Raw genomic sequence first — 57671 nt, 5'->3', positions numbered from 1 at the left:
CCACTGCCCCTGATGATCCTGCTGGCGAGCGCACCCGCCAGACCACCGATGATGATGTATCCAATGATGCCGACGCTGGTGAACGTTGTTGAGCGGGCCAGATATTCGGTAGCTGCCATGACGTCCATGCGGGTCTCCTTGCAATCGCTGGCAAAGCCCAGCGAGTTGCTGGGCCATCATCTCGGTATACCCGCTTTGCGTAACGGAATAGGTTCCGTTTCGGAGACGGTTGGCGCATCATCCTGACGCGCCGATCGCACGTCAGGTCGATTGCGTCCGCTGTGGCGCCGGCGCTGGGGCGGGGCTGACCTCTCCCGCCGCCGCCGGCGCCGGAGCCGGTGAGGGCGCCGGTGCTCCTGGAGCCGGAGCGGGTGCCGGGGCCGCCGGCGCCGCGGGCGCGGGTTGGGCGCCCGGGGCCGGCTGGGCACCAGCGGCCGGCGCGGGCGGGCCCGCCCAGGGCTGGATGGACTCGGCCAGCGCCTTGGCCGCGCCCTTGTCGACCGGGTCGTTTGCCGTGCCGAGCCACACCACGAACCAGCGTTGCGGCGGTCCGCCGTTCGGCGTGTTCGCTGCGGGCAGCCCGACGACGCCGGTCCAAATCTGGCCATTGGGCTTGGAGGCGTCGCTGAACTTGACCTCGTAGTACGACGCGCTGCCGGTGACGCCATTGGCCCCGGTGAGCGGGGTGCTTTCCTGGTTGATTCGGGTGCCCGGATACGGCAGGAAGAACTCACCCATGTCCGAGCCCAGCCGCACCGCGGCCTTGGAGTTGTTGGCTTCGGCACTGGCGTAAAGCTTTTGGTCCAGGCGGCCCATCACGATGCGGGTGTCGTTGGCCACCGGCGGCGGCTGGTCGGGCAGCGGCGGCTGCCCCGTCGTCTTGCTCAGCAGCGCCGAGCCATAGTCGAGGTGAGACGCGTCCGACTCCACCCAGCCGGGGGGAAGGACGTAGCTGAAGCCACCCACGGCGTTGGCGATCCGCCCGGCGTTGGGGTCAGCCGGCGGAGGTGGCGGCGCGTTCGGATCGACGGGCGGCGGTGGCGGCGGCACGGGCGCGTTGGGATCGACCGGCGCCGGAGGAGCGCCGGGCGCCGCAGCGGCCGGCGGCGGAGTGGTTGCGGGAGCGGCCGGGGCGGCCGCCGGAGGTGGGGCGGTCGTCGTCGCCGGCGGGACCGGAGTCGGGACTTCCGGATCGGCGTACGAGGTCGCCGGCAAAGCGAGCGTGACGGCGCTGGCACTGGTCACCGTGGCTATCGCCAGCGTCGCCCACAGACCTTTGCGACGCGTCGAGTTGGGTTCCACCTGGTCCATGGCGACGAACCTACCGTGTTACCGCTGTGACGCAAGGAGCCTTGCGGACAATTGCGATGCCGTTTTGCCGATGTTGCCGATGTGCAACCCGCAGCGCGGCCAGGCGCTCAATTGCCCGCTTCACCGCGCGCCGGATACAACGCCACCTCATGGGCTTTGACGGAGAACCACACCTGCTCCCCGGGTGCCAGCCGCAGCTCGGAGGCGGCGTCGACGGTGATCTCCGCGGCCAGCCCGGGGGCACCATCGGGTTGCTGCCCGCCGCGCACCAGCACCGCCGACCCGCGAATGTCCATCTCCGCCACCGTCACCTCGACCGTGTTGCGCGGGCTACCGTGTGGCCGCTCCCGATAAACCGCCACCGCCGCGGGCGGGAAGACCGCGATCGCGTTCCGTCCCTCAGCAAGCTCGTCGCCGCCCTCGAGGCTGGGGACCGCGTGCCAGCGGGTGCCCGAGCGCGCGTGCAGCGAGCCGTCCGGGCCGACCGTCCCGTTGACCAGGTTGATGCCGGCGATGCGCGCCCCGAAGTGGCTGCGCGGCGCCGTCAGCACGTCGGAGACCGGGCCGATCTCGGAGATTTTGCCGGCTTCCAGCACCAGCACCCGGTCGGCCAGGGTGAACACGTCGAGCAGGTCGTGCGTGATCAGCACGACCGCGCAGCCGGTGCGGCCGACCACGCCGCGCAACACCGCGCGGATCCCCGCGGCCGCGGCGACGTCGAGACCCGTCAGCGGCTCGTCGAGCAGTAACACGTCGGGCTCGGCGGCCAGCGCGCGCGCGATCGCCACCCGCTGGGCCTGACCGCCGGACAGCTGGCGCGCCTTCCGGTCGGCCAGCGGCTCGGCGTCCACCTCGCGCAGCCAGCGCAGCGCCGTCGCCTTCTCCGCTGCCCGGGCTGGGCGCAGCCGGCCACGACGGCTGCGCGGCCCGAACGCCACGTTGGCGGCAACGCTCATGTGCGGGAACAACAGCGGGTCCTGCAACAGCAGGCCGACGCGGCGGTCGTGGGTTGTCACGTCCACCCCGGCCTCGGTGTCGGTCAGCACCCGGTCCCCCAACCGGACCCACCCGCGATCCGGGCGAATCAGCCCCGCGATGACGTGCAGCGCGGTCGACTTGCCCGCGCCGTTCGGTCCGAGGACCGCCAGCACTTCGCCCGCCGAGACGGAGAACTCGACGTCCAGCGGGCGATCCGCCACGACGGCGCGCAGCTGCAGGTCACTCACGGTTGCCTCGCTTCGGCGCCGGTCAGACGGCGCGCGCCCAACCCCAGCACCACTACCGCCGCCACGGCGACCAACAGGATCGACAACGCCACCGCCGAGTCGGCGTCGGTCACCCGCTGCAGGTAGATCTCCAGCGGCAGCGTGCGGGTGACTCCTTGGCGCGACCCGGCGAACGTCAGAGTCGCGCCGAACTCCCCCAGCGAGCGGGCGAACGCCAGCACCGTCCCCGACATCAGGCCCGGCAGCAGCAGCGGGAGGGTGACTCGCCACCAGACGGTGCTGGGACGCGCCCCAAGGGTCGCCGCCACGACCTCGAAGTCGGCGCCGGCGGTGCGCGCCGCGCCCTCCAGGGAAATCACCAGGAACGGCAGCGAGACGAACGTCTGCGCCAACACCACCGCGGTGGTGCTGAACGCGATGCTGATGCCGGCGGCTTCGAGGTACCGGCCGAGCAATCCGAGCCGCCCGAACGCGTAGAGCAGCGCGATCCCACCCACCACCGGCGGCAGCACCAACGGCAGCAGGATCAACGGCCGCATCAGCCGGACCGGCCGCGCCGTGCTGCGGGCCAGCACCAACGCCATCGGCACGCCGACCAGCACGCACAGCAGGGTGCTGGCCGCGGCGGTCTTGAGGCTGAGCAGCAGGGCCGTCCGTGACGACGGGCTCGTGATCAACGACCAGAAGTTCGGCCAGTCGACTTTGATCGCGATGGCCAGCAACGGCAGCACCACGAACGCGGTCCCCACCGCGGCGGGGAGGTACACCCACCGAGGCAGGTGCGTGCGAGGCTCTCTAATACGTGCCTCCTTAAACCTGGCCGGAGATCTACCCCGGCTCAACCTAGCGCTGGGCGTGTTGGGAAACGGCCAGCGTGCGGCAGTTCCGCCGGGTGCACGCGTCAGGGCTTGACAAAGCCGTACTGGGCCAGGATGTTCTGACCGGTGCCGCCGGTCACTATGGCCAGGAACCGTTGGGCCAACACCGGTTGCGGGGCGTTCTTCAGGACGGCGATCGGATAGACGTTCACCGCGCCGGCGGCCTCGGGAAAGTTGACGGGGGTCACCTTGTCCCCGGCGCTGTGCGCATCGGTCACGTACACCAGCCCGGCATCCGCCTGGCCTGTGGTGACCTTGTTGAGGACGTCCGTCACGCTCGGTTCCTCGCTCACCGGGTTGAGGTGGACGCCGGTGCGGTCTTCGACCCGCTGGGTCGCCGATCCGCACGGGACCGGCTTCTGGCAGATCACCACGCCCAGCCCCGGCCGCGCGAGGTCGGCGAATGAGCCGACCTTCTTGGGGTTGCCGGGCGCGGTGACGATCACCAGCGTGTTCGAGGCGAAGTTTTTCGGCTCACCCGACACCAGTCCGGCCTTGGCGACGGTGTCCATCTGTGCGGTGTCCGCCGACGCGAAGACGTCGGCGGTCGCGCCCTGCGTCAACTGGGTGGCCAGTTCGGAGGATCCCGCGAAGTCGAATTCGACGTTGCTGCCCGCGTTTTGGGTCTTGAACTGCGCGCTGATCTGAGTGAACGCGGGCTTGAGCGAGGCGGCGGCGAACACCACCAGCCTTCCCGACCCCTGCGGGGACGGTTTCGAACCGCACCCGGCCAGGCCCGCCGCCAGGACCATCGACACCACGCCGGCCACAATCCCGATCCGCCGCATGCGTGCACCCTAACCCGCCGAGGATGCGGCCCGCTTGCGGGGCTAACGTCGCAAAAAAGTGTCCGCCGAGTAGTTATGCAAATGATCCGCGCGTCGCAGCGTCAACAATTTCGCCGACTAGCTACTGTCCAGTAACATCTAGGCAGATCGATGCCATAACGCGCTGAGATCCCAGGCAAATCCCCCGGCGTCCTGTGGATGGCCACACGGAACTGCCCGGGTCTGGGTTCAACGTTGAACACGAGGAGGTCATGGCAGTGGAGGTGCTGGTCACCGGTGGAGACACCGAACTGGGGCGCACAGTGGCCGAAGGCTTCCGCGATGCCGGTCACAAGGTGACCCTCGTGGGTGCGCGGCGCAGCGACCTGGAGGTCGCCGCCAAGGAATTGGACGTGGACGCGATCGTCTGCGACACCACCGACCCGGCAAGCCTGACCGAGGCCCGCGCCTCGTTCCCCCATCATCTGGACACCATCGTCAACGTACCGGCGCCCTCCTGGGAAGCCGGCGACCCGCGCACCTACTCGATCGCCGACACGGCCACTGCATGGCGGAATGCGTTGGACGCAACTGTGCTCTCGGCGGTATTGACGGTGCAGACCGTCGGTGATCATCTGCGCTCGGGTGGCTCCATCATCAGCGTGGTGCCCGAGAACCCGCCGGCCGGAAGCGTTGACGCCGCCATCAAAGCGACCCTGTCGAATTGGGTCGCGGGCCAGGCGGGCATCTTCGGCACCCGAGGGATCACGGTCAACGCCGTGGCCAGCGGGCGCAGCGCCCAGCCCGGCTACGACGGTCTCTCCCGCACGCCGCCGTCGGTCGCCGGCGAGGTGGCCCGATTGGCGCTGTTCCTGACCACCCCGGCGGCCCGCCACATCACCGGCCAGACGCTGCACGTCAGCCACGGCGCGCTCACCCAATTCGGCTGAGGGCGTAATCCCCCGCCGAGCGGTATCGTCGCGCCCGGCGCCGCACTACGGTAGATCGCGTGGCTATTCGACTCGGTCTGCAGATACCCAACTTCTCCTACGGCACCGGGGTGGAGCAACTCTTCCCCACTGTTCTGGCTCAGGCCCGCGAGGCCGAATCGGCTGGTTTCGACTCGGTTTTCGTAATGGACCACTTCTACCAACTCCCCATGCTGGGCGATCCCGACCAGCCGATGCTGGAGGCCTACACCGCCCTGGGGGCGCTGGCCACCGCCACCGAACGAGTTCGGTTGGGCACCTTGGTAACCGGCAACACCTACCGCAGCCCCTCGCTACTGGCGAAGATCATCACCACCCTCGACGTGGTGAGCCAGGGCCGCGCGATCCTGGGCATCGGTACCGGGTGGTTCGAACTCGAACACGACCAGCTGGGCTTCGAATTCGGCACCTTCACCGACAGGTTCAACCGGCTCGAGGAAGCGCTGCAGATCATCCTGCCGATGATCAAGGGCGAGCGGCCAACCTTCTCGGGCAACTGGTACCAGGTCCGCGAGGCCATGGCGAATCCGCGCTTCCGCGAACACATTCCGCTGATGATCGGCGGTAGCGGCGAGAAGAAGACGATCCCGCTGGCCGCGCGCCACTTCGATCACCTCAACGTGATCGCCGGATTCGACGAGCTGCCAGGCAAATTGGAGGTTGTGCGGCGGCGGTGCGAGGAGATCGGCCGGGACCCGGCGACGCTGGAAACCAGCACCCTGACCACCGTGCTGATCGACGAGAACGCGAAGGCCGACCAGGTTCCCGCCGAGATGACGCAGCGCATGGTGGTCGGCGGCCCGGACTCGGTCGCCGACCAGATCAAGACCAAAGTGGTGGACGCCGGCATCGACGGCGTGATCATCAACCTGCCCTTCTACACCCCCGGCGTGATCAGCGCGGTGGGAGAAGCGCTGCGCCCGGTCGTCGGCCTGTAGCCGCCGACGCCGCTCATGTGGGGTCGCGGATTGGTGCCGCCGCGGTAATACTCCATGTAGCAGCGTTTACCTGTGCCACAACGGCGCAGCGCAGAAGTAAGGGGCCGGGACGGCCATGAAGAAACGAGCCCTGGCGGCGGTCGCGGCCGGCGTAGCGTTCGCCGCGCCGCCGATCGCCCATGCGGACAACAACTGGATCGCCATGGCGATCTCGGACTCCACCGGCCACATCAACATCGCCGACGGAGCGGCCAGCCAGGGCGCGGCCGAGAAGGCGGTGATGGAGTCGTGCCGCAAGAGCATCAGCGACTGCCGGCTGCTGGCCAGCGGGCAGGGCGGGTGCGTGGCACTCGTCTTGAATGCGGCCAAATCCCGATACTTCGGCGGCTGGGGTCCGACCCGCGAAGAAGCCGAAGCCCAGGCGCTCGAGCGTGCCCCCGGCGGAACGATCCAGGCAGGCCACGACCACTGTGCGGGCGAGGGCTCCAGCCAGTGATGCCGGCTTCGTGCAATAGCTGATAACTGCGCCACAGTGCCCGATGCCCACCAGGCACTTCGGCCCGCACACCGTTAGTGTTGCAAACAACACATGGGTATCAACTAGGTTTCCGGGTATCCGCCTGACTAGCGTTGTGGCTAACTGCAGTCGCGTGTCCAAAAGCCCCCGTCAGGAGCAGCGGAAACATGATCCCCCCACCGGAAACCACAGCTGGAACCGAACGTCGCCACCAGGTCGTCATCATCGGTTCGGGATTCGGTGGGCTGAACGCGGCAAAGAAACTCAAGCACGCCGATGTCGACATCAAACTGATCGCGCGCACCACGCACCACCTGTTCCAGCCGTTGCTGTACCAGGTGGCGACGGGCATCGTCTCCGAAGGCGACATCGCCCCGCCCACCCGGGTCGTCCTGCGCCGGCAGCGCAACGTTCAGGTGCTGCTCGGTGACGTCACGCACGTCGATCTTGCCGGCAAGTACGTCGTATCCGATTTGCTCGGCCACACCTACGAAACCCCTTACGACAGCCTGATTATCGCCGCGGGCGCCGGACAGTCGTACTTCGGCAACGACCACTTCGCCGAATTCGCGCCCGGCATGAAGTCGATCGACGACGCACTGGAGGTGCGCGGCCGGATCCTCAGCGCGTTCGAACAAGCCGAACGGTCGCGTGATCCGGAACGACGCGCCAAGCTGCTGACGTTCACCGTCATCGGCGCCGGACCCACCGGCGTCGAAATGGCCGGGCAGATCGCGGAATTGGCGGCCCACACGCTGAAGGGCTCGTTCCGCGGCATCGACTCCACCAAGGCGCGAGTAATCCTGCTCGACGCGGCCCCCGCCGTATTGCCGCCCTTCGGCGACAAACTGGGCGCGCGGGCGCGCGCCCGGCTGGAGAAGATGGGTGTCGAGATCCAGTTGGGCGCGATGGTCACCGATGTCGACCGCAACGGCATCACGGTCAAAGACTCCGACGGCACCATCCGGCGCATCGAGTCCGCCTGCAAGGTGTGGTCCGCGGGCGTGCAGGCCAGCGGGCTGGGCCGAGACCTTGCCGAGCAGTCGTCGGTGGAACTCGACCGCGCCGGGCGGGTCAAGGTGCTGCCCGACCTGTCGGTCCCGGGCCACCCGAACGTGTTCGTGATCGGTGACATGGCCGCCGTCGAAGGCGTTCCGGGCGTGGCTCAGGGCGCGATTCAGGGCGCCAAGTACGTCGCCGGCATGATCAAAGCCGAACTGGGCGGCGCCAATCCGGCAGAGCGCGAACCGTTCCAGTACTTCGACAAGGGCTCCATGGCCACCGTTTCGCGGTTTTCCGCGGTGGCCAAGGTCGGCCCGCTGGAGTTCAGCGGCTTCATCGCCTGGCTGATGTGGCTGGTGCTGCACCTGGTTTACCTGGTCGGGTTCAAGACCAAGGTCAGCACGCTGCTGTCGTGGACGGTGACGTTCCTGAGCACGCGGCGCGGCCAGCTGACCATCACCGAGCAACAGGCCTTCGCCCGCACCCGCATCGAACAGCTGGCGGTGCTCGCCGCGGAGGCGAAGCGCCCTGCGGCCGCCAGGCGGGCTAGCTAACCGGTCGGCCCACCACGTACTGGCGTCGAATCGCGGTATTCGCGAAAGCCATTGCAGGATAGCGCAATTGGTGAATACCGGTTCGCTACGCCTCGAGGTTCTGCAGCCGCACCTGGCCGCGGGCGACCACCCGGTCGTCGGCGTCGGTGATGGTGACCAGCCACAACTGTTGGCGCCGGCCGCGGTGGATCGGCTCGGCGGCGCCGTACACCATCCCCGATCCGATGGAACGCAGAAAGTCCGTGTTGTTGTTGACTCCCACGACATTCCCGCCGCCGCGGGTGGCGAGCCAGGTGTAGGCCGCGACGCTGGCCATGCTTTCGATGATCGAGCAGTAGACACCGCCGTGCACGAGGCCCATCGGCTGCAGCAGTTTGGGGGTGACCTCGAGCTGGGCGCGGGCGCCGTCGGGGCTGAGTTCGGTGAATTGCAGCCCGATCTCCTGATCGAAGGGCGCGGTGAAATCCGGCGGCAAGGTCGTTTCCGGAGGCTGAGGCACGTTCTGTGTCTACACCATCGGTCGATGTCGGCGCTCGCGGCGGGACGGGCGCCCAAGAAACGGCTGAGCCCCGTGCCGCTGGGACACGGGGCTCGCCGATCGAGGCGACCGGGGGTCACTGCAGCCCTCAGGACTCGCCGCGGTCGTCGTTCGCTCGACTCGGTTAGCATAGGCAAGGCTGTCCTAATTTCGCAAGCACCAATTCGGCCGGCCGTGGGAAGCTTTGGGTACGACCGTCGGTAGTAACCCGGAGTAGGATGTTGCTCGACGCTCAGGAGAGAACGCACTATGGCGAAACTGACCCGGCTCGGGGATCTGGAACGCGCCGTGATGGACCACTTGTGGTCCGCGCCGGAACCGCAAACGGTCCGGCAGGTCCACGACGCGTTATCCGCGCGACGCGACCTTGCCTACACGACGATCATGACCGTCCTGCAACGGCTGGCCAAGAAGAATCTGGTCTCCCAGATCCGGGACGACCGCGCGCACCGATACGCACCCGTGCACGGCCGCGACGAGCTCGTCGCCGGCCTCATGGTCGACGCGCTGGCCCAGGCCGAGGATTCCGGCGGCCGGCAGGCCGCCCTGGTCCACTTCGTCGAGCGGGTGGGCGCCGATGAAGCGGACGCCCTGCGGCGAGCGCTCGCCGAACTGGAAGCCAATCAACGCAACAACTCGCCATCCGCTGGCGCGTTGACGGAGGACTGAGGGAGACTGACAGCGTGTCCGCGCTGGCCTTCACCATCCTCGCGGTGCTGCTGGTCGGTCCGGTGCCGGCCTTGTTGGCACGCGCGAGCTGGCCGCTGCGCGCTCCCCGCGCCGCGATGGTGTTGTGGCAGGCCATCGCGCTGGCCGCGGTCCTCTCCGCATTCAGCGCCGGCATCGCGATCGCCACTCGGCTGCTCATGCCCGGTCCCGACGGCCGGCCCACCACCAGCATCGTCGGCGATGCCGGCCGGCTCGGATGGCCGCTGTGGGCGGCATACGTCGGCGTTTTTGCGCTGACCGTGCTGGTCGGCGCCCGATTGGTGGTCGCGGTGATGCGGGTGGCCATCGCCAACCGGCGACGGCGCGCCCACCACCGCATGGTGGTCGATCTGGTCGGCGTCGGCCACGACGCCGCGCTCCCCCAGCCCTGCGCCCACACGCGCGACCTTCGCGTCCTGGATGTTGCGCAGCCGCTGGCCTACTGCCTGCCCGGCGTGCGCAGCCGGGTGGTGGTCAGCGAGGGGGCGCTGAGCACGCTCGCCGATGCGGAAGTCGCGGCGATCCTCACCCACGAGCGGGCTCATCTGCGAGCCCGGCACGACCTGGTTCTCGAGGCATTCACCGCGGTGCACGCCGCGTTCCCGCGGCTGGTGCGCAGCGCGAACGCTCTCGGCGCGGTTCAACTGCTCGTCGAGCTACTCGCCGACGACGCCGCCGTGCGCGCGGCGGGGCGCGCTCCCCTGGCGCGGGCCCTGGTTGCCTGCGCGTCCGGGCGGGCGCCGTCGGGCGCGTTGGCCGCGGGCGGCCCCAGCACGGTGGTCCGCGTGCGCCGGCTGTGCGGCGATGGCAACAGCCTGGCGCTGTCGGCGGCCGCATACCTCGCGGCGGCGGCCGTGTTCGTGGTGCCCACCGTCGCATTGGCGGTCCCGTGGCTCACGGAATTGCGGCGCCTGTTCAACCTCTGAGGCGACGCCGGAGCCATCACCCCGGGCGGGCGCATGTCCGCTGTGCCACAGTGTGACGGAAAGCTTTTGGGCAAGGTTCTCCGACTGAGAGACGAGGCGAAGACATGGGTTCGTCGGATGCACAGACCGCGACCGCGCAAATCGGCGTCACCGGCCTGGCGGTAATGGGTTCGAACATCGCTCGCAATTTCGCGCGGCACGGTTACACGGTGGCGCTGCACAACCGGTCGGTCGCCAAGACCGACGCGCTGCTCAAAGAGCATGGTGACGAGGGCAAGTTCGTGCGGTCGGAGACCATTGCGGAGTTTCTGGACGCCTTGGAGAAGCCGCGGCGGGTGCTCATCATGGTCAAGGCCGGTGACCCCACCGACGCCGTCATCAACCAGCTCGCCGACGCCATGGAAGAAGGCGACATCATCATCGACGGCGGCAACGCCCTCTACACCGACACCATTCGCCGCGAGAAGGCGATGCGCGAACGGGGCCTGCACTTCGTCGGCGCCGGAATCTCGGGCGGGGAGGAAGGCGCGCTCAACGGCCCGTCGATCATGCCGGGCGGCCCCGCCGAGTCGTACAAGTCGCTGGGCCCGCTGCTCGAGGAGATCTCCGCGCACGTCGACGGCGTCCCGTGCTGCACCCACATCGGCCCGGACGGCGCCGGTCACTTCGTCAAGATGGTGCACAACGGCATCGAGTACTCCGACATGCAGCTGATCGGCGAGGCCTACCAGCTGCTGCGCGACGGGCTCGGCAAGACCGCCGACGAGATCGCGGATGTGTTCGACGAGTGGAACAAAGGCGACCTGGATAGCTTCCTGGTCGAAATCACCGCGCAGGTGCTGCGGCAGAAGGACGCCAAGACCGGCAAGCCGCTCGTCGACGTCATCCTCGACGAGGCCGAGCAGAAGGGCACCGGCCGCTGGACGGTGAAGTCGGCTTTGGACCTCGGCGTGCCGGTGACCGGCATCGCCGAGGCCGTATTCGCCCGCGCGCTGTCGGGTTCGGTGACGCAGCGCAAGGCCACCACCGGGCTGGCCTCGGGCGAGCTGGGAGCCAAGCCGGGAGATGCGCAGCAGTTCGTCGAGGACGTCCGTCAGGCCCTGTACGCGTCCAAGATCATCGCTTATGCGCAGGGCTTCAACCAGATTCAGGCCGGCAGCGCCGAATACGACTGGGGCGTCACCCCGGGCGATCTGGCCACCATCTGGCGCGGCGGCTGCATCATCCGGGCGAAGTTCCTCAACCGCATCAAAGACGCGTTCGACGAAGACCCCGACCTGCCCACGCTGATCGTCGCGCCCTACTTCCGCAGCGCGATCGAGGCCGCGATCGACGGCTGGCGCCGCGTCGTGGTGACCGCCACGCAGCTGGGCATCCCGATCCCGGGCTTCTCCTCGGCGCTGTCCTACTACGACGCCCTGCGCACCGAGCGGCTGCCCGCGGCGCTGACCCAGGGCTTGCGGGACTTCTTCGGCGCGCACACCTACGGCCGGATCGACGACGACCCGGACAAGCGGTTCCACACGCTCTGGAGCGGGGACCGCAGCGAAGTGCCCGCCTAGCGGGGTACTACTGGAGGACACGAGGGGGCACGGCGACGACGATGAGATTCCTGGACGGGCATGGGCCCGGCTACGACCTGACGTACAACGACGTCTTCGTCATGCCGGGCCGGTCAGAGGTCGAGTCGCGCTTCGACGTCGACCTGTCCACCAACGACGGCTCGGGCACCACCATCCCCGTGGTGGTGGCCAACATGACCGCGGTGGCCGGGCGCAGGATGGCCGAGACGGTCGCGCGCCGCGGCGGCCTGGTCATCCTGCCGCAGGATCTCCCGATCACCGCCGTGCAGCAGACGTTGGATTTCGTCAAGAGCCGTGACCTCGTTCTCGACACCCCGGTGGTCCTGGCGGCCGACGATTCGGTGTCGGATGCGACCGCGCTGATCCACAAGCGTGCGCACGGGGTCGCCGTCGTCGTCTTCGAGGGCCGCCCGATGGGCCTGGTCAGCGAATCGTGCTGCCTCGGCGTTGACCGGTTCACCAGGGTGCGTGACGTAGCGATCACCGACTTCGTCACCGCCCCGGTCGGCACCGAGCCGCGCAAGATCTTCGACCTGCTCGAGCACGCCCCGATCGGGGTTGCCGTGGTGACCAACGCGGACGGCACGCTGGCCGGCGTGCTGACCCGCACCGGGGCCGTCCGGACCGGCCTGTACGCCCCGGCGGTCGACGCGCGCGGGCGGCTGCGGATCGGCGCGGCCGTCGGCATCAACGGCGATGCGGGGGCCAGGGCGCGCTCCCTGGCCGAGGCGGGCGTCGACGTGCTCGTCATCGATACCGCGCACGGGCATCAGGTGAAGACACTCGATGCGATCCGCACGGTGTCCTCGCTCGAACTGGGCGTCCCGCTGGTGGCGGGCAACGTCGTCTCGGCGGAAGGCACCCGCGACCTGCTCGGCGCCGGGGCCGACATCGTCAAGGTCGGCGTCGGGCCGGGGGCGATGTGCACCACCCGGATGATGACCGCCGTGGGCCGCCCGCAATTCTCGGCTGTGGTCGAATGCGCTTCGACGGCAAGGCAATTGGGAGGGCATGTGTGGGCCGACGGCGGCGTCCGCCATCCGCGGGACGTGGCGCTGGCGCTGGTGGCCGGGGCGTCCAACGTGATGATCGGATCGTGGTTCGCCGGCACCTACGAATCGCCCGGGGACCTGATGCGCGATCGCGAGGACCAGCCCTACAAGGAGAGCTACGGCATGGCGTCCAAGCGGGCGGTGGTCGCCCGCAGCGCCGCCGACACCGCGTTCGAGCGCGCGCGCAAAGCGCTTTTCGAAGAAGGCATTTCGACGTCGCGGATGGGATTGGACCCCGACCGCGGCGGCGTCGAGGACTTGATCGACCACATCACCTCGGGCGTGCGCAGCACGTGCACGTACGTCGGCGCCGCCAACCTCACGGAGCTGCATGAGCGCGCCGTCGTCGGGGTGCAGTCGACCGCGGGCTTCGCCGAAGGCCATCCGCTGCCACTGGGTTGGTGACCCGTTCGACCCGGAATGGCGAGGGCTATGCGTCGGTGTTCGGACGTTCCAGCGCGTAAAGCGACATCCGCCGGTTGCTGGCGTCGTGCTCCCCGAGGAACGTGCATCCGGCGTTCTCGCACAACCGACGCGCCGCGGTGTTGCGGTGATCGGGGTCGAACATGATGCGCCGGCAACGGGGCTCCATGGAAAACGCGCTGGCCACGATGCGCGGCAACAGCATCGGGCCCAGCCCCCGGTTCACCAGGGCCGAGTCGGCGATGGCGGCGTGCAACCCCAGGTCATAAGCCTCGGCCTCATAGTAATGTGAAATCAAATCCTTTGCGCCCCAATATAACTCGAGATACGCGCAATCCTTTCCGCGGATGCTTCCGAGCAGTGGTCGCGAATACGTCCCGTCAAGCTGTGCGCCCAGATGCCGCTCCCACCGCGACGTCGGCCAGTCGTATTCCCAGGCCGCCGCCAAGTGCGGGCGGTTCATCCACTCCGACACCATGCCGGCATCCCCGCGTCGAGCGACCCGCAGCGCGAACGGCGGCTCCAGGGCGGGTACCGGCGGCGGGCCTATGCGCGCGATCTCGTCGGCGATGTCGAAGCGCTCGCGCGGAAGTGCTTGCGCGGATGGGGTTTCGGGAGGGGCTTCGGGCGCCATAGTGCGCACAGCCTACCGAGTAAGGTTAGGCAACCCATAGTCGGGTGGGGGGTGGCGGGGTGGCGCCGACGAAACCGGTGGTCGGCCGCGCGCGGGACGGACCGGGCTACCATAAGTCAGCAAAGACGGAGGCGACCGCGTCCGCACCGGATTCAGGCAGCGAAGGGATCGACGTGCCGCAGGCACCCGTGCAGGCCATGGGATTTCGGGTGCGGCAGCCGTCGGACGAGCCGCCCGATGCGGAGCCTCCCCCGTCGGATCTCAGCAGGCAATCGGCCAACGGGCGGCTTGACCCATGAACGTCACCGTCACCGTGCTCAGCGTCGTGGCCATCGCGGTGCTCATCTTCGGCAACGCGATCTTCGTCGCCGCCGAGTTCTCGCTCACCACGCTGGACCGCAGCGCCGTGGAGGCGAACGCCCGCGGCGGCGGACGCCGTGACCGGGCGATCCGACGCGCCCACCACAAGTTGTCGTTCCAGCTATCCGGCGCTCAATTGGGCATCTCCGCCACCACATTGGCGGCCGGCTATCTGACCGATCCCATGCTGGCCGACCTGCCGCATCCGTGGTTTGACGCGATCGGGATATCCGACCGGGTGGCCGACGCGATCATGGCGTTCCTGGCGTTGGTCATCGTCACCTCGGTATCGATGGTGTTCGGCGAGCTGGTCCCGAAGTACCTGGCCGTCGCCCGACCGCTGTCCACCGCGCGGGCCGTCGTGGGCGTCCAGCTGCTGTTCTCCTTGTTTTTCACCCCGGCGATCCGGCTGACGAACGGCGCGGCGAACTGGATCGTGCGCCAGCTGGGTATCGAGCCGGCCGAGGAGCTGCGCTCGGCGCGGTCGCCGCAGGAGCTGCTGTCGCTGGTGCGTTCTTCGGCGCGCAGCGGCTCACTGGATGCGGCCACCGCATCGCTGGTGCGGCGCTCCCTGCAATTCGGCGCCCGGACCGCCGAAGAATTGATGACGCCCAGGTCGAAGATCGTGGCGCTGCAGACCGACGACACGGTCGCCGACCTGGTGGCCGCGGCAGCGGAGTCGGGGTACTCGCGCTTCCCGATCGTCGATGGCGACCTCGACGAAACCGTCGGCATCGTGCACGTCAAACAGGTGCTGGCCATCCCGGCGGCCGAGCGGGCGGGCACGCCCCTGATCACGGTGGCGCAGCCCGTTCCCGTGGTGCCGTCGACGCTGGACGGCGACGCCGTCATGGGCGAGATCCGCGCCAACAGCCTGCAGACCGCGATGGTCGTCGACGAATACGGCGGCACGGCGGGCATGGTGACGGTCGAGGACCTGATCGAAGAGATCGTCGGCGATGTCCGCGACGAACACGACGACGCCACCCCGGATGTGGTGGCGGCCGGAACCGGTTGGCGCGTCTCGGGGTTGCTGCGCATCGACGAGGTCGCCGCCGCGACCGGCTTCCGCGCGCCCGAGGGACCCTACGAGACCATCGGCGGACTGGCGTTGCGTGAATTCGGCCACATCCCGGTGGCCGGTGAAACGGTCAAGTTGCCGGCCCTGGACGCCGACGGGTTGCTGGACACGTCGCTGAGCTGGCAAGCGACCGTCATCCGGATGGAGGGGCGCCGCATCGACCTGCTCGAGTTGATCGAGCTGCGCGGCGACAGCCCGGCGGCCGGGGGCTCCCGATGAACAACACCATGGGCGTGTTCCTGGCGATGCTGCTGATCGGCGTCAACGCCTTCTTCGTCGGGGCGGAATTCTCGTTGATCTCGGCCCGGCGCGACCGCCTCGAAGCGCTCGCCGAACAGGGCAAGGCCCGCGCGGTCACGGTGATGCGCGCCGGAGAGCAGCTGCCGGCCATGCTGGCGGGGGCGCAGCTCGGAGTCACCGCCGCCTCGCTGCTGCTCGGGCGGATCGGCGAGTCGGCGGTCGCCGACCTGCTGCGCACGGCACTGGGCCTGACCACCATTCACCCGACGCTGCTGCACACGCTGTCGTTCGCGATCGCGTTGGCGATCGTGGTGACGCTGCATGTGCTGCTGGGCGAGATGGTGCCCAAGAACATCGCGCTGGCCGGTCCCGAGCGCACGGCGATGCTGCTGGTGCCGCCCTACCTGGCCTATGTGCGAGCCGCGCGGCCGTTCATCGTGTTCTACAACAAATGCGCCAGCGTGGTGGTGCGAGCACTGGGCGTGGAACCCAAGGAAGAGCTCGAAATCAGCGTCTCCCCCGTCGAATTGAGCGAGATGATCGCCGAATCGCGATCCGAAGGGCTGCTGGACCGCGAGGAGCACACCAGGCTGACCCGGGCGCTGCAAATCGGCACCCGCGTCGTTGGCGACGTGGCGGTCCCGCTCGCCGATGTCCACGCGGTGCGGGTGGCCGCGGCGGGCACCGGCCCGACGGTCGGCGCCGTCGAAGAGGCCCTGGCCCAGACCGGCTACTCACGGTTCCCGGTGGCCAACGTCAACGGCGACTTCATCGGCTACCTGCACATCAAGGACATGCTCACGCTCGGTGACGACCCACGGACGGTGATCGACCTGGCGATGGTGCGGCCGCTGCCGCGGCTGCCCAAGTCACTGCCGCTGGCCGACGCTTTGTCGCGGATGCGCCGCAGCAACAGCCATCTCGCGCTGGTGACCGGCGCGAGCGGCGACGTGGTCGCGATGGTGGCCATGGAAGACCTGGTTGAAGACCTCGTCGGCACGATGCGCGACGCATAGGGGTACAGGTCGCGAAGCGGGACCGCAGCGAGCCCGTATGATTTCAACGGCTACCAGTCAAGAAAGTGCTGGACGGCGCAGGATCCCAGGCGCACAGGTGCGTTGCTGGAATTCGATCCCCGGGCTCGCCGCAGCGGCATGGTTAGAGCTGTCAGCGCGGCTTGACCTGGTGTGGCAGGTTTGGGCGGATACGCTCACCAGGCTGCTGCTCGGTACGCTGAAGACATTGCCACTCTGAGCTAATGGCGGCTTGGTGAGGCTTCATTACGGAGGAGAAACATGACTGATCGCGTGTCGGCGGGGAACCTGCGCGTCGCCCGAGTGCTCTACGACTTCGTGAACAACGAGGCCCTGCCCGGCACCGACATCGACCCGGACAGCTTCTGGGCCGGAGTCGACAAAGTCGTCACCGACCTCACGCCGAAGAACCGGGACCTGTTGAACCGCCGCGATGAGCTGCAGGCCCAGATCGACAAGTGGCACCGCCAACGCGTGATCGAGCCGTTCGACGTCGAGGCGTACCGCCAGTTCATTACCGAAATCGGTTACCTGCTGCCCGAACCCGAGGATTTCACGATCACGACGTCCGGCGTCGATGACGAGATCACCACGACCGCGGGACCGCAGCTGGTGGTGCCGGTGCTCAACGCCCGGTTCGCGCTCAACGCCGCGAACGCGCGCTGGGGCTCGCTCTACGACGCCCTGTACGGCACCGACGTCATCCCCGAGAGCGACGGTGCCGAAAAGGGCACCAGCTACAACAAGATTCGCGGCGACAAGGTCATCGCCTATGCGCGCAACTTCCTCGACCAGGCGGTGCCGCTGGAATCCGGGTCCTGGGCCGACGCGACGGGACTGGCCGTCGAGGACGGCCAGCTGAAGGTCGCGACCGCCGACGGATCCGTTGGCCTGGCCAGCCCGGAGAAGTTCGCCGGCTACACCGGCGAGCTCGGCTCCCCCGACTGGTCGGTGCTCCTGGTGAACCACGGTCTGCACATCGAGATCCTTGTCGACCCCGAGTCGTCGATCGGCAAGACCGACCGCGCCGGCATCAAGGACGTGATCCTGGAATCGGCCGTCACCACGATCATGGACTTCGAGGACTCGGTCGCCGCCGTCGATGCCGACGACAAGGTGCTGGGTTACCGCAACTGGCTGGGGCTGAACAAGGGCGATCTGTCCGAGGAGGTCGCCAAGGGCGGCGAGACCTTCACCCGGGTGCTGAACCAGGACCGCACCTACACCACGCCCGACGGCGAGGGCGAGCTGACGCTGCCGGGCCGCAGCCTGTTGTTCGTCCGCAACGTCGGCCACCTGATGACCAACGACGCCATCGTCGACGCCGACGGTAACGAGGTGTTCGAGGGCATCATGGACGCGCTGTTCACCGGCCTGACGGCGATCCACGGGCTCAAGACCGGGGACGCGAACGGCCCGCTGGCCAACAGCCGCACCGGGTCCATCTACATCGTCAAGCCGAAGATGCACGGGCCCGACGAGGTCGCATTCACCTGCGAGCTGTTCAGCCGCGTCGAGGACGTCCTGGGCCTGCCGCAGGCCACCCTCAAGGTCGGCATCATGGACGAGGAGCGGCGGACCACCGTCAACCTCAAGGCGTGCATCAAGGCCGCGGCCGACCGGGTGGTGTTCATCAACACCGGCTTCCTGGACCGCACCGGCGACGAGATCCACACGTCGATGGAGGCCGGTCCGATGATCCGCAAGGGTGCGATGAAGAACACCACCTGGATCAAGGCCTACGAGGACGCCAACGTCGACATCGGCCTGGCGGCCGGCTTCAAGGGCAAGGCGCAGATCGGCAAGGGCATGTGGGCGATGACCGAGCTGATGGCCGACATGGTCGAGCAGAAGATCGGCCAACCCAAGGCGGGCGCCACCACCGCGTGGGTGCCCTCGCCGACGGCCGCCACCCTGCACGCGATGCACTACCACTACGTCGATGTGGGCGCCGTGCAGGAGGAGCTGGCGGGCCAGAAGCGCACCAACATCGACGAGTTGTTGACCGTCCCGCTGGCCAAGGAACTGGCTTGGGCCCCCGAGGAGATCCGCGAGGAGGTCGACAACAACTGCCAGTCCATCCTCGGCTACGTGGTGCGCTGGGTCGCCCAGGGGGTCGGCTGCTCGAAGGTGCCCGACATTCACGACGTGGCGCTCATGGAAGACCGTGCCACGCTGCGGATTTCGAGTCAGCTGCTGGCCAACTGGCTACGCCACGGGGTGATCACCGAGGAGGACGTGCGGGCCAGCCTGGAGCGGATGGCGCCGCTGGTGGACGCGCAGAACGCCAAGGACGCGGCCTACCTGCCGATGGCGCCCAACTTCGATGACAGCATTGCGTTCCTGGCCGCCCAGGACTTGATCCTGACCGGGACGCAGCAGCCCAACGGCTACACCGAGCCGATCCTGCATCGCCGCCGGCGCGAAGTTAAGGCCCGCGCGACGCAATCAAATTGAGCTCGTGCCTTAATCGGGCTCGCGGAGCATCGGTGCCGCTGACGACTAAGATCAGCGGCGGGTTCACAACAAGTCGGATGGATCGACGGAAAGGCGACGGACACCGCTATGGGTAGGCACAGTTTGCCCGACCCTGGGGACTCCGTCGACGAGCCATACGAAAGTGGCGACACCGACGACCGTCGCCGGGACGCCGTCGGCGAGGACTACGCCGACGAGGGTGACTATCCGGTCGAGGACGACTTCGACGCCGAGGATGACCCCTACGCCGCCGAGGACGCGTTCGAGGCCGGCACCGCCGACGATTACCCGGAGTTCCCGGCGCGGCAGCCCGGGCCGCCGAGCGCGGAGCCGCCCGCCTCGTCGCCGTCACTGTTCGGCCGCGGCCACCGCGGCCTCGGCGATTGGCGGGGCGGCCATCGCAGCGAGGGCGGCCGCCGCGGAGTCAGCATCGGCGTGATCGTGGCCCTGGTCGCCGTCGTCGTGGTGGTGGGCAGTGTGATCCTGTGGAGCTTCTTCGGTGATGCGTTATCCAACCGCTCGCACCAGGCCGCCGGGCGTTGCGTGGGCGGTAAGGAGACGGTCGCCGTCGTCGCCGACCCGTCGATCGCCGACTCGGTGCAGCAGTTCGCGGAGACCTACAACTCCTCGGCCGGCCCCATCGGCGACCACTGCGTGGAGGTCAGCGTCAAACCGGCCGGCTCCGACGCGGTACTGAACGGCTTCATCGGCAAGTGGCCCGCCGAGCTGGGCGGGCAGCCGGCGTTGTGGATTCCGGGCAGCTCGGTCTCCGCCGCGCGGCTGGCCGGGGCCACGGCGCAGAAGACGATCACCGACAGCCGCTCGCTGGTGACGTCGCCCGTGGTGCTCGCCGTCCGCCCGGAACTCCAGCGGGCGCTCGGCAACCAGAATTGGGGGGCGCTCCCGGGGCTGCAGACCAACCCGAACGGCTTGGCCGGCGTGAACCTGCCGGCCTGGGGGGCGCTGCGGCTGGCCCTGCCGATGACTGGCAATGGTGACGCGGCGTTCCTGGCCGGGGAAGCGGTGGCGGCCGCATCGGCACCTCCCGGCGCCCCGGCAACCCAGGGCACCGGCGCGGTGCGCGCCTTGCTGAGCGCGCAACCGAAGCTGGCGAACAACTCGCTGACCGAGGCGATGGACGCGCTGTTCGGACCCCCTGACGCGGCAACCGCCCCGGTGCATGCGGTGATCACGACCGAGCAGCAGCTGTTCCAGCGCGGCCAATCGTTGCCCGACGCGAAGGGCATGTTGGCCTCCTGGCTACCGTCCGGGCCGGCGCCGGTCGCCGACTACCCCACGGTGCTGCTCAGCGGCTCGTGGCTGACGCGGGACCAGACCTCGGCGGCCAGCGAGTTCGCCCGCTTCATGCACAAGCCCGACCAACTCGCCAAGCTGGCAAAGGCCGGCTTCCGGGTCAACGGCGTCAAGCCGCCGAGCAGCCCGGTCACCACATTCCCGGCGCTACCGGCGACGGTGTCGGTGGGTGACGACGCGATGCGCGCGACGCTGGCCGAGGCGATGGCCAGCCCGTCGAGCGGGCTGGCCGCGACCATCATGCTCGACCAGTCGATGCCCGGCCAGGAGGGCGGGAAGTCGCGCCTGGCGAACGTCATCGCCGCACTGCAGGACAAGATCAGGGCGCTGCCACCCACCTCGGTGGTGGGGCTGTGGACGTTCGACGGCCACGAGGGACGTTCGGAGGTGGCCGGCGGGCCCCTGGGCGACCCCGTGAACGGCCAGCCGCGTTCGGCGGCGCTGACCGCAGCGTTGGACAAGCAGTACTCGTCGCCGGGCGGCGCCGTGTCGTTCACCACGCTGCGCATGATCTACCAAGAGCTGCAGGCCAATTACCACCCGGGCCAGACCAACTCGATATTGGTCATCACGGCGGGTCCCCACACCGACCAGAGCCTGGACGGCCCCGGGTTGCAGGATTTCATCCGCAAGAGTGCGGACCCGGCCAAGCCCATCGCGGTGAACGTCATCGACTTCGGCGGCGACCCGGACCGCGCGACGTGGGAAGCGGTCGCCCAGCTCAGCGGTGGTGGCTACCAGAACCTCGCCACATCGGCGTCCCCGGACCTCGCCGCGGCCATGAACGCCTTCTTGAGCTGAGCGGGCCTGCGAGCGGGTGCCTGTCACACTCCGGGCCTAGCATCATGAGCGCTACCGAAGGAGCGCCATGAGCATCGACTTCAGCCCGGACCCCCAGCTCTACCCGTTCGAGTCGCGCTGGTTCGACAGCTCGCAGGGGCGCATGCACTACATCGACGAGGGCCCCGCCGGTTTCGAAGGGCCGCCGATCCTGCTGTGCCACGGCAACCCGACCTGGAGCTTCCTCTATCGCAACATCGTCATCGCGCTGCGCGACAGATTCCGCTGCATCGCACCGGATTACCTCGGGTTCGGGCTCTCGGACCGGCCCGCGGCGTTCGGATACACCATCGAGGAGCACGCCCGGGTGGTCGGCGAGTTGGTCGACCACCTCGGCCTCGAGAGCTTCCTGACGATGGGCCAGGACTGGGGTGGGCCCATCAGCATGGCGGTCGCGGTGGAGCGCGCCGAGCGGGTGCGCGGCGTCATCCTGGGCAACACCTGGTTCTGGCCGACCGACGAATTCACGACGAAGATGTTCAGCCGGGTGATGTCGAGTCCGCCGCTGCAATACGCGATCCTGCACCGCAATTTCTTCGTCGAGCGTCTGATCCCCGCCGGAACCGAGCACCGGCCGAGTGATGCGGTGATGCAGCACTACCGGGCGGTGCAACCCGGCCCCGAGGCCCGCAAAGGCGTCGCCGAGATGCCCAAGCAGATCCTGGCCGCCGGACCCCTGCTGGCGCGGCTCGCCCGGGAAGTGCCGGCCAAGCTGGGCGCCAAACCCGCCCTGTTCGTTTGGGGCATGAAGGATTTCGCGTTCCGGCCCGGCCCCACCCTGCCGCGCATGCGCGCGACCTTTCCCGACCACGTCGTCGTCGAACTGCCCAATGCCAAGCACTTCATCCAGGAGGATGCACCGGATCAGATCGCCGCGGCGATCATCGACCGCTTCGGCTGACCAACCCTGCGCGACTTAGGCGAACGCCTCCACCGGCGGGCACGAGCAAACGAGGTGGCGGTCGCCGTAGGCGCCGTCGATGCGCCGTACCGGCGGCCACACCTTCGGCCGGAAGTTCTTCCCGAGCGGATAGGCGGCCTCTTCCCGCGTGTACGGGTGCTGCCAGTCGGCGATCAACAGGCATTCGGCGGTGTGCGGCGCGCCGCGCAGCGGATTGTCGTCAACGGGCCACTCCCCCGCACCCACCCGGTCGATCTCCCCGCGGATGGCGATCATGGCTTCGCAGAAGGCGTCGACCTCGGTCAGGCTCTCGCTCTCGGTGGGCTCCACCATGAGCGTGCCGGCCACCGGGAAGCTCATCGTCGGCGCGTGAAAGCCGTAGTCGGCCAAGCGCTTTGCGACATCGTCGACGGTGACCCCGGTCGACTTGGTGATCGGGCGCAGATCCAGGATGCACTCGTGGGCGACCATGCCGTTCTCGCCGGTGTAGAGCACCGGGAAGTACTCGTCGAGCCGGCGGGCGATGTAGTTGGCCGACGCGATCGCGGTCAGCGACGCCGCCCGCAGGCCGTCGGCGCCCATCATCCTGATGTAGGCCCAGCTGATCGGCAGGATCGAGGCGGACCCGTAAGGCGCCGACGACACCGGATGACCTTCGGGCAACTCGGGCGCATGCGGGTGCCCGGGCAGGAACGGGGCCAGGTGCGCGCGCACCGCCACGGGACCGACCCCCGGTCCCCCGCCCCCGTGCGGGATGCAGAACGTCTTGTGCAGGTTCAAGTGGCTGACGTCGCCGCCGAACTTCCCCGGCCGAGCCAGGCCGACGAGCGCGTTGAGGTTGGCGCCATCGACATACACCTGGCCGCCGGCGTCGTGGACGGCCGCGCAGATCTCGGCGATGTCGTGTTCGTAGACACCGTGGGTGGACGGATAGGTGATCATCAGCGTCGACAACGCGTCGCCGTGCTCGGCGACCTTGGCGCGCAGGTCGTCGAGATCGACGTCCCCGTTGTCGTGGCAGGCCACCACCACCACCCGCATGCCGGCCAACGCCGCCGACGCCGCGTTGGTGCCGTGCGCGCTGGACGGGATCAGGCAGATGTTGCGGTGGGGTTCGCCCCGGCTGGCGTGGTAGTCGTGGATGGCCAGCAGCCCGGCGTACTCGCCCTGCGAACCGGCGTTGGGCTGCAGCGAGACGGCGTCGTAACCGGTGATCTGCACCAGCCAGCTCTCCAGGTCGCTGATCAGCCGGCGCAGGCCAGGGGTGTCCGACGGCGGGGCGAACGGATGCTGACGCGCGAATTCCGGCCAGGTGATCGGTTCCATCTCCGCGGCGGCGTTGAGCTTCATCGTGCACGAGCCGAGCGGAATCATGCTGCGGTCCAAGGCGATATCTTTATCCGCCAGCGTGCGCAGGTAGCGCATCATCGCGGTTTCGGTGCGGTACTGCGTGAACGCCGGATGGGTGAGGAACTCCGAGGTGCGGGTCGCGATGTCGACGGCGACGGGCTCGGCCGCCGACCCGGCGAAGGCTTGCAGAACCGCCGCCACGTGCGCGTCCGTGGTGGCCTCGTCGCAGGCGACCGACACGTGGTCGTCGTCGACGCGCCACACGTTGACGCCGTTCGCCTTGGCCGCGGCCACCACCTCGTCGGCGCGCCCCGGCACCCGCGCCAGCACGGTGTCGAAGAACGCGTCGTGCACCAAGGCTGTGTTGGCCGCCGAGCCCAGGGCGGCGGCAATGGCCTCGGCGTGGGCGTGCACGCGGCGGGCGATCTGCACCAGACCGTCGGCCCCGTGGTAGCTGGCGTACATCGCGGCCATCACCGCCAGCAGCACCTGCGCCGTGCAGATGTTGCTGGTCGCCTTGTCCCGGCGGATGTGCTGCTCGCGCGTCTGCAGCGCCAGCCGGTAGGCCGGCGACCCGTCGGCGTCCAGCGACACACCGACCAGCCGGCCCGGCAGCTGGCGGGCGTGCTTGGAATGCACCGACAGGTATCCGGCGTGCGGGCCGCCGAATCCCATTGGCACACCGAATCGTTGGGTCGTTCCGAACGCAACGTCGGCACCGATGTCGCCGGGTGGGGTGATCAGCGTGCACGCCAGCAGGTCGGCCCCGACGGCAACCAGCGCGCCACGTTCGTGGGCCTGCTCCACCAGGGCCGCCCAGTCGGTGACGCGGCCGCTGGCGCCGGGCAGCTGGGTGATGACGCCGAAGAAGTCGCCCTCGGGCAGACCCTCGCGTAGATCGGCGGTGACGATCTCGATGCCCAACGGCTGGGCGCGCGTCACCAACACGGCCGCGGTCTGAGCGAACAGGTCGGCGTCGACGACCAGCCGGTTCGACGTGCCGCGGGTCGCGCGGTGCATCAGCGTCATGGCCTCGCCGGCCGCGGTGCCCTCATCGAGCATCGAGGCGTTGGCGACTTCCAGTCCGGTCAGGTCGGCAACCATCGTCTGGAAATTCAGCAGCGCTTCCAGCCTGCCCTGGCTGATCTCGGGCTGATACGGCGTGTAGGCGGTGTACCAGGCCGGGTTCTCCAGCACGTTGCGCAGCAGCACCGGCGGGGTGAGCGTGTCGTAATAGCCCTGCCCGATCATGGACACGGCCACGGTGTTGGCCTCGGCGAGCGCCCGCAGCTCGGCCAGGGCCTCGGCCTCGGTGACGGCCGGCGGCAATTCATCCAGCCCCGGTGCCGCACCGCTGCCGGTGAGCTTGTCGAGGATGCCCGCCGGGACGGCCTTGGCGGCCAGCTCGTCGAGCGAGTCGACTCCGATGACGGCCAGCATGGCCGCGACGGCCTGGGCGTCCGGACCGATGTGGCGGGCGGCGAAGGTTGTTTGCTCGGGCACTGGCGAAACTCCTGGTGGCAGAGACGAAGCGTGCAAGGGAGAGGACTAGCGGTCCTCTCCCTCTGTCTTCACCCGTGCGCCGGGCGCCTGAGAGATTCGGCGCCCGCTGATGTCTGAGCGCCTTTCCCCATCGGCGGGTGCCGACCGCTAGGGTCGGCACCGCTTTCCAGAGGCATCGTTAACTCGGGCGGTCCGGGTGCCTGAGAGGTTAGCGGAGAGGTGTTGCTCCTTCGGCGTCCGTGGCTGGCCGTCACGGAACTCTCCCGCACGAGTGCGATGCGGAGCCCAGTTTACCCGGTCGAGCGAGTGCGCTTAACCGATCTTGCGGTCACGGGTCTTGCGCCGGGACGCCAGCTCGTCTTCCGGGGCGGCGATCGATTCGCCGCCGTCGGCGCGCTCACCGGGGAAGTCGGCGATCACGCCGGTCAGCTCGCGCATTGCGCCCGACACGGCGATACCGAACACGCCCTGCCCGCCCTGCAGTAGGTCGACCACCTCTTCGGCGGAGGTGCATTCGTAAACCGTGGTGCCGTCGGAGAACAAGGTGATGTTGGCCAGATCCTGCACGCCGCGCTGGCGCAGGTGATCGACGGCAACCCGGATGTTGTGCAGCGAGATCCCGGTGTCGAGCAGCCGCTTGACGATCTTGAGAACCAGGATGTCCTTGAACGAGTAGAGCCGCTGGCTGCCCGAGCCCGCCGCGCTGCGGATCGACGGCACCACCAACGACGTGCGCGCCCAGTAGTCCAGCTGGCGGTAGGTGATTCCGGCGATCTGGCAGGCGCTGGGACCGCGGTACCCGACCAGCTCGTCCGGTACGGAGTCGTCGGGAAATAGTCCGGGCTGCACGGGCACTTCCGGTGCGGCGGTCGGATGGTCAGCTAGGTCCAGCTGTTCTTGGCGTGGCTGCTCGCTCACGGTGCTTCCTCTCGCCGATCGCGCTTTCGTTTCCAGCTGCGTCACTGGCTGCGTCGCAGCCACGTTTGCTCAGGCCCGAGTGCTAGAGAGCTTACGCTGTTCGATAGCTACCGCGCCCTTAAGTCGTGATCAAAGTATGGCTGCCGTCGGGCCAAGTGAGGGCGCTATCCGCCAGGCGTGTCGACATCCCGAGATCCACCCGTGATGTCGGTGTCCAGGGTAGTACCCGACTGCCGCGCCGCGCCAAGCCGCTCGGACGCTCCCGAAACCCGGCTAAGTGGCCTTGAAGTCGTCCGGAGACACGCTGTCGAGAAACTCCTTGAACTTCTCCACCTCGTCCTCGCGGACGGCGGTGCCCCCCTCTTCGTCGGTCTCGTCGGGGATGAGCAGGCCGGCCTGGGCCAGCACGGCCTCCTCGACGTAGATCGGAACACCGACGCGCAGCGCTATTGCCACCGAATCCGACGGCCGAGCCGACACGGTGATGTTGCGGTCGAAGACCAGATCGGCGTAGAAGGTGCCCTCTTGCAGATCGACGATCCGCACCTCTTTCAGCGAATGACCAAGCGCGGCAATGACATCCCTGATCAGATCGTGTGTCAGGGGGCGGGGCGGCTCGACGCCTTGCTGCTCGAGCGCGATGGCGGCAGCCTCCGATTGACCGATCCAGATCGGCAGGTATCGGTCGCCGTCGGTCTCGCGCAGTAACAGGACCGGCTGGTTCTGCGGCTGCTCAACGCGAATGCCGACAACACGAACTTCACCCATTTGTGTCTGCCCTCCGCATATGCTGCCGTGTCGGTTCTTGGCGCAACGACGACGCCGGATCGTCGCTATGCCGCTGAAAACCAAGCTATCGACGAAGTCTAGTCCTCAGCGATGCAGTACGTCGCGAACGGCGGATTTGATCAGCGACGTGTGCAAGGTGATGGCGAGGGCCGCCACCTCACGCGCCAGGTCGTCGGCGCGATCGCGGGCGCCGGCCTTGTCGGCTTTGACTAGCGGCCCGGCGATTTGGGCGATCAGGTCGGATTGCCGGTCCGCTGCCGAGCGGAAAGCACGCAGATGCCGCGGCTCCACACCGTATTCCGACAACGCTCGCGCGCATTGCAGGATGACCACGGCGTGTTCGTCGAAGAAGCCGCCCGGGCCGGTGGTGATCACGCCCGCCTTGAGCAGTGCCGTCAACAGGTCGTCGCCCACCCCGGAGCGCTCCAGCAGATCTTCACGACTCAGCCGGATGCTCGACGGCGCCACCGCCGCCGCGTCGGAACCGGCCCCGGAGCCCGGCTCGGCACTGGCCTCCCCAACTCCCGCCACCGACACCAGACGTGGCCCGGCGTAGGGCGAGCCGAAGGGCGGCAGTTCGCCGTCGGGCTGCGCGTCCAATTGCGACCGGATGACCTTGAGCGGTAGGTAGTGGTCGCGCTGCGCGGTCAGGATGAACCTCAACCGGGCACAGTCGTATGCGGTAAATCTCCGATAACCCGACGCGGCGCGCTGCGGCGTCACCAGTCCTTCGGCCTCCAGGAAGCGAATCTTGGAGATCGTGACATCGGGAAAGTCCGGCCTCAACAGTTCCAGGACCGCCCCAATCGACATCCCGGCCAGTGCCGGGCTATCGGGTGCGCTCACTAGCCTCCGGATCCTCCGTCCTCACCCTGCTTGGGCCCGGTCAAAAACACCAAGCGGAACTTGCCGATCTGTACCTCGTCGCCGTTGGCGAGCACCGCCGAGTCGACGGGCTCCCGGTTGACGTACGTGCCATTCAGGCTACCGACATCGACCACGCTGAATTCGTTGTTTTCCAACCTGAATTCGGCGTGGCGGCGACTGACGGTGACGTCGTCCAGAAAGATGTCGCTGTCGGGATGCCGGCCGGCGGAGGTGATGGGCTGGTCGAGCAAGAAGCGCGACCCCGCGTTAGGCCCCCGTTTGACGACCAGCAGCGCGGAGCCTGCCGGGAGGCCTTCCACCCCGGAGACCGCGCTCTCGGTGCCCGCCTGCGCGGGAGCGTCCAGTTCATTGAGGAAGTCGGCACGAAAGACGGAAGTCGTCTCCACCGTGACTTCGTCAGAGGTCTGGTCTTGGGGACTTCCGGAGTCCATATCCGTCACGCGCTGCTCCTCACTGGCCGCTGTGGCGTTGTCTGACCGGGCCGCTCGGCCGGCTGCTCACTGGGTTTTCTCGCCCGGTACTGCCGATTACAAGACTCGTGCGTTCAAGTGTCGATGTGTCGACGGTACCGCGCATAGGCCTGCAATGTGCCCCCCACCCGACGATCGGAAGACCGATTGCCCGCCTTCCCCCCGCCGGCCCGCCGCACCGCTCGCGTCGCCGCGCGGGGCTGGCAGGCACATTAGCAATCGTCATTCGGTCAGTGTTCCGCGGTAGGCCTCGGCGTCAAGCAGCGACGAAATGGCCGACTCCAGCGCGGCGACGTCCGGCACCTGCACGTCCAGCAGCCACCCGCCCCCGTAGGGCTCGGAGTTGACCAGCTGCGGGCTGCCTTCCAGATCGCCGTTGACCGCGGACACCGTGCCCGACACCGGGGCGTACAGATCCGAGACCGATTTCGTCGACTCGACCTCGCCGAACGATTCACCCGCGGTCAGTTCGGTGCCCACCTCGGGCAGCTGAACAAAGACGACATCGCCCAGGGCCGACTGCGCAAAGTCGGTGATACCGACGCGCACGGTGTCCTCACCGCTGCGGCGAACCCACTCGTGTTCGGCGGTGTAGTGCAGATCGGGCGGGATATCGCTCACAAGTCGTCCTGTTCGGTTGGGAGAATTGCTCACTTGACGGGCTGAGCGTATTGGTGCGGTTTTGGTTGTCGCAAGGTGGTCACGTCCACCCGGTCGGCCTGCCGGACGGACATCCGCGCACCGACGCGCTTGATGCTGTCCTCGGCGCCGCCCGGAATGTTCATCGCCGCGGCCAGGGTGGGCGGATCGCCAATCGCCAGAATCGAATACGGGGGCGACAGCGTCTTGGCGTCGACCGTCAGCGAGCCAGGCATACCCACTACCCAGGTATCGACACCGACTCGGACGGATTGGTGCGCGTCGTTGATTTCGATCGCCTCGGCACCGGCGGCACGCAGTTCGTTGATCACGTCGAGTATCACCTCCGGCGAAACCCCCGGCCCGGGGTCGTCGATCGTGACGGTGACGCCCGGCCCGGTGGCGCCGACCGCGCCGGCCAAGATGGACAGCGCGGCCAGCTTGGCCTGCGCGGCCTGGATGGCGGCCTGGTCGTTATTACCGGACGCCTGCAGCGAATTCAGCGTGTTCTGCAGTTCATTCACTTCGGCGTTGAGGGTGGCCTCGCGCTGACGTAGCGAGTCCAACAAGACCAACAAGTCCGCGGGGCGCGCCGTTTCCAGCGAATCGCCCGATTCGTTCTGGCGGACCTGCGTGACGATGGCGACGCCCAACAGCAGACACAACAGGGCCGCCAACATCCCGAAAGCCAGCCGGGAACGACCGCCGCGGACCAGCGCGGACAGTCCCGTGCGGCGCACCGGCCCGATCTCCGGGCGGGGGCGTTTCGCGGGAAGTTCGTGGCGGCCGTGCTGCGTAGGGCTTGCTGCGTCACCACTTTCGGCGGCGCCGTCCGCCGGGTCCTGGCTCACGCTGGCCTCCTCCCGGTCATCGCGCCGCTCCTGCACATCGCTCCGTCACGCCCCGAACAGCCGGCGCCGCAGGGCGGCGGCGTTGCCGAAGATGCGGATTCCCAACACCACGATGATCGCCGTGGACAACTGGGTACCGACGCCCAGCTGGTCGCCGACGTACACGATCAGTGCGGCCACGAAAACGTTGAACACGAAGGAGATCACGAAGACTTTCGGATCGAAGATGCGTTCCAGATAGGCGCGCAACCCGCCGAACACCGCGTCCAGCGCCGCGACCACCGCGATGGGCAGGTACGGCTGGACGACCTCGGGCACGGCGGGGTGGAAGACCAGGCCGAGCACGATGCCGATCGCCAGCGCCGCGATGCCGATCATGCTTGAGTTCCCGTCCGCGACTCGCAAAGCCGTAGATGCCTGTCGAGGGCTGTTCTCACTGTGGCCCAATCTGTTTGGCGAACTTGATATCCCGGATCGATCCCGCGGGCAGCGTCAGCCCGTCGGCGGCGTCGACGGTGACGACGACACCGTAGGAGACCTCAAGCAGCTTAAGACGCTGTCGGCCGGAGCTCTGGTCGAAGACGTCTCGCATCGCGCGGGGCGGCCCCACCGCCAGGATCGTGTACGGGCTGCTGGTGGGATTGTTGTCAACCAGGATCGCGCCGCCGGCTTGCCGGATGGTCACGTTGGGCCCGATGCGGACCCCGCCGACCGAAATCGCCTCGGCGCCGCTGGCCCACAACGAGTTGACGACCAGCTGCAGATCCCGGTCCAAAATGATCTGCCTGCTGCCGCCGAGCCGCTGCTTGGAAACGTCGGAAAGGTTCGGGCTGGCGCCCGGGTCGGTCACGGTGACCTTCAGCCCGGGGCCGATGACCGCCGTGCTGGCCGCCGCCAGGCCGAGCGCATCGAGGCGGGCCAGCAGCCGCTGCCCTTCGGCGTCGTCGGCCAGTGCGCGGCGCTGCACGCCATCCACCCGGGCGGACAGTTCGGTGCGCCGCTGGGCGAGTTTGGCCGCGGTGTTCTCGGTGGAACGCACATTGCCCAGCAGCAGTTGCTGCGCCGAGCGCACACCGGGCGCCACCGAGCGGGCCTGCGCGACGGCGGCGGCGAAGACCGTGGCGATCAGCAGCGCCGCCAACGCCTGCCACAGCCAGCCGAAGGCGCGGTCGCGCCCGTGCCCGTGCCCGTGCCCCGCGGCGTCGCTGCGTTTGGCCGCCGCCGCGGCGTAGCCGGGGTCCAGGTGCTCGGAGAGCAGGGCACGCAGCAGGGACGGCACCGGGATCAGCTGCGGGCGCGCCGCCACGTGGGCGCTGCGCCCGGCGTTGGGGTCGTAGCCGCCGAGCAGGCGGTCCGGGTCAGCCATGTTCGACCGCCTTCGGTGCGGCGGGCGGGCGTCCGCCGTGTTTGACCCGGGGCATCCGGCGCAGCACCAACGTCATCTGCACCACGTACTGCGTGAACGCCCAGAGGTAGCCGTACATGCCCCAGATCAGGAACGCCCAGCCGCAGGCCCCGACGACCCTGCTCCACAGGGCGTCCCACGTCCCGAGCAGCACCAGCGGAAAACCGGACATCAGTGCGAACGTGGCGGCCTTTCCGATGTAGGTGACGGGCAGCGCGGACAGCCCGCGGCTCCACAGCAGCGGCAGCGTCGCGGCCAGCAGCCCGTCGCGCGCCAGCAGGATGGCGACAAACCACCACGGCACGATCCCGCTCAGCGCCATCACGACGGGAACGCAGACCATGTAGAGGCGGTCGACCGCCGGGTCGAGCAGAACGCCGAGCCGCGACGACTGATCGAGCAGCCGGGCGATCTTGCCGTCGGCCCAGTCGGACGCCCCGCTGAACATCAAAATTCCGACCGCCCAGCCGTTGGCGTGCGCGACCAGCAGGGCGTAGACGAACACTCCGATGAGCACCAGGCGGATCGCGCTCAGCGCGTTGGGGACCGTCAGCACCCGATTGGGCGGAAGCGCCGGCTCCATAAGCCGTGACCTTAGTCGAACGCCGAGTGCGCGGCTGGACGCACACTCGGTCCCCGGTGTGCGGCTGGACGCACATTCGGCGCCCGCCGTCGACGACCTAGCGGAAAACGCCGGGCAGGCTCAGCGTGGATAGCGTGTCGTCGGACAGCGGGTTGTCGTTGACCATGTAGGTCCACGTCGAGGTGGGCCGGGCCAGCTTGGACAGATCCAGGCCCTGTTCCTCCTCGAGGACGTTCGCCGTCTCGAACGTCTGCTGCGCGGCCTCGATCGCATCCGCGGCCAGCGACGCGAACGCGTCGACCGCCAGCCGGTGGAACTCGTCCAGCGGATTCTGCCGGCCCAGCGCCCGCAGGTGGATGCTTTCGCGGATGTCGGCGAGGTACGCCAGATGATCGGCCCAGCCGCGGTCGAGGTGATAGAGCATGATCTGCCGGCAGATCTTCTCGAGGCGATCCTCGGGAATGTCCTTCGACAACTCCTTGTACCGCTTGGGCGCCAGCTCGGCGAGCTCCTCGCGCGCGCTTGCGGTGCGCAGCAACGTGTTTCGCCGATCGACGATGATGGCGCGCTGCTGGGCGATCAGGTGGTTGTAGCGCCAGGTATTAGCGTGCACGTCGAGCATCCGGCCCTCGGCTACGCGCTGGGCGTGGTCGAGCAGCCCGGCCGCCTTGGGGCTGACGATCCGGCCGTCTTCGTCGGTTTCCATCGGAAGCTTGTTGTGGTCGAGGTTGGCCGCCACCACGTCGTCTTCCCAACTCGAGAAAAACACGGACGAGCCGGGGTCGCCCTGGCGTCCGGCGCGGCCGCGCAGCTGGTTGTCCAGCCGCTCGGTGTGATGCCGTCCGGTGCCGACCACGTGCAGCCCGCCGAGTTCGGCGACCCTGTCATGGTCGGCTTCGTCGGAGCCGCCGAGCCGAATGTCGGTGCCGCGCCCCGCCATTTGCGTCGACACGGTGACCGCCCCGTACTTCCCGGCCTCGGCGATGACCTCGGCTTCCTCGGCGTCGTTCTTCGCGTTTAGCACCACCGCGGGTACGCCCCGGCGCAGCAGCCGCTCGTGCAGCTCCTCGGATTCGGCCACGTCCCGCGTGCCGACCAGCACCGGTTGCCCGGTCTCATGCACCTCGGCGATGTGCGCGACGACCCCGTCGTTCTTGGCCGCGGCCGTGATGTAGACGCGGTCGGACTCGTCCTCGCGAATGTTGGGCTCATTCGGCGGAATTGGGGACACGCCCAGCTTGTAGAACTGGCGCAGCTGCTCACCGGCGGCCAGCGCCGTGCCGGTCATGCCGCACACGGTTTCGTAGCGATTGATCAGTGCCTGCACCGTGATCGTGTCGAGCACTTCCCCGGTTTCGGTGGTCTCGATCCCCTCCTTCGCCTCCACCGCGGCCTGGAGGCCGTCCGGCCAGCGCTGCAGTTGGGCGATGCGGCCGCGGGCGGCGTTGATCAGGTGCACCGCGTCGTCCCGGACGATGTAGTGCACGTCGCGCTGCAACAGCACGTGCGCGTGCAGCGCGACGTTGACCTCGGTCAGGGTCGTGCCGACGTGCTCCTCGGAGTAGAGGTCGATGCCACCGAGCGCCTTCTCGACCTTGCGTGCCCCGACGTCGGTCAAATGGACGTTGCGGCTGTCGGCGTCGGTCTCGAAGTCGGTGTCCGGTTTCAGCTGGCCGACCAGCTTGATGATCTCCAGCCGCGGCGTCTCCCGGTGCGTGGTACCCGCGAGCACCAGCGGCACCAACGCCTCGTCGACGAGCACCGAGTCGGCCTCGTCGATCAGGGCCACGTCGGGGTTGGGTGACACCAGGTCGTCGACGTCGACCACGAGCTGATCGCGCAGCACGTCGAAACCGATCTCGTTGACCGAGGCATAGGTGACGTCGCAGCCATAGGCGGCGCGGCGCTCCTCGCTGGTCGACTCGGCGGTGATCCAGCCGACCGTCAACCCCATCGCCTCGATGAGCGGGCCCATCCACTCCGCGTCACGGCGGGCCAGGTAATCGTTGATGGTCACCACGTGCACGTGCCGCCCGGCCAGGGCGTAGCCCGCAGCCGCGATCGCTCCGGAGAGCGTTTTGCCTTCACCCGTGGCCATTTCGATGACGTCGCCGGCGAGCATGCGCAACGCACCCAGCAGCTGCACGTCGAACGGGCGCAGCGTGGTCGCCCGTTCGGCCGCCTCCCTGGCGACCGCGAGGAATTGCGGGATGTCCTCGGACTCCGCGAGATCGTCCAGCTTGAGCAGACCGGCGGCCTTGCGGAGCTGCTCGTCGGTAAGGCCGGCGGCTTCCTCGTCATACTCCGACGAGTCGGTGACCTGGGAAAGGGATCGGTTGCGGTTCTTTTCGGTGCTGGCGCCGAGCAGTCGCCAAAATCGGCTGCTCAGGCCGCCGGGCTGCGCGCGGGAGGTCTTTGGCACAGGTCAACGGTACGCGGTGGGCCGCCGCGTGAGCTCAGGCCAGTCGGCGACGATGCACGCCGCGTCGCGGCGTGAGGTGGGGGTACGTCCCCGGCTGCGCAGCGGCGAGGGGGCAAGGCGACTCATCAGGCCAGGTTCGAGCGGCGTGGGTAGGCGACGTTGGGATCGGTGAGGACGTTGACGACGGCGGGCAGGCCGCTGGCGAAGGCGCGTTCCAGCGCGGGCCGCAGCTCGGCCGGCGCGGAGACCAGCTCGCCGTGGCCACCCAGGGCACGCACCACCTCGTCATAGCGGGTGCCCGGACGCAGTTCCGCCACCACCGAATAGCCGTACAACGCCTCCATGGGGTGCTTTTCCAGCCCCCAGATTCCGTTGTTGCCGATCACCGAGACGACGGGCACGTTGTGCCGAACCAGGGTGTCCCATTCCATGCCGCTGAAGCCGAAGGCGCCGTCGCCCTGCAGGAGGACGACCTGACGGTCCGGCCGCGCGAGCTTGGCGGCCAGGGCGTAACCGGGGCCCGAGCCGAGGCAGCCGAAGGGGCCGCTGTCCAGCCAGCAGCCCGCTTGGTAGCTGTCGATCACCCGCCCCGCGTAGGACCCGAAATCACCGGCGTCGATGACGACGATCGCGTCGCGGTCCAGCATCGGCGCCAGCTCCGCATACACCCGCATGGGGTGCAACGGGACGCGGTCGTCGGCGAGCTCGGCCTTCTCCTTGCCGCGCGCCTCGGTTTCGGCCGCCCGCAGGTCGTCGATCCACTCTCGATGATCGGTCCCGCCGCCGGCCGCCAGCGCCGCGAATGTCGACAGCAGGTCCCCGTAGAGCTCGGCCTCAACCGGGCGGGGATGGTTGCGCTCGGGTTCGGCCCGATCCACCACGATGAGCTTGGTTTGTGGCCCGAACACCGCACCGAAGCCGAGCCGGAAGTCCATGGGGACGCCGACGATCAGCGCAACGTCGGCCTCCCCCAACGCTTTTCCACGCACCCGGGAGAAGGCCAACGGGTGATCGGCGGGCACCGCGCCGCGCGCCATCCCGTTCATCAGCACAGGGATTTGCAGTTCCTCGGCGAGGCGCAGCAGCGCCGCCTCCCCGTGTCCCCACCAGACGTTGGTGCCCGCCATGATCACCGGCCGCCGCGTCGCCGAAAGCAGGCCGGCGGCGCGACCCAGCGCACCGCCGTCGGGAGTGGGCCCCGGCGGCAGGTTGGTGAGGGCGCCGGGGCGGCCGTGATCCTCGGACATGGAAAACACGTGGTCCATGGGGAAGTCCACGAACCCGACGCCCGACGGGGCGCCGACCGCCGCCAGCAACGCCTCGTCGACGAGCCGGCCGGCGTCCCCGGCAGATTGCGCCGTGGCGGCGAAGCGGGCCAGCGGTGCCACGAACGGCACGTGATCGATCTCCTGCAGCGAGCCCATGCCCCACCGCTGCGCGGGCGCCCGGCCGCCCAAAACGACCAGGGACGACTGGTTCTGCTGGGCCGCCGCCATCGCGCTCATGCCGTTGGTGACGCCCGGCCCCGCGGTGAGCGCGGCGACGCCGGGCACCCTCGTCACTTTCGACCACCCTTCGGCGGCGAAGGTCGCGGTCTGCTCGTGACGGGTATCGATCAGCCGAATCCCTTCCTCGCGGCAGCCGTCATAAACGGAAAACAGGTGGCCACCCGACAACGTGAAGACGGTGTCGACACCGCTGGCGCGCAGGCGCCGCGCGATCAGCCGGCCGGCGTGCAATGTTTGTGTGGAGATGGCGTCGGTGCTCATAACCGCAGCCTATCTAGATCCTTCGGGTACCTTCGCCGGAGGATTTGAAGTTCCGGCAGAGTCCACCAGCTCGACCCCGAGGAGATAGCGACCATGGGCCCGAAGCCGTTCAAGCCGTCGATCGACTGGTCCACGGCCGCCGTGGATTCCCTGCGGTGGGTAGCGATCGCGTGGGTGATCAGCGCGGTAGTGCTGTTCATTGCGCTAATCGCCTTCAGGTACCTCACGCCCTGGGGCCAACAGTTCTGGCGGATCACGCGCGGTTATTTTGTCGGAGCGCACAGCGTGCGGGTGTGGGTGATGCTGGGCGTGCTGTTGCTGTCCGTACTCCTGTCCGTGCGGCTGATGGTGTTGCTCAGCTACCAGGGCAACGACCTGTACACCGCGGTACAAAAAGCGGTGCAGGGCCTCGCCGCCGACGACGAAAACGTCAAACAGTCCGGGATACACGGCTTTTGGATGTCGATCGCGATCTTCAGCGTGCTGGCGGTCTTGTACGTCATCCGGTTCATGGTGGACATCTATCTGACGCAGCGGTTCATCATCGCCTGGCGGATGTGGCTGACGGCCAATCTCACCGACGACTGGCTCGCCGGCCGGGCTTACTACCGGGACCTGTTCATCGACCACACCATCGACAACCCCGACCAGCGCATCCAGCAGGACATCGACATCTTCACCGCGAATGCGGGTGGCACCCCGAACATCCCCTCGAACGGGACCGGCAGCACCCTGCTGTTCGGGGCCGTGAACGCGGTGGCCTCGGTGATCTCCTTCGCCGCGATCCTGTGGAACCTGTCCGGCAGCCTGACCGTGTTCGGCGTCGAGTTCCCGCGCGCGATGTTCTGGACCGTCCTGATCTACGTGCTGGTGGCCACGCTGGTGGCGATCTGGCTCGGCCATCCGCTGATCTGGCTCAGCTTCAACAACGAGAAGTTGAACGCCGCATTCCGTTATGCCCTGGTCCGATTGCGGGATGCCGCGGAGGCCGTGGGCTTCTACCGGGGCGAGCGAGTGGAACGGGCGCAATTGTGGCGGCGCTTCACCCCGATCATCGACAACTACCGCAAGTTCGTCCGCCGGACCATCATCTTCAACGGCTGGAACTGGTCGGTGTCGCAGGCAATCGTTCCGCTGCCGTGGGTGATTCAGGCGCCGCGCCTGTTCGCCGGCCGGATCGACTTCGGCGACGTCGGGCAGAGCGCGACCGCCTTCGGCAACATCCAGGATTCGCTGTCGTTCTTCCGCAACAACTACGACGCGTTCGCGGCCTTCCGCGCGTCGATCATCCGGTTGCACGGGCTGGTCGACGCCAACGACAAGGGCCGCGCGCTGCCGACCATCCTGGTCAAGCCGAGCGAAGAGGCGCCCGTCGAGCTTCGCGACATCGAGGTGCGCACGCCGGCCGGTGATCGGCTGATCGACCCGCTCGATGTTCAACTTGCCGAGGGCGATTCGCTGGTGATCACCGGGCGCTCCGGTGCCGGCAAGACCACGCTGCTGCGCAGTCTGGCCGAGTTGTGGCCGTACGCGTCCGGAACCCTCTGCCGTCCGCAGGGTGACAACGCGACGATGTTCCTGTCGCAGTTGCCGTACGTGCCGCTGGGCAGCCTGCGCACCGTGGTGTGCTACCCGAACTCGCCGGACGACGTCTCCGATGCCGAACTGGGCGAGGTGCTCACCAAAGTCGCGCTGGCGCCACTGGTGGACCGGCTCGACGAAGAGCGGGACTGGGCCAAGGTGCTGTCCCCGGGCGAGCAGCAGCGTGTCGCCTTCGCGCGGATCCTGCTCACCAAACCCAAAGCCGTCTTCCTGGACGAGGCCACCTCCGCGCTGGACGAGGGCCTGGAATTCGCGTTGTACCAGCTGATGCGGACCGAGCTGCCGGACTGCGTGGTGGTCAGCGTCAGCCATCGGCCGACCGTTGAGCAGCACCACGAACAAGAGCTGCAATTGCTCGGCGGCGGGCCGTGGCGGCTGGGACCCGTGGAGGAAAAGAAGGAACCCGCGCGCGTCTAGCGTTCTCGGGCCGCGTGCGTTCCGGCGCTGGGTCTTAGCGCGCCTTCGCTCCCCCGGCCCCTCGGGCCGCGTGCGTTCCGGCGCGGCGGCCGAAGAACGAGCCCTCCCCCAGCTGCGTGCCGCTGGCGTAGCCCTTACCGTCCTGGGCGATGTTGGACGCGCACGCCCCGGCGGCGTACAGGCCCGGCACGACGGTGCCGTCCTCGCGCAGCACCTCGCCGTCCACGGACGTGGCGAGCCCGCCGATGGTGAAACCGGCGTACATCGCCTTACCCAATGACATGTCGAACGCCCCCCATGGCCCGTGATCTTGTGCCGCAAGGAATTCGGGCTGCTTGTGAAATTCGGGGTCCTCGCCGCGGGCGGCGTTGGCGTTGTAACGGTCCAGCGTCGCGACCAGGTTGCCCTCCGGAATGCCAAGTGCGGCTTCCATTTCCGGGACCGTCTCCCAGCCGTCGATCAGCGGGACCAGCGGCATCTTGGGGTGCTCCAGGTGCGCCTCGTCGACGATGAGGAACGCCGCGCTGTCCGGCTGATCCATGATGAACCCGGAAGTCCTGGAGTGGTAGGAATCCTCGGCGACGAAGCGCTGTCCCAGCTTGTTCACGATGATGCCCGTCAACAGGATCGACGGCGGGTAGGGCGGAGCCGTGATGAAAATCTGGTCCATGTGCTCGGTTGCGCCGCCGGCCGAGACGCCCAACCGGATGCCCAGGCCGTCGTCGTAGGTGTTGCCCAGCACGAACGGTTTCTCGGCCAGCTTGGGGGTGTACTTGGCAACCATCTCCGGATTCATCACGAATCCCCCGGCAGCGACGATCACCGACTTTGCTTTGATCGCACCGGTTTCGGAGAACTGCTTCCACATGACGCCGCTCACCGCGCCCGAACCGTCCACGATGAGTTCGGTCGCGCCTGTCTCGTACCGGATCTGCACGCCCAGGTTCGCGGCGCGCTTCAGCAGCAGATCGATCACCATGCTGGCGCCCCCGGTGTCGCCGGGCACGGGCACCTTGTGGCCGCGCGGCGCCGGCACCGCCTGCTCCAAGAAGGGCCACACCTTCTCGTTGCCGGTGAACATCAGACCCTCGGTGTTGGGCTGGATGACCGCCTTGCCCGGAAAGTAGCTGCGCTCGAATTGAAAACCCAAGTCTTCCAGCCAATTGAAGTGCTCGACGCTGCCCTCGCAGTAGGCCCGGATCTTCTCGTGATCCGGCTGCCGGGACACGGCGACCAGGTACTTGTACATCTCCTCGGGCGAGTCGGCATGGCCCGTCGCCTCCTGAACCGCCGTTCCTCCACCCAAATAGAAGTGCCCGCCGGCCAGCGACGTCGTGCCGCCCGCCGCCGCGGCGCGCTCCAGCACCAGCACCTTCGCCCCGGCGGCCGCCGCGCTGACAGCGGCGCAGCCGCCGGCGATGCCGAAGCCGACCACCACCACGTCGACGTCATCTGACCACGACGTCACGTCTTCCGCGCTGACCGTCGCCGGTATCTCGGTGCTCATTGGCGCTGCTCCTGTTTGATGTAGTCGTAAAACGCCCTCATCTCGGGCGCGATGTACGCGATCTCGACAAACGGCACCGCCGCCTGCGGCGCTGACACATAGGCGAACTGAATCCCGCCGGGCATCACGCCCTGCTGCACGACCGCGGCGCCGAATTCCACCGCCTCGGCCAACACCGCGTCGAACTGCCCGGGGCTCTCCGCCTCCACGCAAATGTGGTGCAGGCCGGGCCCCGATTCGCGCAGAAAGTCACTATAGATGTTCTCCCCACGGACGGGTTGGATCAGTTCCAGCTGCATGTCGCCGAGGTAGCTCAGCGAGATGCTGGCGACGAAATCGGCTGGCTTGCCAAGGTAGCTGCAGGAGTCCGGAGCAAAGTGCACGTCGGGTATCCGGACCCATTTGCGCACACCTAACAAGCCGGTGAGGGCGGTTTCCGTGGCGTCCAGGTCGGTGGTAACCCACGCGATCTGCGTCGGCGATTGAACGGGAAGGGTCATCGTCCTGCAGAATAGTCCAGTGGCTCGGCAGCCAGAAAGGGCCGCGAAAACTTTGCCATGGCGAGCGGCTGCATTGCCCCGCATGGTGGGTGAACGTGTTCTAATTCCGCGGGTGGCCCGGCCCCGGCCGTCAATGTTGGCTCAACACATCCACCAGCAGCCGAAGCTGCGCGTCGAACACCGCCTCGGGGTCGGTCAGGGTATCGGCGCCGTATTGCCCGAACACCTCGAGACTGATCGCCCCCAGCACCCCCGCCCACAGCAGGAAGCACTTGGCGACCACCTGATCGTCGCCGGGAAACCCGAACTCCTGGCGAATCCGCTCAAAGTCCGACGACATCGGTTGGGGCGCAACGGTATCGGTCAGCCTGATGTCGCCGGTGGCGATGCCGGACGCGACGGCGTCGAAGAAGGCCGCCACCACCCGGGTTCCCACGGCCACGGTGCGCTCCGGCGGTGCGTGATAGCCGGGCACCGGGCTGCCGTACAGCAGGGCCCAGCGGGCCGGGTGCGCGACGGCCCACGCCCGTGTTGCCCGGGAAATGGCGATGACATCGTCGCTCCAAAGGTCCCCGACCGCCTCGCGGGCGCGATCGACGGCGTCGGCCAGGTCGGAGTAGGCGTCGACCAGCAGCAAAGTCAGCAGCTCGTCGCGGCTGGACACGTAGCGGTACACGGCCGACGACACCATGCCGAGGTCCCGTGCGATCGCACGCACGGACAACCCGGCCGCACCGCGGTCGACCAGCTGCTGGCGACCGAGCTGGATGATGCGCGCCTCGATCTGCTGCCGGGTCTCCTGGCGTTTGCCCACGCGGTCAGTCTGGCATAACCGAGATCACCGCTCTTGCTTTCTGGTCAGGAGTGTGGCAATGTCCCCGCCTTAGAGAGCAGTGCTCTCGGTAGGTTGGCGAGAGAGGATGCGACATGTCCACCCGATACGAAGAACCGAGCGGGGTCGTGCGAGCCGCCAACGCGGTGATCCGCTGGCTTGCCGAGATGGGAGTCAGCATCGCCGGCACCCATGCGCTGCGGGTGCGCGGGCGCAAAAGTGGGAAGACGCGGGCGGTCGTCATCAATCTGCTGACCGTTGACGGGGTCGACTACCTGGTCTCACCGCGCGGCAACACCCAGTGGGCCCGCAACGTTCGGGCCGCGGGCGTCGTCGAGACCGGCCCGCGCTGGCGCCGGCGTCGCGCCAGGGTCAGCGAGGTGGCCGACGCGGCCAAAACGGAACTGCTGCGGCGATATCTGGAGCGCTGGTACTGGCAGGTCAAGGACTACGTCGCCGGACTGACCCCGGACAGCACCGACGAGGAGTTCCGCGCCGTCGCACCCACGATCCCGGTGTTCGCCCTCGCGGAGGCGGACGAGGCCCGCTGAATCGCCTAGCGGGCGCCCCCGCGCGTCACACCGAGGTCCTCACGGACTTCCTCTGAGGTGGCCCGCCATGACACCGCCGCCGGGAAATCCCCCCACACGCTGTTGAAGATCCCCACGAGCAGCCCCGGACCTGCGCTGGAAGGCAGGTACACCGGGCCGCCCGAATCGCCGTTGTGGCTCTGCACCCCGTGCGACATGGTGAACCAGCCGTTGTTCACGCTCTCCACCGTCCCGCAGGTTTCGCCGGTGCTGACCCCGAAGTGGCAGATCGCCTGTCCGGGGGCGAGCGCCGCCGCCGGATTCGAGATCAGTGGACGCCCGCCGGGCAGGACGTTGTTCGCCATCACGCCGTTGTCCAGCACGATCGCCTCGTAGTCGGTGATCAGCTGGTCGGTGGCCACCGTCGTGCCGCTGGGGGTGTTGTCCCGGAAGGCGGCCAGGCGGCCGATCACGGCCCCGCCCCGGTCCGTGACGACGCCCGCGCCGCCGCGGCAGTGCCCCGCGGTGAACGCGATCTTGAGGTTGGGGTCGACGTAGCCCAGCGTGCAGACGCGATTGTCCTGGCGGATCTCCATGCCCGGATAGACCATGACGGGGTCGGCCTTGGCCGGGGCGGGCGGCATCCATTGCGCGAACGCGGCCACGGTGATCGATGCGGTGAACGCTCGCATTGCCAGGCGACGCACCATCAACTCCGATCCGTCCGGGCCAAATCTCGACCGATTTGAGATTACGGCGTGACTTTCCGTTACGCAGAAGTCTTCGCGCCGTCCGCCGCCGGTGTTACGGAGATGTCGCCAGGGAAACGGCGGCCTCGGTGCGGTCCGCGGTGCGTGGGGCCCAGCCCGGCGGGCCGAAGACATAGCCCAGCCGGTCGCGCAGCCGGGTCGCGGTGCGCCAGTCGTGGGCGATCGCGACGTATTCCCGGGTCTGCAGCTTCCAGATGTTGAACGTGTCGACCCGCTTGGTCAGGCCGTAGTGGGGGCGGAACAACTCGGCCTGGAAGCTGCCGAACAGCCGGTCCCAGAGGATGAGGATTCCGCCGTAGTTCTTGTCGAGGTAGATCTGATCCATCCCGTGGTGCACCCGGTGATGTGACGGGGTGTTGAAGACGAATTCGAAGACCCGCGGCAGCTTGTCGATCCGCTCGGTGTGCACCCAGAACTGGTAGATCAGGCTGATCGAGAAACTGAAGAACACCATCCAGGGCGGGATCCCCAGCAGCGGCAGGGGCACCCACATCAGGATTTCGCCGCTGTTGTTCCACTTCTGGCGCAGCGCGGTCGCGAAGTTGAAGTATTCGCTGGAGTGGTGGGCCTGGTGCGTCGCCCAGATCAGCCGCACCCGGTGCGCGATCCGGTGATAGGCGTAATACAGCAGGTCAACCCCGAGAATGGCGATGACCCAGGTGTACCAATGGGCGGCCGAGAGGTGCCACGGCGCCACATAGGCATAGATCGCGGCGTAGCCGAACAGCGCCAGAGTCTTCCAGGCGGCGGTGGTGCCCACCGAGACCAGCCCCATCGAGATGCTGGCCAGCGAGTCACGCGTGAGGTATGCGCCGGAGACCGGCCGCGCGTTTTCGACGATGCTCTCCAGCTTTCGGGCCGCCGCCCATTCCAGCGTCAACAGCAACAAGAAGAAGGGAATGGCGAGCAGCACGGGATCCCGCATCTGCGGGGGCAGCGCGGACACGAAATCTGAGGGCGCACTCACAGGGATAAGACTACGACGAACCGCGGGACAGTCGGGTCGCCTTGGTCCGGCATGCGGTCCACACTGTGCTGACGGATCGGAGGGCTTGGACAGTTGACCGCTGTGGTGGTGATCGGCTCGGGCTTTGCCGGATTATGGGCGGCGCTCGGTGCAGCCCGCCGGCTCGACGAGCTGGCCATCCCGACGGGCGTTGTCGACATCACCGTGTTGGCCACCCAGCCCTTTCACGACATCCGGGTGCGCAATTACGAGGCTGACCTGCGCCCATGCCGCGTTCCGCTCGCCGGCCTGCTCGACCCCGTGGGTGTGGCACACGTCGCCACCGAGGTGACCGCGATCGACACCGACGCCCGCACCGTCGCCACATCGGGTGGCGTGACGTATGACTACGACCGGTTGGTGCTGGCCTCGGGCAGCCACGTCCAAAAACCCGCCGTGCCGGGTCTGCGGGAGTTCGGCTTCGACGTCGACACCTATGACGGTGCCCTTGCGCTGCAGAACCACCTGCTTCGGCTCGCCGACGGTTCCCCAACGGCGGCGGCGGGCACGGTTGTCGTGGTCGGGGCGGGACTGACCGGCATCGAAGTGGCGTGCGAGCTACCGGACAGGTTGCGCCGGCTGTTCGCTGGGAGCGACGTCACTCCCCGGGTGGTGCTGCTGGATCGCAGCCGCATCGGCTCCGACATGGGCAGCTCGGCGCGTCCGGTCATCGAAGCCGCGCTGGAGGCCAACGGCGTCGAGACCCGGGCGGGCGTGGGCGTCGCCGCGATCAGCGAACGCGGGGTGTCGCTGACCTCGGGCGAACACCTGGCGGCGGCCACGGTGGTGTGGTGTGCCGGCATGCGGGCCAGCTCGCTGACCGAGCACTTGCCGGTGGCGCGCGACCGCCTGGGGCGGGTGCCCGTCGATGACTTTCTGCGGGTAGTCGGCGTCCCCGCAATTTTTGCCGCGGGCGACGTCGCCGCCGCCCGGATGGACGGGGACCACCTGTCGGTGATGTCGTGTCAACACGGCCGCCCGATGGGACGCTACGCCGGCTACAACGTAATCAGCGACCTGTTCGGCGAGCCGCTGCTGGCTCTCCGAATCCCTTGGTATGTAACGGTTCTCGACCTCGGACCGGCCGGCGCGGTTTACACCGAAGGGTGGGATCGGCTGCTGGTGTCAAGTGGCGAACGGGCCAAGGCGACCAAGCGGACGATCAACACTCGGCGCATCTACCCGCCGCTGACCGGGAACCCTGCCGACCTCCTGGCCGCGGCCGCGCCGGAGCTGCAGTCCCGCCCCTAGCGGTCCGATTGCGCTTCGTCGCCGGCGTACCACTGCACGGCGCGAACTCCCGGCTGCAGCGACAGCTCCGCCACCAACCGCTCCAGCCGGGACGGGGCGTCGCCGTCCATGAGCAGGTGCGCGGTCAACGTGACCTCGTCGTCGCCGGACCGCCCGGTATGGATGCCGCGCAGCGTGATGTCGTTGCCGCTCGCGTGCTGCACGATCTGAGCGCGCGTGTACTGCTCGTGTTTCGGACGGGAGACCACCTGCACCAGGTAGGGCCGCAGACTCTCGTCTTCGTCTCCGGTGTTGTCGCGGTCGATCAGCCGGCCAAGCGGGCGCCCGAACACGTGAATGCCGATGACGGTCCCGGTGCCGATCAGCGCGAACACCAGGTGCCCCGACGCCGCCAGGACGCCGATCGCCGCAGAACACCACAGCGTGGCCGCGGTGTTGAGGCCCCGGACGTTGACGCCCTCGCGCAGGATCACGCCACCGCCGAGGAATCCGATGCCGGACACCACGTACGACGCGACCCTGGTTGGGCTGGTGTCCGCGGTGGCGGCGGCATAGAGCACGAACAACGTCGCGCCGCCGGCGACCAGCGCGTTGGTCCGCAGGCCGGCCCGGCGCGCCCGCCATTGCCGCTCCAGGCCGATGAGCGCGCCACATCCCACGCCGACGGCGAGCCGGAGCGCGAAATCGGCGACGCTCAGCGTGGTCTCCATCAGCAGTCCTTCCCCCGGGTCAGCACCGGCGGAGCTAATCATTCTCAGGTGAACGGCAGGTGGCCCCGAGTCGAACCGGATGCGTTGCGGCCATGCGTGCGAAACCCGTCCGCCGCCAAACGGTTCCCCGTTATGGCCGACGCCAGGCTAGCTCTTGTTGAGTTGCTGGGGACAGTAGAATTTCGCGGCGATCGCCAGGAACGACGTGGCGTGTTCCGTAGTGAGCCCGGGATTTTGGCCCTTCAAATCGTTGACCATCTGGGGGCCGTACTCGCCATTGCCCATCGCAGTGCACACCGCTTGGGCGAATTGGACGGCTGCCTCCGGCGTCTTGTAGGTGATACCCGCGCTTCGCAGCGACGCGAGAAAGCCCGCCTCGTCGACGCCGCCCGCATCCGGCTCGCTCTGCGCGGGCGCGGCCAGCAGGATCGCGGCCGGAACGGCGATCAGCGCCAGCAGCAGCCTCATAACCGGTGATTGTCTCATGGCGCGACACCGACTGCAGCACTGGCTCAGCTTAGCGAAATGGCTTGTGGGTCAGTGTAATACGACCTTGGCAAGCCCCGATCAGGCCTTGCTGAGCTGGTGCGGGCAGTAGTATTTCGCGGAGATCATGGCGAAGTTGGAAGCCATCTCCATGTCCATGCCCGGATTGTGCATCTTGACGTCATGGACCAGTTCCAAGCCCGATTCCCCGTTGTTCAGGCACGAACACACCGCCCGGCCCGCCCCGACGGCCGCATCCGGACTTGCGAAGCCGAAGCCGGCCTGATGCAGGGCGGCGAGGAACGCCCCGTCGTCGCCGTCCGGCACGGGTGGAGGGTCGGCATATGCCGGTGCGGCCAGGCCGATCATCACCGGGACGCCCAGTAGAACCAGTAACCGCTTCATTGCTCGCCTTCCTTGCGCATAGCTGCAGGAGCTTGAATCATGTTGCCCGTTAACCTAATTGGGCATCGGCGGGCAGGACTTTGGACTTGTCGCCCTTTTTCAGGTGCACGGCGTGAATGCCGGGTTTCTTCGCCAGCTGCTCGAGCAGGGCGTCGAGGCCCTCCTGGTCGACGTTGTGGTGCTGCACGGTTTCGGGTTTCTCCGAAATCTGCGCGACCAGACGCTTCAGCTGTTCCGGCGATTGCTTGTCTTTGAGATCTTTGATGGGCTTCATCCGGTTGCGGACGCCGGCACCGACCACGGTGGGCCCCCCGGAACCGAGGGCGCTGCCCAGCATCCCCGCCATCCCCATCGAACTGAACAGGCTGCCCTCGCCCAGCGCCGCCGCGGGCACCGCCTCGGGCCCCGCCGCCGACAGGGCGGCGGCAACGGTTCGGATGGCCGGGGTGGCCGAGGCCCAGCTGGGCGGAACGCTCAACTGGCCGACCAATGTGCCGCGCGCGAAGCCCGCCGTCGGGCTGATCGCGTCGTAGAGCGTGCCCCGGCCGAAGCCCAATGCCCCCAGCCCGGCGCCGAGCGCGTCCTTCGGTAACGCGCCGTAGGCGGCGGGCGGGGCAAACTTGAGCCACTGCGACACGGGGAAGTTGATCAGCAATCCGACGTCGTTGAACTGTGTGGTCAGCCCCAACGGCACCTTGACCGCGTTGTACATGGCCGTGATCAGCGGGGTGCCGCCAGGAGTGGTGCCGAAGCCTTTCAAGAAGGTGGTGATGGTGGTGTTGTATTGGGTCGCGAGCTGCGAGAGCCATGCCAGTATCGGGTTACCCGCCGTCGCGGTCGTGGTCAGCGAGCTGGCTGCCGCGCTGACCGTTGACCCCGCATTGCCGGCGGAGGTGCCGGCACTTTGGCTTAGTGCGGCCGCCTGCATGGTTGTGCCGGCAGTGTTCGTGGTCGCGGGCGGCTCCGCGAACGGCGTAAACCTCGAGGCCGCCTCCGACGAGGTGGCGTAGCTGTCCATCGCCACTGCGTCCTGGGCCCACATCTCGCTGTACTGGGTCTCGGTGGCCGCGATTGCGGCTGTGTTCTGCCCGAACAGGTTGGTCGCCATCAGCTGCGCCAACAGGGCACGGTTCTCCGCGATCACCGGGGGCGGCACATGCGCAGCGAACGCCGCCTCGTACGCGGCTACCGCCGCGCTGGCCTGAGTGGCGGCTTCCTGGGCCTGAATCGCGGTCTCCTGCATCCAGGTCACATAGGGCGCGGCTGCCGAGGCCATGGCAACTGATGAGGGGCCCACCCATGGCCCGGTGGCCAGACTCGAAACCACCGACGAATAGGCCGACGCCGCAGACTGCAACTCCGCGGCCAGGTTCTCCCATGCGGTCGCGGCCGCCACCAACGACTCCGGTCCCGGACCGGCATACATCCGGCCCGAATTGAACTCCGGCGGAAAGGCTCCGTAAAACATCTGTGATCCCTTACCTGGTGGCTGGCGGTTGAGTGGACGGTGCTGGGTTGGCGTGCGGTGCGTTCATGGCGGTCACTCCTCGATGCACGGGATCACGATGATGGTGGCGGCGGCCGGGTCGGCCTCGGCAACGGCACCGCCCAGCGAGCTGGCCGCCGCGGCGGCACTCCCGCTCATGGGGTGGGTCGCGCTGGCGGCGACGGCCCGCCCCAGCAGGCTGGACAGACCCATTTGGCTGAAGACGCCCTCTTCGCCGGCCAGCGCAGCGGCCGGGGCGGCGGCCAGGTTGGTGGGCATCACCTGGGCGACAGTGCGGATCGTCGGCGCCGCCTCCGTCCAGCCCTGCGGTACCGACATGCTGCCGACCAGGGACGCTTTGCCCATGGACCCCGAAACCGGTCCGACGGCGGAGCTCAGCATGGGCCGCACAGCGCTGGGTCCGCTGGTCAGCGGCGCCAGTGCCCCGGAGATCGCCTTCGGGCCGGACAAATACGCCGCGGCGCTCTGACCGTTCTGGCCCCAGGCGTACGCCTGACCGAAGGACAGGAACGGGCCACCCGGGACGCTGCTCCATGACTGGGGGGAGTACGGGCCCGTCAGCACCGACCAGATGTTGTTCCAGTAGTCGAGGTTTTGCCCGATTCCGGTGGTGAGCCCAGTCCCCGTCGTAGGGTTCGTTGCCGCCACGTTGCCGGCGTTCAGCAGGGGTTGCAACGAGCTCAGCTGAGAGGCGGTGTTGGAGCTCGACTGCGCACCCGACTGCGTGACCGCGGCCGCCTGCATCGGGCCGGGCGACTCGTTGGTGGTCCGCGGCGGCTCGGCGAACGGCGTCAGTTGGGATGCGGTCGCCGATGACGCCGCGTAGCCGTACATTGCGGCGGCGTCCTGGGCCCACATCTCCATGTATTGGGCTTCGGTGGCGGCGATCGCCGGGGTGTTCTGGCCGAGGATGTTGGTGGCGATGAGCGTTGCCAGCAGCGCGCGATTGGCCGCGATCACCGGTGGCGGCACCGTGGCCGCGAACGCCGCCTCGTAGGCGCCGGCGGCCAGCTTGGCCTGGGCGCCGGCCTCCTCCGCCTGGGCACCGGTGGCATTCATCCACGCCACGTAGGGCGCGGCGGCTGCGGCCATTGCTATCGACGACGGACCCGTCCACGGCCCCGTCGCCAGCGTCTCGATGGTCGAGCCGTACGAGGCGCTTGTGGCCTGCAGCTCCGCGGCCAATTCGTCCCACGCCGCCGCAGCGGACAGCAGCGGACCCGACCCAGCACCGACGTACATCCGCCCCGAGTTGATCTCCGGCGGAAGCGCCCCGAAGTCCAACATCGACTACCTCCCGTCCCTCAAGTGGCCGCCAGGGTAGGCGCGGCTTTGCTGCCTCTGCCGCAACCGCGGCAAGGTTCTAATGAAATCCATCAGATCCGTTTTTGACGCCACGAGCTCATTCCACATACTTCAAACAACAGGCCATTCCCTCCCCGAACTGAAGTCCTCACGAAGAATGCGCGACTTGACCCGCCATCCGCCCATGAATATAAGGGGATTGTGACGGTAACGCATTTCAGCCCGCGTTCCCTCCACGTAACAAACTGTAAAAAGCAAATGTCACACCGCCATCGGCTCTTGTGAGAACTTCAGGCGCACGGCTATCCGCGTGTGATTTTGCATACATCGAGGTAACTGACGGTGTCGGCGCAGCTAGGCCGCGGTTTAGCGCGACGCGCAAACCGCCATTTTTGGCAATAAAATCCCTACGGATCGACGTTATTATCGATCGCGCTAAATTGTTTTCCGGTCAAATGCAGGACGGATTGGAAGCGCTGAATCCCTCCTATCGCCATATGGCACGACGCCAGAAGAACGCATATGGAGCATATGCGCAATGTAAGCCGTGGATTAAACCCGCAAGTTCAGAGCAAGCGTGTCAACCCGGCCGGGACGCAATTACACCCAACCGGACCCGACGGCGTTGTCGGTGCTGGCCATGTTGCTGCCGGCGGTCTAGAACGTTTGCCCGCGGAGCGTCGGCCGTTGCTGGATCACCCGGAAGCTGCGACCCAACTCCCGGCGGGCCCACAAGTGCGCGCGGTTGCGGCAGTCGCGCGCCGCCGGTACGTGGCGAACGAGGCCGACGCTCGGTCACCACCGACGCCGCCCGGACGCGCACGATGGCTCCCCGCCTGTCTACGTCGCCGAACTGATAACCAATTGCCATAGCGTTCCCCTGCTGTTCACCCACACGCAGGGTAGATGAACTAGTCTGCCGCGCCGCTGATTAGCTGCTGACAGTTTCCTGGGAGGCCCTGCTTGGCTGGTCACCGCGGGTTTCGGCCAGTCTTGAAGACTCCGCTGCGACGCCTGTGACGTTGCTGAACGTGCCCTCATCCTCAAAAACTAGTTTGTAGAAGCCCTTAGGGCCATCGTCATGCCGGCCGGGTCGGCGGATGGACTTCGTATCGCGGACCGCTGCCGCATCGGTTGCTCACCGCGGAATACCTGACACCGCCGCAGACCCTGCGGAGGGCTGATTCGACGCCAAGCCGCGGCGCCCGGCAGGAACCAGATGAGGCGAACTCGCGGCGCGACCTACGTCGTCTTGTTCTCGGCGACCGCCGCGCTGAGGCCCTCGGCCAGGTCGTCTTGGGTCAGCTCCTTGAACCGCAGAAGCTGCCGCTCGCTGAACTCGGTAACGTCGCTGGCCAGCACCGCATCCAGGTCCTCGTCGTCCAGACGGAAACTGCGGTGATCGCGGGCCTTCTCGACCACGTTGCGCACGAAACCGGCATTTCCGAGCGTATCGATGCCGCGGATCAGGTCCCCGTCTTCGGAGTAACTCTCGTCGAGATAAAACCTTGTGTACGAAGGCAATAGGGAATGCGCCGCTTCCTCGGTGATGACGTCCTCGTTCTCCTGGCCCATCAATCGGGTCAACGCGACCAGCTCGTCCGGCGTATAGCTGAAGAACTCGATCACGGTCGAAAACCGCCGCCGCAGACCCTGATTCACGTCCAGCATCTTCTCCATCGCCTTCGCGTAACCGGCACCGAAGACGACGAGCTCATCGCGATGGTTCTCCATGTACAACAGCAACGTATTGATGATCGCGTTGCCGTACGGGTCACCCTGCTGGTAGCCCTTCTCGTGCAACGTGTGCATCTCGTCGAAGAAGACCGCTCCGCCGAGAGCCTCCTCGAGCATCTCCTCGGTGTTCTTCTCCGCGTCGGCCATGTACCGGCCCAGCAGCTTGGTGCGGCTGGTTTCGACCACCACCGGCTTGCGCAGCACCGTCAAGCCGCACAACTGTTTGCTGAAGGCCCGCGCCACCGAGGTTTTGCCGGTCCCGGGCGGACCCAGCAGCAGTGTGTGGCGTGAGGTCACCGGCACGGGAAGGCCCATCTTGGCGCGGGCCAGGTTCACCTTCGTCGTCGCCTTGATGAGCTTGATTTCCCGCTTGGCGCGTTCCATGCCCAGCATCGCGTTGAGCTCGGCGTCACCCTCGGCCAGGTACCGTGCGGCCTCCTCGGCGTGGCGAGCGGCCTCCGTCTCCTCCCGGGTTGGCGCGCTGTCCGCGTCCCACGGATCCGTGCGCGCCTCAATGGTTTCCGGGTCGGTCAGGACCAGTCGATAGTTCGGGTTATCCAGCGCTTCGCGCGCCGGGCTGAACTTCGGATCCCGCGAATACACCCGGCGCAACAGCTCGACGGCCTCTTCCTCGCGGCCCAGGTGCCGCAGGCACATCCCTTGGGTGTAGAGGGCGATGTTGGCCGCTCCCGGAACGCGGTCTCCTTCAATCGCGTCCTGGCCCCGCCGGATCGCCTCCTCGAAGACGCCGAGTGATGCCAGCGCCGTCGTCGCCATCGCCGCACCGGCGGCCTTCAGTTCGGGCTGACGCCAGACCTTGCCCTCCGGGAATTGGTTGAGCACATCCGGCCACCGCCCGGTGCGGAAATACAGGATGCCCCGCGCGTAGTCGACCAGCTCCTGCTCAAATGGTTGGCGGGGCTCGACCCCGTCGAGCAGTTCCGCCGCCTCCTCGTAGCGTTTGGCCTCGGCGAGCACGGCCGCGTAAGCGCACGCCAGTGACTCGACGCTGGTGACAGCCAGCTGCAGGAACATGCCGTCGGAGACCTGGGGACGGAAGTGCAAGTCGGTGACCCCGAGCCGGCGGGTCTCCCATCCGAACGTGCGAATCGACGCCCACGCACCGGCGAGCACCTCGATGCTCCGCTCCCCCGCGAGCAACCGCGCCAGCCACGCGTCGCACATCCCAGGGTCCAGGTTGCTGGCCGTGGTGAACATCTGCGACGCCACCTGCGGGTTGTGACTGGGTTGGAGCCCGTTGACCGATATCCCCGATGCCAGCAAGCCGGCGACCATCGCATTGCGGGCGCCCTCAGCGGTCGATTGGGGCCGCGTCATTGCGCCACAGGCACGCCCGCCGGGCTCTCTCGCAGCTGACCGACCGACAGCGTGAGCTCGTCGTCGCCACGCACGGCACGGCACGGCACGACCAGCGAGGCATGTGTCGCGGGGGCTGGGAGGCTGGCGCGGACCGCGGCCAGCTGACGCCCGGTGAGGCGATTGAGGCCGGACGAAACGTTCCGGGGCAGCCGCTTCTCGGTGTGGTAGCGCACCCAGGCCGACACCTGCGGCCGGCCCGCGCGAGCGGTGAGCCGGACCGTCAGCACGGTGGCGACGGTGTCCGCCTGCCACAGCTCGTCGAGCGTGTCGGTGGTGATGTCGGCGGGCGTCACCCAGAAGCTGGTGGTGAAGCCGTTGAAGTGCTTGAGGTGGCGCCAGCCGGGCCGGCTCCAGGTGGGCTCCAGGTCGGCCAGCACCGCGCGGTCGACCTCGGTGATCTCCTCGGCGGTCAACGGCCTTGCGGCACAGGTCATTCCATCGAGATCTTGAGCCAGCCGCTCGGTGGCCGCGACCAAAGTCGAAGCCAGCGAATCGCGGACCGCCACAGCGGCGATGTTGCGTTGCGGGTTCATCCGCAACACCAGCCAGGTGCGGCGAACGTAGGAGGAGGGCTCGCCGTTCGCCACCTCCCACTCCTCGGGGCCCCAGTCGTCGAGCTTCGACAACTCGGCGGCGTTGCCACCGCGGCGCACCTTCACCGACACGATGTCGATGTTATCGAGGTGAATGTCGAACTGCCGCAACCCATCTGCCACTGCTTGCACCAGCAGGGTGGGCGGCGACGTCCGGTGCCGGTGACGCGACGAAGCGTCGTCGTCGCCCCCGTTCACCGCGATGACCGAGACCAGCTGGCCCTCGTATTCGCGCACGCCGACCTTGTCGCGTCCGAACCGACGCTGGTAATCGAGCACCGGCGTGCAGCCGGCGCCCAGCGCGGTGCCGGGATCGGCCGACCAATCCCACAGCCAGGTGGCCAATGCCGATGTCACCGTCACGCCGTGGTAGGTGATCAGCGAGAACAGGGCGATCAACGCCGCCAGCCCGACCCCCACCCAGAACGCGATGCGGTAGGTGCCCTGCCAGGACTCCGGGCAGTGGCTGGCCACCACCAAGATCGCGACGTCTACCAGGAGCACCGCGGTGACCCGCGGCCACGACAATGACAAACCGAACCTGCGCTGAGCTTTCATGACTGTTGCTGCTCCGCCCTTATTGCTGCTTCCGCGATCGCTTCATCAGCATCGCCGTTCCAAAAACGCCCCCACCGATCAGTAACGCCCCGAGCAGGCCCCCGGCGGCCACCCACACTGGCACCATATCCCGGGGTGGGGCGGGCTTCGGTATGTTCAGCGGCGCCGAAAGTTGCTGCGGCGGCTTCAACGGTCCTTCGGGTACGTCCCACGTCAGTGCCGCCACCGGGTCGACGATGCCGTGCCCAATCTGGTTATCCACGCCGCGCGCCGGCGCGCGGGCGGTTCGGGTCAGCCGGTTGATGACCTGATACGCCGACAGCTGAGGGAACTTCGCGCGAACCAGCGCGGCGACGCCGGACACGATCGCGGCCGAGAAGCTGGTGCCGGACGGAACCAGCAACGAGTTGTCCGGCCCGTCAATCGCGTTGATGACGCCGTCGTCCCGGGGGGATAGCCCGATGACGTCGGTGCCGGGCGCGGCGATGCCCACCCAGGGACCGGCCACGCTCGTCGATGCCTGACCCTGGTTGCCCTGGGTCATCGGCCGGCCATCCTCGTCGACAGCGCCCACCGTCAGGACATAGTCGCTGAACCAGGACGGCGTCACGACGGTGGTGACGGAGCTCCAGTTGCGAGGATCGTTGGGCTGCAACGGATCATGCGCCGGGTTCTGCTTGCAGTCCTTCTTGCTAGTGTCGCCGGCCGCGGCCACGATCACGGCGTTCTTGTCGACCGCCGCATAACGCACCGCGGCGCCCAGCGCGCGCTGGTCGACGATGTTGCGCGCGCTCATGCACGTCACATCGGAGATGTTGATGATCTGCGCGCCCATGTTGGCGGCGTGCACGATTGCCCGGGCCATCGTCTGGACGCCGTCGATCTTCGCGCGAGTCTGCGGATCTTCGTCGCCGGTGTAGGCGTCCTTGAGGCCGAAGGCCTGGCTCGACTGGCGGATCCCGATGATGTCCACATCCGGGGCGACACCGCTGAACGCGTCAGGACCAGCCGAGGGCGGTGCCGGAGGCGGAGGTGGCGGGCTGGGCGGCGGATCCAGCGGGCGCGGGCCGCGTGAGTTGTCGACTCCGACAACGCGGCTCCCACCGGAATAGCTCGGTATGGTCACCGTGCCGCCGCCGTGGTTGCCGGCCGGGGCCTGCCCGCCCTGCGGCGGTCCCGGCGGTGGACCTGCAGGCGCGGGCGCGGGCGCGGGCGGTGGCAGCCCGAACGGTCCCGGAGCCGGCTGTTGCTCCGTCGGCGAAGGCGGAACCATCGTCACGGTCTGCGGCAAGGGCGACAACGTCACCGTCTGCGGCGGCGGCGCTTTCGGTGGCGGTTCGGTGGTGGGGATGGTGACCGGCCGTCGCGGCGCGGCCGGTGGCACTCCAGCGCCGTTGGCCGGCGCGGCGCCGATCATCGAGGCCACGATCGTGCCGTGGGCGTCGCAGTCCGACAGCCCGTCGCCGCCCATGACGTAGTCACCGCCGGGGATCAGGCGCGGAAACCGAGGGTGGGGGCTCACACCGGTGTCGATGACGGCCACCTTGATGCCGGCGCCGCGGCCGAACTGCCATGCCTCCTGCAGGTTCAGCATGTCCATGTACTTGGGTTGCAACCGGAAATCTGTGCCGGGCAGCACGCCTACCTCGGTGCAGTATGAATTCTGCTTCATCGGCGCCGACGGGCCGGGCGGACCGTCGGGCGGCACCGCGCCGGGATCGATCGTCGGCGGCGAAATCGCATAAGCGGGCGGTAACCCGGCCAATGCTCCTGAGGCGAGCAAGATTGCGGCGAGGGCCGCCGCGGAAGCGCGCCCTCGCCACACCTTGCTACTACCGGTAGCGGATTGCTGCATAGACATTCATCAACCACAATGCCAGCGGGAAAATCGGCATCAGGCAGAGGTATTCGATCCATTCCACGAACTTGCGGAACAGCGGGCTGTAGATGGTGTTGGGCACCACGGCCGCGGACGTGAGGCCGGCCGCCGGCAGCAGGACCAGGATCGCCGCGCTGATCGACACGGCCAAGGGCGACTGCAACACGAGCGCGTACCGCGCCACCACGGCGCCCACGATGAGGACGGCCGTCACCGCCAGGGTGATCGCCTGCCAGCGGTCGACGTAGGAGCGTCCGCGCAGCATCAGGAACCCGGCGCTGAAGCCGGCGAGCAACAGCGGTAGCCAGCGTTGGCCGGTGTGCGGGTCCGACAAGGCCGCCAGCGAGACGATCATCAGGACGCCCAGCCCGACCAACAGGCCGGTCAGGAAGGAGCGGGCGCGTTCGGCCTGCACCAAGACGTCGCGGACGGATGCGGGTCCCTCGAGGACCGGGGGGCCACCGTCGGAGCGGACCACGGTGGTCGGCAGGTCCGGCCGGGCCTCGAACACCCACCGGCTGGTCGCCGACGGGAAGACCGGCAGACGAATGCCGGCCAGTCGGCGCGAAAGCGCGGGCGCGGTGTGATAGATCAGCACGCACACCAGGACGACGCTGGTCAGCAGCGTCACCGCGCTGGTCATCGCAACCATTCGCGCTAGGGCCGCGATCGCCGTGACCAGGCTGATGGTGATGAGCGCGGTGTACAGGCCCAACCGGCGGCCGGTGAAACGCAGGGCGAGCATCGCGGCGATGGTGAGCACGCCGAAGGCCAACACCGCGTGCGGGGATCCCACTCCACCGGGCGGCGCCGCCGCGGCGGCGACGGTGAGTGGCGCCAGGCCGCTCAGCAGCATGATGTCGGCGATGCGGCGGTCCTGCTGGGTGCGGGCCCGCATCAGCAGCATCAGGGAGACGCCCAGCACCACCGCGGCGATCACCGCGGAGTACGCCGTCGGCAGCCAGGAGTTGTGGTGCCAGCGGTACCAGAGCAGCAAGCCGGACGCAGCCGTAACCCCGGCCGCCACCATCGACGCACCGACCTGCACCGCAACCACCGGATCGATCGCGGCGAACCGCTTGCTCAGGTTTGCCGCGACCGCGGTGGAGATGTGCTCGATGACCTGCGAGCGATGCTCGGTGTCCTGGATGAACCGGATCCACAGCCGGTCGCCGTCGTAAACGTCCTGTTCGGTCAGGGACTGGGTGGCCCGCAACGGGCTGCCGTCCACCAGGCAGAGCGCCCACCTGCCGCGGCCCGTGGCCTCCAGCGGGGTTTCTCCGAGCTCCCTGAGTCGGCTGTTCACCACCTTCAGCAGCGGCTCGGTCATCACCGAGACGGGGGCGTTGGCGTCCAGCAGGACGCCGATCTGTACGCCCGCCCCGGCCATAACGCCGACCACGACCGCCCGAGGTTGCGAAATTCCCTCAACGTCAGGCTGAAGCGCTTCAACTACCGCAGTCATCGCCCTGAACCCCTTACCGTCGTGAATGTGTAACCCCGTGCCGCCAGCCGGGCGGGAGTCTGCGCCGGCCGGCTTTCCGGGGCGCCGAGGCCCCCGGGAAAGCGCAGCTCGACTAATCCGAATTCCATCTACCCCGCCTCGCGATTAAAACCTTGGTGACAGTGGTTTGAGATTTGCTGAATCTCTTAGAGAAGTATGCCGTGTTGGCTTCTCAACCGCATGTTGAGTGCAAAGACATTGGTGAACTTTATGTTTCGTCGAATGTCAGACCCTGCTGTGGGTTTTCCACTCGCCGTAGGGAAGGGTGTCCAGCACCGTCTTGACGCCCACCTGCACCAATTGGGGGGTCGCCGGGCAGATGGCCAGCCAGGCCTCCCCCGACCCGGCCGTCCGCGCCTGCTGGTACAGCGCGATGCGGCCGCCGGAACCGTCCTTGAGCGACAGCACCGAAGCGCTGGGGCCCTTCGCGTCGTCCCGGTACTGACGCGCGTACACCGCGACCTCGGCCGCGGGATCGGAAAGGGCCTGTCCCAGCGCGGCCACGGTGGCGGCACTGATGCCCATCCGCCGCAGGTCGCCGCCGGAAAACACGTTGAAGCCGGACTCCTGCCACGACTTGGTGGCTTCCAGCATCTCTTCCAGCGGCACGTTGACCGCATTGATCGCCGCGGGCTCGGCGTGGTGTATCGACTCCAGCGCGTCCAGCACCAGGGACGCGATCGAGGCGCTGTCCGCGATCGCCACGTCATCGACGGTGATGTCGCCGCCAACACGCACCGCGGACACCCAGTGCTGGCCGCGACGGGCCAGCACCACCCGGAACTCGTTGTCTGGGATGTCGCGCGACCCGGGTGGCTGATTCTCGTCGTCGACCACGCCGTAGAGCAGCTTGCCCCGCGACAGCAGGGCGATGACCTCGAGGTCCGGCGCGGCCAGCACCCTCATTCGAGCGGCCACATGTTCGTTCACCTGGTCGTTTTCGACGATGCCCTGCTCGCGCATCACCGCCATGCCGGGATGCTCGTTGAGCCAGTCGCTCGAGTCGGTAGAAACAAATGGCCGGCACCGCAATTCCGGGGCGACGTGCCGGATGTCCAGGAGAGCCTGGAGCATCCAGAAACCGTCGACGTTAACGGTGATGTCGGTGCGGGCGGTCTGCTGATCCATCAATACCTCAAGGGTTCAAAGTGCACGGTAACCGCAGGACGCGGCAGCACACCGACCTGTGGTGTGCTGCCGCGCCTGAAGTTGGGGTTAGGCCCAGCTGGACCCAACGGCGCTGTCGGTGCTGGCCATGTTGCTGCCGGCGCTCTGCACCTTCTGCCCGTGGGCGTTGGCCTGCTCGTAGAT

General features: G+C 67.9%; 50 protein-coding genes, 1 pseudogene and 1 riboswitch (1 of these 52 running past the window's edge). Of the genes and pseudogenes, 16 read left to right on the top strand and 35 right to left on the bottom strand.

Annotated elements, in window-relative coordinates; all coding sequences use genetic code 11:
- The 5 genes from A5756_RS16135 to modA all read right to left on the bottom strand — a co-directional run.
- Positions 1-128, bottom strand: the 5' end (the start) of a protein-coding gene (locus A5756_RS16135; protein WP_066954198.1) for a GlsB/YeaQ/YmgE family stress response membrane protein. It extends 172 nt beyond the left edge of the window; the window shows 128 of its 300 coding nt (coding positions 1-128); the start codon lies at positions 126-128; the stop codon falls past the left edge of the window.
- Between the two features lie 133 nt (positions 129-261).
- Positions 262-1311: an alanine and proline-rich secreted protein Apa gene (locus A5756_RS16130; RefSeq protein ID WP_066954195.1), complete on the bottom strand. Its 1050-nt coding sequence runs from the start codon at positions 1309-1311 to the stop codon at positions 262-264.
- Between the two features lie 107 nt (positions 1312-1418).
- The gene (locus tag A5756_RS16125) at positions 1419-2537 is read right to left on the bottom strand and encodes a sulfate/molybdate ABC transporter ATP-binding protein (protein ID WP_066954192.1); all 1119 of its coding nucleotides are present in this window, start codon (positions 2535-2537) and stop codon (positions 1419-1421) included.
- Positions 2534-3337 (bottom strand): ABC transporter permease, encoded by an 804-nt coding sequence (locus A5756_RS16120; protein ID WP_197505787.1) that lies wholly within the window; start codon positions 3335-3337, stop codon positions 2534-2536. Before A5756_RS16120 ends, A5756_RS16125 begins: the two co-directional genes overlap by 4 nt.
- A gap of 101 nt (positions 3338-3438) precedes the next feature.
- On the bottom strand, positions 3439-4203 hold the full coding sequence (modA, locus tag A5756_RS16115; protein ID WP_066954187.1) for a molybdate ABC transporter substrate-binding protein: 765 nt from the start codon (positions 4201-4203) through the stop codon (positions 3439-3441).
- 251 nt (positions 4204-4454) lie between these two features.
- Between modA and A5756_RS16110 the strand changes: the two genes are divergently transcribed.
- From A5756_RS16110 to A5756_RS16095, 4 genes are all read left to right on the top strand, one after another.
- Entirely contained in the window at positions 4455-5132 is a 678-nt protein-coding gene (locus A5756_RS16110) for an SDR family oxidoreductase (protein ID WP_066954185.1), read from the top strand.
- Between the two features lie 59 nt (positions 5133-5191).
- The gene (locus A5756_RS16105) at positions 5192-6109 is read left to right on the top strand and encodes an LLM class F420-dependent oxidoreductase (protein WP_066954182.1); all 918 of its coding nucleotides are present in this window, start codon (positions 5192-5194) and stop codon (positions 6107-6109) included.
- A gap of 115 nt (positions 6110-6224) precedes the next feature.
- Positions 6225-6605, top strand: a complete 381-nt coding sequence (locus A5756_RS16100) for a DUF4189 domain-containing protein (protein WP_066954179.1) — start codon at positions 6225-6227, stop codon at positions 6603-6605.
- A gap of 188 nt (positions 6606-6793) precedes the next feature.
- Entirely contained in the window at positions 6794-8182 is a 1389-nt protein-coding gene (locus A5756_RS16095) for an NAD(P)/FAD-dependent oxidoreductase (protein WP_066954176.1), read from the top strand.
- Positions 8183-8267: 85 nt separating this feature from the next.
- Here A5756_RS16095 and A5756_RS16090 read toward each other — a convergent pair whose 3' ends face one another.
- Positions 8268-8681: a PaaI family thioesterase gene (locus A5756_RS16090; protein WP_066954173.1), complete on the bottom strand. Its 414-nt coding sequence runs from the start codon at positions 8679-8681 to the stop codon at positions 8268-8270.
- Positions 8682-8969: 288 nt separating this feature from the next.
- Here A5756_RS16090 and A5756_RS16085 point away from each other — a divergent pair, with 288 nt between their 5' ends.
- The 4 genes from A5756_RS16085 (at position 8970) to A5756_RS16070 (ending at position 13394) form a co-directional block, all read left to right on the top strand.
- Positions 8970-9389, top strand: coding sequence for a BlaI/MecI/CopY family transcriptional regulator (locus A5756_RS16085; RefSeq protein ID WP_066954170.1), 420 nt, complete (start codon positions 8970-8972; stop codon positions 9387-9389).
- A 14-nt stretch (positions 9390-9403) separates the two neighbouring features.
- Entirely contained in the window at positions 9404-10354 is a 951-nt protein-coding gene (locus A5756_RS16080; protein ID WP_066954168.1) for a M56 family metallopeptidase, read from the top strand.
- Positions 10355-10458: 104 nt separating this feature from the next.
- Positions 10459-11916 carry an NADP-dependent phosphogluconate dehydrogenase gene (gene gndA / locus A5756_RS16075; protein ID WP_066954165.1) on the top strand — a complete coding sequence of 486 codons (1458 nt, stop codon included), beginning with the start codon at positions 10459-10461 and terminating at the stop codon, positions 11914-11916.
- A gap of 41 nt (positions 11917-11957) precedes the next feature.
- Positions 11958-13394 carry a GuaB1 family IMP dehydrogenase-related protein gene (locus A5756_RS16070; protein ID WP_066954162.1) on the top strand — a complete coding sequence of 479 codons (1437 nt, stop codon included), beginning with the start codon at positions 11958-11960 and terminating at the stop codon, positions 13392-13394.
- Positions 13395-13419: 25 nt separating this feature from the next.
- Here A5756_RS16070 and A5756_RS16065 read toward each other — a convergent pair whose 3' ends face one another.
- On the bottom strand, positions 13420-14046 hold the full coding sequence (locus A5756_RS16065; protein WP_066954159.1) for a GNAT family N-acetyltransferase: 627 nt from the start codon (positions 14044-14046) through the stop codon (positions 13420-13422).
- 295 nt (positions 14047-14341) lie between these two features.
- Here A5756_RS16065 and A5756_RS16060 point away from each other — a divergent pair, with 295 nt between their 5' ends.
- From A5756_RS16060 to A5756_RS16040, 5 genes are all read left to right on the top strand, one after another.
- Entirely contained in the window at positions 14342-15706 is a 1365-nt protein-coding gene (locus A5756_RS16060; RefSeq protein WP_066954156.1) for a hemolysin family protein, read from the top strand.
- Entirely contained in the window at positions 15703-16743 is a 1041-nt protein-coding gene (locus A5756_RS16055) for a hemolysin family protein (protein ID WP_066954153.1), read from the top strand. The genes A5756_RS16060 and A5756_RS16055 overlap by 4 nt, the downstream gene beginning before the upstream one ends.
- Positions 16744-17022: 279 nt before the next feature.
- On the top strand, positions 17023-19218 hold the full coding sequence (locus A5756_RS16050; RefSeq protein ID WP_066954150.1) for a malate synthase G: 2196 nt from the start codon (positions 17023-17025) through the stop codon (positions 19216-19218).
- A 108-nt stretch (positions 19219-19326) separates the two neighbouring features.
- The gene (locus A5756_RS16045; protein WP_066954147.1) at positions 19327-21354 is read left to right on the top strand and encodes a substrate-binding domain-containing protein; all 2028 of its coding nucleotides are present in this window, start codon (positions 19327-19329) and stop codon (positions 21352-21354) included.
- 67 nt (positions 21355-21421) lie between these two features.
- Positions 21422-22294 (top strand): haloalkane dehalogenase, encoded by an 873-nt coding sequence (locus A5756_RS16040; protein WP_066954144.1) that lies wholly within the window; start codon positions 21422-21424, stop codon positions 22292-22294.
- A gap of 15 nt (positions 22295-22309) precedes the next feature.
- Here A5756_RS16040 and gcvP read toward each other — a convergent pair whose 3' ends face one another.
- The 12 genes from gcvP to A5756_RS15980 all read right to left on the bottom strand — a co-directional run bounded on the left by gcvP (position 22310) and on the right by A5756_RS15980 (position 35881).
- Positions 22310-25147 carry an aminomethyl-transferring glycine dehydrogenase gene (gcvP, locus tag A5756_RS16035; protein ID WP_066954141.1) on the bottom strand — a complete coding sequence of 946 codons (2838 nt, stop codon included), beginning with the start codon at positions 25145-25147 and terminating at the stop codon, positions 22310-22312.
- Positions 25148-25325: 178 nt separating this feature from the next.
- A riboswitch (glycine riboswitch) is annotated at positions 25326-25423 on the bottom strand.
- 36 nt (positions 25424-25459) lie between these two features.
- Positions 25460-26065, bottom strand: coding sequence for a MerR family transcriptional regulator (locus A5756_RS16030; RefSeq protein ID WP_066954138.1), 606 nt, complete (start codon positions 26063-26065; stop codon positions 25460-25462).
- Positions 26066-26338: 273 nt separating this feature from the next.
- Positions 26339-26833 (bottom strand): bifunctional nuclease family protein, encoded by a 495-nt coding sequence (locus A5756_RS16025; RefSeq protein ID WP_046184273.1) that lies wholly within the window; start codon positions 26831-26833, stop codon positions 26339-26341.
- A 105-nt stretch (positions 26834-26938) separates the two neighbouring features.
- Positions 26939-27700, bottom strand: a complete 762-nt coding sequence (locus A5756_RS16020; RefSeq protein ID WP_066954135.1) for a MerR family transcriptional regulator — start codon at positions 27698-27700, stop codon at positions 26939-26941.
- Positions 27700-28173, bottom strand: coding sequence for a glycogen accumulation regulator GarA (gene garA / locus A5756_RS16015; protein ID WP_369817373.1), 474 nt, complete (start codon positions 28171-28173; stop codon positions 27700-27702). The genes A5756_RS16020 and garA overlap by 1 nt, the downstream gene beginning before the upstream one ends.
- Before the next feature lie 261 nt (positions 28174-28434).
- The gene (gene gcvH / locus A5756_RS16010) at positions 28435-28833 is read right to left on the bottom strand and encodes a glycine cleavage system protein GcvH (protein WP_066954128.1); all 399 of its coding nucleotides are present in this window, start codon (positions 28831-28833) and stop codon (positions 28435-28437) included.
- Between the two features lie 29 nt (positions 28834-28862).
- Positions 28863-29702: a DUF881 domain-containing protein gene (locus A5756_RS16005; RefSeq protein ID WP_066954685.1), complete on the bottom strand. Its 840-nt coding sequence runs from the start codon at positions 29700-29702 to the stop codon at positions 28863-28865.
- Positions 29703-29747: 45 nt separating this feature from the next.
- Entirely contained in the window at positions 29748-30080 is a 333-nt protein-coding gene (locus A5756_RS16000) for a small basic family protein (RefSeq protein ID WP_007170008.1), read from the bottom strand.
- A gap of 55 nt (positions 30081-30135) precedes the next feature.
- Positions 30136-31068 carry a DUF881 domain-containing protein gene (locus tag A5756_RS15995; RefSeq protein WP_066954126.1) on the bottom strand — a complete coding sequence of 311 codons (933 nt, stop codon included), beginning with the start codon at positions 31066-31068 and terminating at the stop codon, positions 30136-30138.
- On the bottom strand, positions 31061-31690 hold the full coding sequence (locus A5756_RS15990) for a CDP-alcohol phosphatidyltransferase family protein (RefSeq protein WP_066954123.1): 630 nt from the start codon (positions 31688-31690) through the stop codon (positions 31061-31063). The genes A5756_RS15995 and A5756_RS15990 overlap by 8 nt, the downstream gene beginning before the upstream one ends.
- 97 nt (positions 31691-31787) lie before the next feature.
- Entirely contained in the window at positions 31788-34112 is a 2325-nt protein-coding gene (gene secA2 / locus A5756_RS15985; protein ID WP_066954120.1) for an accessory Sec system translocase SecA2, read from the bottom strand.
- A 125-nt stretch (positions 34113-34237) separates the two neighbouring features.
- On the bottom strand, positions 34238-35881 hold the full coding sequence (locus A5756_RS15980) for an acetolactate synthase (protein ID WP_066954117.1): 1644 nt from the start codon (positions 35879-35881) through the stop codon (positions 34238-34240).
- Between the two features lie 93 nt (positions 35882-35974).
- Between A5756_RS15980 and A5756_RS15975 the strand changes: the two genes are divergently transcribed.
- A complete protein-coding gene (locus tag A5756_RS15975; RefSeq protein WP_066954114.1) occupies positions 35975-37900 on the top strand; it encodes an ABC transporter ATP-binding protein/permease in 1926 nt (641 codons plus the stop codon).
- 34 nt (positions 37901-37934) lie between these two features.
- Here the strand turns inward: A5756_RS15975 and A5756_RS15970 are convergent, their stop codons facing one another.
- The 3 genes from A5756_RS15970 to A5756_RS15960 all read right to left on the bottom strand — a co-directional run bounded on the left by A5756_RS15970 (position 37935) and on the right by A5756_RS15960 (position 40721).
- Positions 37935-39407, bottom strand: a complete 1473-nt coding sequence (locus A5756_RS15970) for an FAD-binding protein (protein ID WP_066954111.1) — start codon at positions 39405-39407, stop codon at positions 37935-37937.
- On the bottom strand, positions 39404-39907 hold the full coding sequence (locus A5756_RS15965) for a VOC family protein (RefSeq protein WP_066954107.1): 504 nt from the start codon (positions 39905-39907) through the stop codon (positions 39404-39406). The genes A5756_RS15970 and A5756_RS15965 overlap by 4 nt, the downstream gene beginning before the upstream one ends.
- Positions 39908-40037: 130 nt before the next feature.
- Positions 40038-40721 (bottom strand): TetR/AcrR family transcriptional regulator, encoded by a 684-nt coding sequence (locus A5756_RS15960; RefSeq protein WP_066954104.1) that lies wholly within the window; start codon positions 40719-40721, stop codon positions 40038-40040.
- 113 nt (positions 40722-40834) lie between these two features.
- Here A5756_RS15960 and A5756_RS15955 point away from each other — a divergent pair, with 113 nt between their 5' ends.
- Complete coding sequence (locus tag A5756_RS15955) at positions 40835-41290, top strand: nitroreductase/quinone reductase family protein (protein ID WP_066954099.1); 456 nt, start codon at positions 40835-40837, stop codon at positions 41288-41290.
- Between the two features lie 5 nt (positions 41291-41295).
- Here the strand turns inward: A5756_RS15955 and A5756_RS15950 are convergent, their stop codons facing one another.
- Both A5756_RS15950 and A5756_RS15945 read right to left on the bottom strand, forming a co-directional pair.
- On the bottom strand, positions 41296-41979 hold the full coding sequence (locus tag A5756_RS15950) for a hypothetical protein (RefSeq protein ID WP_066954094.1): 684 nt from the start codon (positions 41977-41979) through the stop codon (positions 41296-41298).
- Positions 41980-42073: 94 nt separating this feature from the next.
- Positions 42074-42964 (bottom strand): sterol desaturase family protein, encoded by an 891-nt coding sequence (locus A5756_RS15945; RefSeq protein ID WP_156659583.1) that lies wholly within the window; start codon positions 42962-42964, stop codon positions 42074-42076.
- Positions 42965-43099: 135 nt separating this feature from the next.
- Between A5756_RS15945 and A5756_RS15940 the strand changes: the two genes are divergently transcribed.
- Positions 43100-44296 carry an NAD(P)/FAD-dependent oxidoreductase gene (locus A5756_RS15940; protein ID WP_066954086.1) on the top strand — a complete coding sequence of 399 codons (1197 nt, stop codon included), beginning with the start codon at positions 43100-43102 and terminating at the stop codon, positions 44294-44296.
- Here the strand turns inward: A5756_RS15940 and A5756_RS15935 are convergent.
- The 11 genes and pseudogenes from A5756_RS15935 to A5756_RS15885 form a co-directional block, all read right to left on the bottom strand.
- Entirely contained in the window at positions 44293-45006 is a 714-nt protein-coding gene (locus A5756_RS15935) for an MgtC/SapB family protein (protein WP_066954682.1), read from the bottom strand. The genes A5756_RS15940 and A5756_RS15935 overlap by 4 nt on opposite strands.
- Before the next feature lie 147 nt (positions 45007-45153).
- On the bottom strand, positions 45154-45474 hold the full coding sequence (locus A5756_RS15930; RefSeq protein ID WP_066954084.1) for a DUF732 domain-containing protein: 321 nt from the start codon (positions 45472-45474) through the stop codon (positions 45154-45156).
- A gap of 99 nt (positions 45475-45573) precedes the next feature.
- On the bottom strand, positions 45574-45897 hold the full coding sequence (locus A5756_RS15925) for a DUF732 domain-containing protein (RefSeq protein ID WP_066954081.1): 324 nt from the start codon (positions 45895-45897) through the stop codon (positions 45574-45576).
- 49 nt (positions 45898-45946) lie between these two features.
- Complete coding sequence (locus A5756_RS15920; protein ID WP_066954078.1) at positions 45947-47365, bottom strand: PPE family protein; 1419 nt, start codon at positions 47363-47365, stop codon at positions 45947-45949.
- Positions 47366-47437: 72 nt separating this feature from the next.
- Positions 47438-48691: a PPE family protein gene (locus tag A5756_RS15915; RefSeq protein WP_066954075.1), complete on the bottom strand. Its 1254-nt coding sequence runs from the start codon at positions 48689-48691 to the stop codon at positions 47438-47440.
- Between the two features lie 1260 nt (positions 48692-49951).
- Positions 49952-51784, bottom strand: a complete 1833-nt coding sequence (gene eccA / locus A5756_RS15910; RefSeq protein WP_066954072.1) for a type VII secretion AAA-ATPase EccA — start codon at positions 51782-51784, stop codon at positions 49952-49954.
- The gene (gene eccE, locus A5756_RS15905; RefSeq protein WP_066954069.1) at positions 51781-52977 is read right to left on the bottom strand and encodes a type VII secretion protein EccE; all 1197 of its coding nucleotides are present in this window, start codon (positions 52975-52977) and stop codon (positions 51781-51783) included. The genes eccA and eccE overlap by 4 nt, the downstream gene beginning before the upstream one ends.
- 19 nt (positions 52978-52996) lie before the next feature.
- Entirely contained in the window at positions 52997-54832 is a 1836-nt protein-coding gene (locus A5756_RS15900; RefSeq protein ID WP_066954066.1) for a type VII secretion-associated serine protease mycosin, read from the bottom strand.
- Positions 54810-56321: a type VII secretion integral membrane protein EccD gene (eccD, locus tag A5756_RS15895; RefSeq protein ID WP_066954063.1), complete on the bottom strand. Its 1512-nt coding sequence runs from the start codon at positions 56319-56321 to the stop codon at positions 54810-54812. The genes A5756_RS15900 and eccD overlap by 23 nt, the downstream gene beginning before the upstream one ends.
- A 264-nt stretch (positions 56322-56585) precedes the next feature.
- On the bottom strand, positions 56586-57488 hold the full coding sequence (locus A5756_RS15890; protein ID WP_055405688.1) for an ESX secretion-associated protein EspG: 903 nt from the start codon (positions 57486-57488) through the stop codon (positions 56586-56588).
- 87 nt (positions 57489-57575) lie between these two features.
- Positions 57576-57671: pseudogene (locus A5756_RS15885) on the bottom strand (type VII secretion protein EsxI); the annotation flags it as partial.

The organism is Mycobacterium sp. 852002-53434_SCH5985345 (genome assembly GCF_001667155.1).
In the GTDB taxonomy this organism is placed as follows: domain Bacteria; phylum Actinomycetota; class Actinomycetes; order Mycobacteriales; family Mycobacteriaceae; genus Mycobacterium.
Note: the sequence above shows the minus strand (reverse complement) of the source record. Positions and strands in the feature narration are given on the sequence as shown.

What these genes read in the sequence shown, in the direction of transcription:
- eccE (WP_066954069.1), bottom strand. Translation starts at nt 52,977, where the DNA reads ATGAAAGCTCAGCGCAGGTTCGGTTTGTCATTGTCGTGGCCGCGGGTC.
- A5756_RS16070 (WP_066954162.1), top strand. Translation starts at nt 11,958, where the DNA reads ATGAGATTCCTGGACGGGCATGGGCCCGGCTACGACCTGACGTACAAC.
- A5756_RS15980 (WP_066954117.1), bottom strand. Translation starts at nt 35,881, where the DNA reads ATGAGCACCGACGCCATCTCCACACAAACATTGCACGCCGGCCGGCTG.
- A5756_RS15945 (WP_156659583.1), bottom strand. Translation starts at nt 42,964, where the DNA reads ATGCGGGATCCCGTGCTGCTCGCCATTCCCTTCTTCTTGTTGCTGTTG.
- A5756_RS16100 (WP_066954179.1), top strand. Translation starts at nt 6,225, where the DNA reads ATGAAGAAACGAGCCCTGGCGGCGGTCGCGGCCGGCGTAGCGTTCGCC.
- modA (WP_066954187.1), bottom strand. Translation starts at nt 4,203, where the DNA reads ATGCGGCGGATCGGGATTGTGGCCGGCGTGGTGTCGATGGTCCTGGCG.
- A5756_RS15890 (WP_055405688.1), bottom strand. Translation starts at nt 57,488, where the DNA reads ATGGATCAGCAGACCGCCCGCACCGACATCACCGTTAACGTCGACGGT.
- A5756_RS15950 (WP_066954094.1), bottom strand. Translation starts at nt 41,979, where the DNA reads ATGGTGCGTCGCCTGGCAATGCGAGCGTTCACCGCATCGATCACCGTG.
- A5756_RS16055 (WP_066954153.1), top strand. Translation starts at nt 15,703, where the DNA reads ATGAACAACACCATGGGCGTGTTCCTGGCGATGCTGCTGATCGGCGTC.
- A5756_RS15995 (WP_066954126.1), bottom strand. Translation starts at nt 31,068, where the DNA reads ATGGCTGACCCGGACCGCCTGCTCGGCGGCTACGACCCCAACGCCGGG.
- A5756_RS16095 (WP_066954176.1), top strand. Translation starts at nt 6,794, where the DNA reads ATGATCCCCCCACCGGAAACCACAGCTGGAACCGAACGTCGCCACCAG.
- A5756_RS16050 (WP_066954150.1), top strand. Translation starts at nt 17,023, where the DNA reads ATGACTGATCGCGTGTCGGCGGGGAACCTGCGCGTCGCCCGAGTGCTC.
- A5756_RS15935 (WP_066954682.1), bottom strand. Translation starts at nt 45,006, where the DNA reads ATGGAGACCACGCTGAGCGTCGCCGATTTCGCGCTCCGGCTCGCCGTC.
- A5756_RS16065 (WP_066954159.1), bottom strand. Translation starts at nt 14,046, where the DNA reads ATGGCGCCCGAAGCCCCTCCCGAAACCCCATCCGCGCAAGCACTTCCG.
- gndA (WP_066954165.1), top strand. Translation starts at nt 10,459, where the DNA reads ATGGGTTCGTCGGATGCACAGACCGCGACCGCGCAAATCGGCGTCACC.
- A5756_RS15920 (WP_066954078.1), bottom strand. Translation starts at nt 47,365, where the DNA reads ATGTTTTACGGAGCCTTTCCGCCGGAGTTCAATTCGGGCCGGATGTAT.
- A5756_RS15970 (WP_066954111.1), bottom strand. Translation starts at nt 39,407, where the DNA reads ATGAGCACCGAGATACCGGCGACGGTCAGCGCGGAAGACGTGACGTCG.
- A5756_RS16000 (WP_007170008.1), bottom strand. Translation starts at nt 30,080, where the DNA reads ATGATCGGCATCGCGGCGCTGGCGATCGGCATCGTGCTCGGCCTGGTC.
- A5756_RS16085 (WP_066954170.1), top strand. Translation starts at nt 8,970, where the DNA reads ATGGCGAAACTGACCCGGCTCGGGGATCTGGAACGCGCCGTGATGGAC.
- eccD (WP_066954063.1), bottom strand. Translation starts at nt 56,321, where the DNA reads ATGACTGCGGTAGTTGAAGCGCTTCAGCCTGACGTTGAGGGAATTTCG.
- A5756_RS15990 (WP_066954123.1), bottom strand. Translation starts at nt 31,690, where the DNA reads ATGGAGCCGGCGCTTCCGCCCAATCGGGTGCTGACGGTCCCCAACGCG.
- A5756_RS15930 (WP_066954084.1), bottom strand. Translation starts at nt 45,474, where the DNA reads ATGAGGCTGCTGCTGGCGCTGATCGCCGTTCCGGCCGCGATCCTGCTG.
- A5756_RS16045 (WP_066954147.1), top strand. Translation starts at nt 19,327, where the DNA reads ATGGGTAGGCACAGTTTGCCCGACCCTGGGGACTCCGTCGACGAGCCA.
- garA (WP_369817373.1), bottom strand. Translation starts at nt 28,173, where the DNA reads ATGGACTCCGGAAGTCCCCAAGACCAGACCTCTGACGAAGTCACGGTG.
- A5756_RS15975 (WP_066954114.1), top strand. Translation starts at nt 35,975, where the DNA reads ATGGGCCCGAAGCCGTTCAAGCCGTCGATCGACTGGTCCACGGCCGCC.
- A5756_RS16025 (WP_046184273.1), bottom strand. Translation starts at nt 26,833, where the DNA reads ATGGGTGAAGTTCGTGTTGTCGGCATTCGCGTTGAGCAGCCGCAGAAC.
- A5756_RS15900 (WP_066954066.1), bottom strand. Translation starts at nt 54,832, where the DNA reads ATGCAGCAATCCGCTACCGGTAGTAGCAAGGTGTGGCGAGGGCGCGCT.
- A5756_RS15965 (WP_066954107.1), bottom strand. Translation starts at nt 39,907, where the DNA reads ATGACCCTTCCCGTTCAATCGCCGACGCAGATCGCGTGGGTTACCACC.
- A5756_RS16060 (WP_066954156.1), top strand. Translation starts at nt 14,342, where the DNA reads ATGAACGTCACCGTCACCGTGCTCAGCGTCGTGGCCATCGCGGTGCTC.
- A5756_RS16040 (WP_066954144.1), top strand. Translation starts at nt 21,422, where the DNA reads ATGAGCATCGACTTCAGCCCGGACCCCCAGCTCTACCCGTTCGAGTCG.
- A5756_RS16130 (WP_066954195.1), bottom strand. Translation starts at nt 1,311, where the DNA reads ATGGACCAGGTGGAACCCAACTCGACGCGTCGCAAAGGTCTGTGGGCG.
- A5756_RS16110 (WP_066954185.1), top strand. Translation starts at nt 4,455, where the DNA reads ATGGCAGTGGAGGTGCTGGTCACCGGTGGAGACACCGAACTGGGGCGC.
- A5756_RS15925 (WP_066954081.1), bottom strand. Translation starts at nt 45,897, where the DNA reads ATGAAGCGGTTACTGGTTCTACTGGGCGTCCCGGTGATGATCGGCCTG.
- eccA (WP_066954072.1), bottom strand. Translation starts at nt 51,784, where the DNA reads ATGACGCGGCCCCAATCGACCGCTGAGGGCGCCCGCAATGCGATGGTC.
- A5756_RS15955 (WP_066954099.1), top strand. Translation starts at nt 40,835, where the DNA reads ATGTCCACCCGATACGAAGAACCGAGCGGGGTCGTGCGAGCCGCCAAC.
- A5756_RS15915 (WP_066954075.1), bottom strand. Translation starts at nt 48,691, where the DNA reads ATGTTGGACTTCGGGGCGCTTCCGCCGGAGATCAACTCGGGGCGGATG.